General features: G+C 59.6%; 45 protein-coding genes. 22 read left to right on the top strand and 23 right to left on the bottom strand.

From position 1 onward, the window contains the following. Positions 1 to 230, top strand: a 230-nt coding sequence (locus NW852_RS10675) for a transposase (RefSeq protein ID WP_414426725.1), incomplete at its 5' end; no start/stop codon positions are given. Between the two features lie 74 nt (positions 231 to 304). Here NW852_RS10675 and NW852_RS10670 read toward each other — a convergent pair. The 4 genes from NW852_RS10670 to NW852_RS10655 all read right to left on the bottom strand — a co-directional run bounded on the left by NW852_RS10670 (position 305) and on the right by NW852_RS10655 (position 4,421). Continuing rightward, positions 305 to 628, bottom strand: coding sequence for a YggT family protein (locus tag NW852_RS10670; protein WP_414347543.1), 324 nt, complete (start codon positions 626 to 628; stop codon positions 305 to 307). 169 nt (positions 629 to 797) lie between these two features. Continuing rightward, the gene (locus NW852_RS10665) at positions 798 to 1,172 is read right to left on the bottom strand and encodes a hypothetical protein (RefSeq protein ID WP_414333591.1); all 375 of its coding nucleotides are present in this window, start codon (positions 1,170 to 1,172) and stop codon (positions 798 to 800) included. Between the two features lie 42 nt (positions 1,173 to 1,214). Beyond that, positions 1,215 to 2,981: an ABC1 kinase family protein gene (locus tag NW852_RS10660; protein ID WP_414372090.1), complete on the bottom strand. Its 1,767-nt coding sequence runs from the start codon at positions 2,979 to 2,981 to the stop codon at positions 1,215 to 1,217. A 153-nt stretch (positions 2,982 to 3,134) separates the two neighbouring features. Beyond that, positions 3,135 to 4,421: a glucose-1-phosphate adenylyltransferase gene (locus NW852_RS10655; protein ID WP_414372088.1), complete on the bottom strand. Its 1,287-nt coding sequence runs from the start codon at positions 4,419 to 4,421 to the stop codon at positions 3,135 to 3,137. Between the two features lie 117 nt (positions 4,422 to 4,538). Here NW852_RS10655 and NW852_RS10650 point away from each other — a divergent pair, with 117 nt between their 5' ends. From NW852_RS10650 to sat, 3 genes are all read left to right on the top strand, one after another. After that, entirely contained in the window at positions 4,539 to 5,321 is a 783-nt protein-coding gene (locus tag NW852_RS10650) for a ParA family protein (RefSeq protein ID WP_414372086.1), read from the top strand. A 128-nt stretch (positions 5,322 to 5,449) separates the two neighbouring features. Next, complete coding sequence (locus NW852_RS10645; RefSeq protein ID WP_414333585.1) at positions 5,450 to 5,821, top strand: hypothetical protein; 372 nt, start codon at positions 5,450 to 5,452, stop codon at positions 5,819 to 5,821. 113 nt (positions 5,822 to 5,934) lie between these two features. Beyond that, a complete protein-coding gene (gene sat, locus NW852_RS10640; RefSeq protein WP_414365795.1) occupies positions 5,935 to 7,113 on the top strand; it encodes a sulfate adenylyltransferase in 1,179 nt (392 codons plus the stop codon). A 165-nt stretch (positions 7,114 to 7,278) separates the two neighbouring features. Here the strand turns inward: sat and NW852_RS10635 are convergent, their stop codons facing one another. From NW852_RS10635 to pstS, 7 genes are all read right to left on the bottom strand, one after another. Beyond that, entirely contained in the window at positions 7,279 to 7,455 is a 177-nt protein-coding gene (locus NW852_RS10635; RefSeq protein WP_414333583.1) for a hypothetical protein, read from the bottom strand. A gap of 308 nt (positions 7,456 to 7,763) precedes the next feature. Then, positions 7,764 to 8,189: a hypothetical protein gene (locus tag NW852_RS10630; RefSeq protein ID WP_414333582.1), complete on the bottom strand. Its 426-nt coding sequence runs from the start codon at positions 8,187 to 8,189 to the stop codon at positions 7,764 to 7,766. Between the two features lie 43 nt (positions 8,190 to 8,232). Next, positions 8,233 to 9,060, bottom strand: coding sequence for a TlyA family RNA methyltransferase (locus tag NW852_RS10625; RefSeq protein ID WP_414333580.1), 828 nt, complete (start codon positions 9,058 to 9,060; stop codon positions 8,233 to 8,235). Positions 9,061 to 9,169: 109 nt separating this feature from the next. Further along, positions 9,170 to 9,997, bottom strand: a complete 828-nt coding sequence (pstB, locus tag NW852_RS10620) for a phosphate ABC transporter ATP-binding protein PstB (RefSeq protein WP_414372082.1) — start codon at positions 9,995 to 9,997, stop codon at positions 9,170 to 9,172. A gap of 64 nt (positions 9,998 to 10,061) precedes the next feature. Continuing rightward, positions 10,062 to 10,961 carry a phosphate ABC transporter permease PstA gene (gene pstA / locus NW852_RS10615; protein WP_414365797.1) on the bottom strand — a complete coding sequence of 300 codons (900 nt, stop codon included), beginning with the start codon at positions 10,959 to 10,961 and terminating at the stop codon, positions 10,062 to 10,064. Positions 10,962 to 10,967: 6 nt separating this feature from the next. Then, positions 10,968 to 11,939, bottom strand: coding sequence for a phosphate ABC transporter permease subunit PstC (gene pstC, locus NW852_RS10610; RefSeq protein WP_414365798.1), 972 nt, complete (start codon positions 11,937 to 11,939; stop codon positions 10,968 to 10,970). A gap of 24 nt (positions 11,940 to 11,963) precedes the next feature. Further along, complete coding sequence (gene pstS, locus NW852_RS10605; RefSeq protein WP_414365799.1) at positions 11,964 to 13,040, bottom strand: phosphate ABC transporter substrate-binding protein PstS; 1,077 nt, start codon at positions 13,038 to 13,040, stop codon at positions 11,964 to 11,966. A gap of 404 nt (positions 13,041 to 13,444) precedes the next feature. On the opposite strand from pstS, the gene rplI reads away from it, so the two are divergent. From rplI to NW852_RS10570, 7 genes are all read left to right on the top strand, one after another. Next, positions 13,445 to 13,909 (top strand): 50S ribosomal protein L9, encoded by a 465-nt coding sequence (rplI, locus tag NW852_RS10600; protein ID WP_414365800.1) that lies wholly within the window; start codon positions 13,445 to 13,447, stop codon positions 13,907 to 13,909. A gap of 137 nt (positions 13,910 to 14,046) precedes the next feature. Continuing rightward, complete coding sequence (gene dnaB / locus NW852_RS10595) at positions 14,047 to 15,804, top strand: replicative DNA helicase (RefSeq protein ID WP_414372101.1); 1,758 nt, start codon at positions 14,047 to 14,049, stop codon at positions 15,802 to 15,804. Between the two features lie 117 nt (positions 15,805 to 15,921). Continuing rightward, positions 15,922 to 16,818, top strand: coding sequence for a universal stress protein (locus NW852_RS10590; RefSeq protein WP_414365801.1), 897 nt, complete (start codon positions 15,922 to 15,924; stop codon positions 16,816 to 16,818). Positions 16,819 to 16,838: 20 nt separating this feature from the next. Then, complete coding sequence (gene larB, locus NW852_RS10585; protein ID WP_414426724.1) at positions 16,839 to 17,648, top strand: nickel pincer cofactor biosynthesis protein LarB; 810 nt, start codon at positions 16,839 to 16,841, stop codon at positions 17,646 to 17,648. Between the two features lie 267 nt (positions 17,649 to 17,915). Further along, on the top strand, positions 17,916 to 18,743 hold the full coding sequence (locus NW852_RS10580; protein WP_414398830.1) for a TerC family protein: 828 nt from the start codon (positions 17,916 to 17,918) through the stop codon (positions 18,741 to 18,743). Positions 18,744 to 18,983: 240 nt separating this feature from the next. Beyond that, a complete protein-coding gene (locus tag NW852_RS10575) occupies positions 18,984 to 19,838 on the top strand; it encodes an ABC transporter ATP-binding protein (RefSeq protein WP_414333565.1) in 855 nt (284 codons plus the stop codon). After that, positions 19,838 to 21,064, top strand: a complete 1,227-nt coding sequence (locus NW852_RS10570) for an MlaD family protein (RefSeq protein WP_414372075.1) — start codon at positions 19,838 to 19,840, stop codon at positions 21,062 to 21,064. Before NW852_RS10575 ends, NW852_RS10570 begins: the two co-directional genes overlap by 1 nt. Here NW852_RS10570 and NW852_RS10565 read toward each other — a convergent pair. Beyond that, positions 21,061 to 21,210 carry a hypothetical protein gene (locus NW852_RS10565; protein WP_414337328.1) on the bottom strand — a complete coding sequence of 50 codons (150 nt, stop codon included), beginning with the start codon at positions 21,208 to 21,210 and terminating at the stop codon, positions 21,061 to 21,063. The genes NW852_RS10570 and NW852_RS10565 overlap by 4 nt on opposite strands. On the opposite strand from NW852_RS10565, the gene glmS reads away from it, so the two are divergent. Continuing rightward, complete coding sequence (glmS, locus tag NW852_RS10560) at positions 21,200 to 23,047, top strand: glutamine--fructose-6-phosphate transaminase (isomerizing) (protein WP_414372073.1); 1,848 nt, start codon at positions 21,200 to 21,202, stop codon at positions 23,045 to 23,047. The genes NW852_RS10565 and glmS overlap by 11 nt on opposite strands. Here glmS and NW852_RS10555 read toward each other — a convergent pair. Beyond that, a complete protein-coding gene (locus NW852_RS10555) occupies positions 23,008 to 23,538 on the bottom strand; it encodes a heavy metal-responsive transcriptional regulator (RefSeq protein ID WP_414372070.1) in 531 nt (176 codons plus the stop codon). The genes glmS and NW852_RS10555 overlap by 40 nt on opposite strands. Before the next feature lie 82 nt (positions 23,539 to 23,620). Further along, positions 23,621 to 24,028 (bottom strand): ATP synthase F1 subunit epsilon, encoded by a 408-nt coding sequence (gene atpC, locus NW852_RS10550; RefSeq protein WP_414364250.1) that lies wholly within the window; start codon positions 24,026 to 24,028, stop codon positions 23,621 to 23,623. A gap of 251 nt (positions 24,029 to 24,279) precedes the next feature. Here atpC and NW852_RS10545 point away from each other — a divergent pair, with 251 nt between their 5' ends. After that, a complete protein-coding gene (locus tag NW852_RS10545; RefSeq protein WP_414376642.1) occupies positions 24,280 to 24,906 on the top strand; it encodes a Crp/Fnr family transcriptional regulator in 627 nt (208 codons plus the stop codon). Between the two features lie 5 nt (positions 24,907 to 24,911). Here NW852_RS10545 and NW852_RS10540 read toward each other — a convergent pair whose 3' ends face one another. After that, the gene (locus NW852_RS10540; RefSeq protein ID WP_414372067.1) at positions 24,912 to 25,574 is read right to left on the bottom strand and encodes a Uma2 family endonuclease; all 663 of its coding nucleotides are present in this window, start codon (positions 25,572 to 25,574) and stop codon (positions 24,912 to 24,914) included. Between the two features lie 134 nt (positions 25,575 to 25,708). Then, the gene (locus NW852_RS10535; RefSeq protein ID WP_414372099.1) at positions 25,709 to 26,533 is read right to left on the bottom strand and encodes a creatininase family protein; all 825 of its coding nucleotides are present in this window, start codon (positions 26,531 to 26,533) and stop codon (positions 25,709 to 25,711) included. Between the two features lie 166 nt (positions 26,534 to 26,699). Here NW852_RS10535 and NW852_RS10530 point away from each other — a divergent pair, with 166 nt between their 5' ends. Beyond that, positions 26,700 to 27,110 (top strand): hypothetical protein, encoded by a 411-nt coding sequence (locus NW852_RS10530; RefSeq protein WP_414372065.1) that lies wholly within the window; start codon positions 26,700 to 26,702, stop codon positions 27,108 to 27,110. On the opposite strand, the gene NW852_RS10525 is transcribed toward NW852_RS10530, so the two are convergent. Beyond that, entirely contained in the window at positions 27,107 to 28,300 is a 1,194-nt protein-coding gene (locus tag NW852_RS10525; RefSeq protein WP_414372097.1) for an aspartate aminotransferase family protein, read from the bottom strand. The genes NW852_RS10530 and NW852_RS10525 overlap by 4 nt on opposite strands. Positions 28,301 to 28,455: 155 nt before the next feature. On the opposite strand from NW852_RS10525, the gene cysC reads away from it, so the two are divergent. The 3 genes from cysC (at position 28,456) to lspA (ending at position 30,023) form a co-directional block, all read left to right on the top strand. Further along, the gene (gene cysC / locus NW852_RS10520; RefSeq protein WP_414364256.1) at positions 28,456 to 28,983 is read left to right on the top strand and encodes an adenylyl-sulfate kinase; all 528 of its coding nucleotides are present in this window, start codon (positions 28,456 to 28,458) and stop codon (positions 28,981 to 28,983) included. Positions 28,984 to 29,079: 96 nt separating this feature from the next. Beyond that, the gene (locus tag NW852_RS10515) at positions 29,080 to 29,304 is read left to right on the top strand and encodes a hypothetical protein (protein WP_414364258.1); all 225 of its coding nucleotides are present in this window, start codon (positions 29,080 to 29,082) and stop codon (positions 29,302 to 29,304) included. Between the two features lie 203 nt (positions 29,305 to 29,507). After that, positions 29,508 to 30,023 (top strand): signal peptidase II, encoded by a 516-nt coding sequence (gene lspA / locus NW852_RS10510; RefSeq protein WP_414372064.1) that lies wholly within the window; start codon positions 29,508 to 29,510, stop codon positions 30,021 to 30,023. Between the two features lie 156 nt (positions 30,024 to 30,179). On the opposite strand, the gene NW852_RS10505 is transcribed toward lspA, so the two are convergent. Beyond that, positions 30,180 to 31,175, bottom strand: a complete 996-nt coding sequence (locus NW852_RS10505) for a carotenoid biosynthesis protein (protein WP_414372062.1) — start codon at positions 31,173 to 31,175, stop codon at positions 30,180 to 30,182. Positions 31,176 to 31,365: 190 nt separating this feature from the next. Here NW852_RS10505 and NW852_RS10500 point away from each other — a divergent pair, with 190 nt between their 5' ends. Continuing rightward, a complete protein-coding gene (locus NW852_RS10500) occupies positions 31,366 to 32,256 on the top strand; it encodes a M23 family metallopeptidase (protein WP_414426723.1) in 891 nt (296 codons plus the stop codon). 123 nt (positions 32,257 to 32,379) lie between these two features. Here the strand turns inward: NW852_RS10500 and NW852_RS10495 are convergent, their stop codons facing one another. The 3 genes from NW852_RS10495 to NW852_RS10485 form a co-directional block, all read right to left on the bottom strand. Continuing rightward, the gene (locus tag NW852_RS10495; protein WP_414426722.1) at positions 32,380 to 32,997 is read right to left on the bottom strand and encodes a hypothetical protein; all 618 of its coding nucleotides are present in this window, start codon (positions 32,995 to 32,997) and stop codon (positions 32,380 to 32,382) included. Between the two features lie 119 nt (positions 32,998 to 33,116). Continuing rightward, positions 33,117 to 34,205, bottom strand: a complete 1,089-nt coding sequence (locus NW852_RS10490) for a polysaccharide deacetylase family protein (RefSeq protein ID WP_414372056.1) — start codon at positions 34,203 to 34,205, stop codon at positions 33,117 to 33,119. Positions 34,206 to 34,284: 79 nt separating this feature from the next. Next, complete coding sequence (locus NW852_RS10485) at positions 34,285 to 35,277, bottom strand: NAD(P)/FAD-dependent oxidoreductase (RefSeq protein WP_414364267.1); 993 nt, start codon at positions 35,275 to 35,277, stop codon at positions 34,285 to 34,287. 192 nt (positions 35,278 to 35,469) lie between these two features. Here NW852_RS10485 and NW852_RS10480 point away from each other — a divergent pair, with 192 nt between their 5' ends. The 3 genes from NW852_RS10480 to gyrB all read left to right on the top strand — a co-directional run bounded on the left by NW852_RS10480 (position 35,470) and on the right by gyrB (position 39,138). Then, the gene (locus NW852_RS10480) at positions 35,470 to 36,444 is read left to right on the top strand and encodes an SPFH domain-containing protein (RefSeq protein WP_414364269.1); all 975 of its coding nucleotides are present in this window, start codon (positions 35,470 to 35,472) and stop codon (positions 36,442 to 36,444) included. A gap of 11 nt (positions 36,445 to 36,455) precedes the next feature. Then, on the top strand, positions 36,456 to 37,028 hold the full coding sequence (gene rimM / locus NW852_RS10475) for a ribosome maturation factor RimM (protein ID WP_414364271.1): 573 nt from the start codon (positions 36,456 to 36,458) through the stop codon (positions 37,026 to 37,028). A gap of 181 nt (positions 37,029 to 37,209) precedes the next feature. Beyond that, positions 37,210 to 39,138: a DNA topoisomerase (ATP-hydrolyzing) subunit B gene (gyrB, locus tag NW852_RS10470; RefSeq protein ID WP_414364273.1), complete on the top strand. Its 1,929-nt coding sequence runs from the start codon at positions 37,210 to 37,212 to the stop codon at positions 39,136 to 39,138. 6 nt (positions 39,139 to 39,144) lie between these two features. On the opposite strand, the gene NW852_RS10465 is transcribed toward gyrB, so the two are convergent. Together NW852_RS10465 and NW852_RS10460 are read right to left on the bottom strand one after the other, a co-directional pair. Further along, positions 39,145 to 40,335, bottom strand: a complete 1,191-nt coding sequence (locus NW852_RS10465; protein WP_414364289.1) for an ATP phosphoribosyltransferase regulatory subunit — start codon at positions 40,333 to 40,335, stop codon at positions 39,145 to 39,147. Positions 40,336 to 40,415: 80 nt separating this feature from the next. Next, positions 40,416 to 41,501: an isochorismatase gene (locus NW852_RS10460; RefSeq protein WP_414364274.1), complete on the bottom strand. Its 1,086-nt coding sequence runs from the start codon at positions 41,499 to 41,501 to the stop codon at positions 40,416 to 40,418. 146 nt (positions 41,502 to 41,647) lie between these two features. Between NW852_RS10460 and NW852_RS10455 the strand changes: the two genes are divergently transcribed. Further along, entirely contained in the window at positions 41,648 to 43,015 is a 1,368-nt protein-coding gene (locus tag NW852_RS10455; protein ID WP_414364275.1) for a nicotinate phosphoribosyltransferase, read from the top strand. Positions 43,016 to 43,107: the final 92 nt, after the last annotated feature.

Below are 43,107 nucleotides of genomic sequence, written 5' to 3'. Positions count from 1 at the left end.
TATCTAACCTCGTTTCTTTTCTCAAGTCAGCATCAAGTCGCATACTAAGGCAACAGTTTGCGGAACAGCTCAATAAAGTGTCCTGGGGAAAGGCTAAGCTTTGGCATGATTCTAAGTGCCTTGTCTCATGGGGCGGTGCACCTCTAGAAATTGTGAAGCGATATATCCAGAATCAGTCAGGAGGCGCTATCCCTCCCCACCCGGGTGGGGAATCCCGCGCCTTACGTTGAGCACTGAGACGGGAACTTGGGCATTGAGCAGCCAGTAGTGGGCAGCGCCGGGGATCTGCAGGGTGATCCCGCAACTAGGCAAACTGACCCACCACCTGCATGGCAAAACTCAGCAAAATAAAGGCCAACCAGGGGGAAAAGTCCAAGCCACCGATGGGGGGAATGATGCCGCGGAAGAGGTTGAGATAGGGATCCGTGAGCTGGCTGAGCACCGACAGGATGGGGTTCGACCAGTTCAGTTGCGGGAACCAGCTCAGCAAAATCCGCACAATCAGCAGGGCATTGTAAATGACGATGAACTGGTAAAGGGAGCGAAACAGCAAAGACGCGGCACTGCCGTAGACCAGCCCTAGAGAGAGGCCGTCTGTCCAAGGGAGCAACAAAGGGCTGAGCATCATGGTTAGAAACAGCGAGGGAACGACTCTTCAACTCATCTCAACTTAAGCGCTGTCGGCAGAGGCAGACCTGATCCAGGAGGGCAACTCAGCCGAGAGACGAGAACACTGGCACCCCTCAGGGGAGAAAGCCAGTGCCGCCTCTAGTTTGGCATGGACAGGGATCCCCTGCTTAAGGCTTTTCCTCGACAGCGCTAGAAGATATTTCCTTGACAAGCAGTTGTGCGCGGGTGGCCTGGATCGCCTCGTTCAACTCGGCAATCTTGGCTTCGAGGGTGCGGCGGGCCTGGGCAATCCGCTCTGTTTCCTGTTCCCACTCCCTCCAGTCGCTGGAGCTGGGCACAGCCGGCTCACCCGAAACTCGGAGGCGCGGCCGCTCAGGAGGGACAGAGGTGCCGTTGAGACGGTCGGGATCGCGGCGCTGGCCTTCGGCGGATCCCTTGCTCAGTCGGGGGGCCAGCACAAAGGCGATCACCCCGCCGATGATCCCGCCCAACACAGCGCCGGCTACCACACCGGCAATGAAGTCCCCTTTCTGATCTGCCACGCTTTTGTCCAGCTCGCCAAACTTAAGCTATCTTCTTCTGTTCTACCTTTCCTGTCCTACTCCCGCCAGCAAATTCGGCCAGGGCTGGGGAAGTCGCCAGTGGCTGAGCCGCTCCAGGTGGGCTTGCATCTGTTCCCTCAACTCGCCCAAAGCGTGTTGCAGATCGCCGGGCAGGGATCCCAGTGCCGCCTGCCAGAGGTGAGCTGGAGACAAGTCGGGGCTGACCACATGCCACAGCCGCTGTAGCTCCTCAAAGTGAAGGCGGTCATCTTCCGTGAGCGAAAGCACCAACTGGCGGCGCAGCTCGCGGGCCTCTTCCGACATCAAGTAGCGCAAACCCATGCGGGCGGTGGGTACCCAATCCAGCCCCCCATCGCTGCGGGCAATTTGGATCAAATTCTCCAGGCGGTTCCAGCGGAACTTGCCCTCCTTAATCAGCACTTGCAGCAGCCGCTGGCGAATGCGGGGTGACTCGTCCGTCAGCAGGCGCTTGGCCACGTAGGGATAGGCCACGCCAACAATGCGAAACTGGGGATAGAGGCTAAGAGCCACCCCTTCTTGAGTAACCAAAGAGCGGATTACCAACGCAAAGTGGGAGGGCACCTGAAAGGGGTAGCGGTACATCAAATCGGAAAACTGGTCGGTGGCGGTTTTGAAGTTGAAGTTGCCCACCTCCTGGTTCAACACATCCGCCAGCACCGTCTCCAAGGCAGGGATCAGCTCTTGGCGGTTGACATCCGGCTGTAAAAAGCCCAGATGAATAAAGTCGTCGATCAAGGCGTTGTAGTCGCGATCCACCAGGTGAACCAGCGCGTCCACCAGGTACTCCTTCATTTCTTCGGTGAGCTGGTCCATCATGCCGAAGTCGATATAGGCCAGGCGGCCATCGGGGAGGGCAAACAGGTTGCCCGGATGGGGGTCGGCGTGGAAAAAGCCGTATTCCAGCAACTGCTTCAGGCCAGCCACCACGCCAATGCGCACCAGTTGTTTGACCTCTAAGTTGGCGGCTCGAATCCGCTCCACATCGGTGAGCTTGATGCCGTCGATCCACTCCAGGGTCAACACCCGGCGGGTGCTGTAGGCCCAAAAGATGCGCGGCACATACACATCAGGATCGCCGCGAAAGTATTCGGCAAAGCGCTCGCAGTTTCGCCCTTCCTGCAGGTAGTCGATCTCCTCAAAAAGCTTGTAACCAAATTCATCCACCACCGCCGTCAAGGTGTTGCCCAGGTTCAGGGGCAGCCAAGGACCCAGCCAGGTGGAGGCCCAGCGGATAAGGTACAGATCTAGGCTCAGCCGCTCCCGCAGGTGGGGCCGCTGCACCTTGACCGCCACCCATTCGCCGCTGTGCAGTTGCGCTTTGTAAACTTGGCCCAAGCTGGCGGCGGCCACCGGCTCGGAAGAGATCTGGGCGTAAATTTCGCTAATCGGACGGCCCAACTCTGACTCAATGCGGGCAAACGCCTCCTGGGAAGGAAAGCTGGGCAGTTGATCCTGCAGCTTGGTCAGCTCTTCCAAGTAGTCTTTGCGCACCAAGTCCGGTCGTGTCGAGAGGGCCTGCCCCACCTTGATGAAGGTGGGCCCTAGGTCGGTGAGCAGCTTGCGCAACTGCTCTGCCCGCTGGGGCACCTTGCGATCGCCCTGCCCCCAAAGCTGATCCCAGCGCAGACAGAGGACGAACCAGAGAAAGGGCCAGAGAATGGCCAGCGCCCGACCGATCACTTGCGGCAGGCGCCAGCGGTAGTAACGAGCAATAAATTGCGGATCGTAAACTTCTAGGTCGGCAACCGAGGAAATCCTGTTCAGCACGCTCAAGGGATCTCACAATCTGTTTTTAAAGCTCTCAATAGTTATCGTAATCTATCGTAATGGCAAAAGCCTCTTGATTCCTCTTCATCTTGCCTAACAGCGCCTCCTCAGCGCTCGCCGGCCAGGTTCTTGGCCAGAGCCGACCTCCCCCGATCAAATGACGGTGTTGTCCGGGATCACCGAGTCTTTGATGATGGTGACGATGCCATTGCTGATCCAGATCCCTTCCTCTTCCCGCTGCGCTTCGCTGACGTGATCCTTGTTGAGGATGCGGACGTTGCGCCCGATGCGGGCGTTCTTGTCTACGATGGCGTTGACAATGTGGGAGTTGGCGCCGATGCCCACCGGTGGGATCCCGGCCTCCAGCTTGGCCTGCCGCTCTTCTGCCGACTCGTAGTAATCGGCCCCCATGACGAGGGTGTTTTCTATGATGGTGTTGGCTTCCAGGCGGCTGCGAATGCCGATGATGGAATTGCGAATTTGGGCATTTTTGATGATACAGCCGTCGGCAATCATGGAGTTGACAATGTGGGAATCGAGGATCTTGTTGGGGGGCAAAAAGCGCGGACGGGTGTAGATGGGCATTTCGCTGTCAAAGAAGCTAAAAGGCGGGTTGGGCTGCTGCACCAGCGCCAGGTTGGCGCGGTAGAAGGCCTCGATGGTGCCGATGTCTTCCCAATACCCCTTGAAGAGGTAGGCCTGCAGGTGGTACTTGCCAACGGCTGCCGGCAGCACCTCTTTGCCGAAGTCGGTGTGCTCCTTCACCTGCAGCATCTCGATGAGGGCTTCCCGCCGGAATACGTAGATTCCCATCGAGGCAATGTAGGGCTTGGCCTTGGCCTCTTCCGGGCTAAGGCCGAGGGCCTGGGTATCGACCCGGCAGGCTTGCAGCAGCTCCCCCTGCGGCTTTTCTTTGAAATCGACAATGCGACCGTTCTCGCCGATCTTGAGCAAGCCAAAACCTGAGGCCACTTTTTCTTCGCAAGGGAGCACCGCCAGCGTCACATCGGCTCCGGTCTGCCGGTGATGGTGGATGAAGGGGCGGTAGTCCATGCGGTAGAGGTGATCCCCAGATAGGATGAGGAAGTCCCGTGGCTTCCAGGAGTCCATCAGCCAGAGATATTGGCGCACAGCATCGGCAGTGCCCTGAAACCAATCGGGGTTATCGGGCGTTTGTTGGGCCGCTAAAATATCCACAAAGCCGCCTGTGAAGGGGGACATGCGGTAGGTGTTGATGATGTGGCGGTTGAGGGAGGCGGAGTTGAACTGGGTGAGGACGTAGATTTTGTCGATATCGGAATTGATGCAGTTGCTAACCGGGATGTCGATGAGGCGATACTTGCCTGCCAGAGGCACAGCAGGTTTAGCACGGCGCTTGGTCAGGGGATAAAGTCGGGTGCCACGCCCACCGCCCAGGATAATCGCCAGTACATCGCGCATGGTTGTCCTCCACCAGGCTACACCCAATAGCATAGACTGCTGCGGGGGCACCTGACCCAATCTGGCTGAGGGGAATCGGGAAACCGGAAGCAGCTGAAACAAATTCTGGGGAAGCGGATGGCACGCGTCCTGGCTTTTACCAACAATAAAGGGGGCACCGGCAAGTCCACCCTCTGCGTCCACGCGGCCCAGTTAACGGCTCAACGGGGCTACCGAGTTCTGCTCATCGATCTCACCTCCCAGGCCACCGCCAGCAGCTTTTACCTGGAAGAGGTGGGATCCCTGCCCCCCGAGGAAACAGTCTGGGCCAGCTTGCACCCGCAGCATCGATGCTCTTTGGAAGAGGTGATCTACTGCACCGACAAGGGGGTGGATGTGGCGCCCCCCCACAGCACCATGGCGGAAGTGGCGGCCCAATTGGCGGCTGCCGGCGATGCAGGGCAACACCTGTTGCAGCACCAGTTGGATCCCTTGCTGCCGGATTACGATCTTATCTTTCTCGATACGCCGGGGGAACTGAATGCCCTCACGGCCAACGCCCTGCGGGCAGCCCAGCGGGTGTTGATCCCGACCCGGCTCAACCGCGCCGATTTCTCCTGTACAGAGGTGACCCTACGCTACATTGAGACCCTGAAAGGTCAGTTGAGCCAGGCCCGTGCTGTCTTGACCATGCTGGACGACCGCTACTTGCCGGGGGGCATCTGGTCGGGATCCCATACCGGGCAATTGTATGTGCAAGCGCAACAGATTTTTGCGGATGTGCTTTCACCCGTTACCATTCCAGATAGCAGCGATTTGCGCACCGCTTTTGACTACGGCTTGACGGTCATGGACTATCGGCCTGGCTCGGTGGTGTGTCAGCGATTGGTGCAGTTTGTCGAACATGAGGTGCTCTTGTGACTGGATCGAACCGTAGCCTCTTTCCTTCTTCAGGAGAAACTTCCCGCACTCGGCGCAAGGCCAGTGCTAAAACCAGTTCAGAGCCCACCTCTGCAGAATCTACTCCCACGGGCGAGGAGCCGACAACGATGTCTTCTCAGTCTCCTACAGAACCAGCCCCAGAATCGCCAGAAATTGCAACTCTCAAAAGCCAACTGGCTGAAGCTCAACAACGCTTGCAGGACTACCAAAACAAAGTCTCTGCCTTGCAAGCTCAGCTTGAGCAAGTCACTGCCCATCGGGACGAATTGCAGAAGGCGCTGGCCCAGTTGCAGGCGGTGGCAGACGAGCGGGCCAAGACCATTCAGGAACTGCAAAGCCGCCGAGGACAAGCTCCACTCCCGGCTAGGCCCCAACCCTCCGCTTCCCCGCTGCAGGCGCAGAAGAAGATCATGAATCGGCCCATCTTCGACAATGTGTCGCCCACCGACGAAGATATGCCGCCCTACATGCTGGACTAGGCAGTGGGTACTATCCTGGATTGCACCCGAGGAAAGAAGGGTGTAGGGTTAGGGATCCCTGTCTGCTCGGTTGCCGTTCTGGTCTTCACGCTATGACTTCATCCCAGGCGAAGATGACTGTTTCTTGCGATGCCATTCCGCCCCATGGGGGCACTTTGGTTAACCGCATTGCCCCGCCCGAGCAGGCACAAGAGCTGCGCTCCAAAGCTGAACACTGCCCCATCCTCTACCTCGACGAGCGGGCTCAGTCGGATCTGGAGATGATCGCCATTGGGGGCTTTAGCCCGCTCACCGGCTTCATGGGGCGGGCAGATTACCAGTCGGTTCTGGAGACGATGCATCTGGCCAATGGCCTGGCTTGGTCGCTGCCGGTGACGCTGCCGGTTGCTGCCGAGATAGCCGCCGATCTCAAGGAAGGGCAGACCATTGCCCTGGCCAACGGCGAGGGCAGGCTCTTGGGCCTGTTGGAATTGACCGAGAAGTTCACCTACGACAAAACCCGCGAAGCGCAGCAGGTCTACCGCACCACCGATGAGCAGCATCCGGGGGTGAAGGTGCTCTACGAACAGGGATCCGTCTATTTGGCTGGCCCTGTAACTCTCTTCCAGCGGGATCCCCATCCCCTTTTCCCGGCCTACCAGATCGACCCGGCTCAGTCGCGGCAACTGTTTCGGGAAAGAGGCTGGAAAACGATCGTCGGCTTTCAAACCCGCAACCCCATCCACCGCGCCCACGAGTACATCCAGAAGTGCGCGCTGGAAATCGTGGACGGGCTGTTTCTCCACCCGCTGGTGGGGGCCACCAAAAGCGACGACATTCCCGCCGAGGTGCGCATGCGCTGCTATGAGGTGCTGATTGAAAAGTACTACCCCAAGGAGCGGGTCATTTTGGCCATCAACCCTGCGGCCATGCGCTATGCCGGCCCGCGGGAAGCCATCTTCCACGCTCTCATTCGCAAAAACTACGGCTGCACCCATTTCATTGTGGGCCGGGATCATGCCGGGGTGGGGAATTACTACGGCCCCTACGATGCCCAGTACATTTTCGATGAGTTCCGTCCTGAGGAACTGGGCATCATCCCCCTCAAGTTTGAACACGCCTTCTATTGCACCGTCACCGGCACCATGGCCACGGCCAAGACCAGCCCTAGCCAACCCCACCAGCGCATCCACCTGTCGGGCACCAAGGTGCGGGAAATGCTGCGCCGCGGCGAGATCCCCCCGCCAGAGTTCTCTCGCCCCGAGGTGGCCCAATTGCTGGCCGAAGCCATGCGTGAGCGCAGTTCGTCGTAGCTTTTGTGATTTCTCTGAGTGGAGGCAAAAGGGTCTGCGACCAACCAGACCCTATGTATTGATAAATTGATAAAGAGACAAAAACCCCACGCCCAAAGGCATGGGGAGGATGCTGCTCTCCTAGGAAACCCTCGTCAGCAAGCTCTCAATGGGCAGCAGCAGACCTCATCCTGCCTCAAAGCGGAGTTGCTCGGGATCCACATAATAGCAGCGGGCATTGTCAACACAGATCAGCGCCCAGCCATTTTGGTCAACATCGACCAACGTATATTCGGATTGAGGGATGAAGTGGCCCTGGTGGTTGCGGGTCTCGCCTTTAACCCAGACAGTCTGACGGTTCATCTTAAAGTTCCTCCACTTTACAGCCAAAAAATCAAAAGCAGGACTCAATTTCAATGCAAGTCAGTGCAAGGAGTGTCACATCAAACAGAACTAGGATGCACCAAACCCCTCGCATCTCCTCAAAGCCCAACCAATCCATAGGCTTGGGTGTGATGCAAGCTAGCTCACAGCGGTGAATAAATACCGTCTTGCGATTTGGTAAAAGAAGTCTAGCACCAACTCTATGAGAATATTGTTAAAAGTTGCAGATTAAATTGACAAGCTCTAGATTTTCCTAAATTCTTGTTGCAAAATTGGGTCAAGCCTGCCTAATTTTCTTCAAATAGCCACTGGTGCATCTTGCTCAGGTGAGGCCAAGCGGGACGGCGCTTCCCTCCCTCTGCCAAGTTGGATTTGACCCCCTCGATTTGCTCGGGATCCCGCGCCAAGATTTGCTTGATGGTCTCCACCTGCTGGCGTACCCCCGTTTTTTTCAGCTCCAGCATCGCCAAAGTCAAGTTCACCCGCGGCTGGGCGTCCACCGGATCCAGCTTCACGGCAGTTTGGGCGGCTTTCAGGGCTTTTTCCGCTTGCCCCTCCAAAAGATAGAGCCAAGACAGGCAAGTCCAGGCTGCTGCCGCCTTCGGGGATCCCTTACAGATAGCCTCAAAGGAAGGGATCAGCGTCTTGGCTGCTTCCCCCGCCTCGTAGCGCCGGATCCCTTCCTGAAACAATTCTTCAATGGCTGCGCTCATCGTTCTCAATTGAGCATAATGACGTATTGACAAATGTGCCGCTTTATGGGTGCAAGGCTATTCTTGCCTGTTCGCCCATCTGTTGTAGCGCACCGGTGTCGGGGAGAGGGATCCCTTCTCCTTCCGCCAGCCAGAGCCAGTACTCGATGTTGCCGGCAGGGCCGGTGATGGGCGACCAGGTATAGCCCTGCACCTGCCAGCCGCGGGCCACTGCCGCCTGCATTACCGTCTGCAGCACGCGGGCATGGATGGCCGGATCCCGCACAACTCCTTTTTTGCCCACCTGGCCTCGGCCCGCCTCAAACTGGGGCTTGACCAGCAGCAGAGCCTCCCGCGGCGACCGCAACAGCTTCCACAAAGGATCTAACACCTTGGTTAGGGAAATAAAAGAGAGATCCACCACCGCCAGATCCGCCCAGCTTGGGGTGGGCACCTCAGTTCCGTAGAGATCGGCCGGCTGCAGGTGGCGCAAGTTGGTTCGTTCTTTGAGGATCACCCGCGGGTCGGTTCGCAAAGACCAGGCCAACTGCCCATAGCCCACATCCACCCCATAGACCCGCTGGGCCCCTTGTTTGAGTAGGCAATCGGTAAAGCCCCCCGTGGAGATGCCCGCATCCAAACAAATACGGCCCTGCACCTGAACAGAGAAGGTCTGCAGCGCCCCCTGCAGCTTTTCTCCCCCTCGCGAGACAAAAGCAGGCTTACACTGGATGTGGATTACGGGATCCCCGCTCACCCAGGCTCCAGCCTTCTCCGCCCGCACCCCATTGAGGAGAACTTCGCCTGCGAGGATGGCGCGCTGGGCCTGCTGGCGGGAAGAGAAATATCCCCGCTCCACCAACCAGCTATCCAGGCGCACCCGCTCGGCCATCTCACTACTGCTGTTAACAGCTCCTACCCGATTTTCAATTTCTCAGGATAGGAGAGCGGGATCCCTCTCGACCAGATCTGGCTTGGCGCCAGCAGAAATGGGCGGGGGATTAGCCAAAGCGTCCGCTCACGTATTCTTCTGTCTCGCGATTGGCGGGAGAGTTGAAGATCTTCTCGGTGCGGTCAAACTCCACCATGCGTCCGTAGCGAACCCCTTCGTCGTCCACCTCGGTGTTAAAGAAAGCCGTGAAGTCGGACACACGTGCCGCCTGCTGCATGTTGTGGGTGACGATGATAATTGTGTAGCGACGCCCCAATTCCTTAAGCAGCTCCTCAATGCGCAGCGTTGAAATGGGATCCAGGGAGGCACAGGGCTCGTCCATCAGGATCACTTCCGGCTGAATGGCCAAGGTGCGGGCAATGCAGAGGCGCTGCTGTTGTCCGCCGGAGAGGGAAAGGCCGCTCATCTTCAACTTGTCTTTTACCTCATCCCAGAGAACGGCCTGGCGCAACGCACGCTCCACCAGCTCGTCCAGATCCCCCTGGTAGCCATTGATCCGTGGCCCAAAGGCAATGTTGTCGTAGATGGATTTGGGGAAGGGGTTGGGCTTCTGAAACACCAGGCCAACCCGCCGGCGCACCTCGGAGGGATCCACATCAGGGTCGTAGATATTTTTCCCGTGAAAAATGACCGAGCCTTCTACCCTTGCTCCCGGGATGAGATCGTTCATGCGGTTGAAGCAGCGCAAGATGGTGCTCTTGCCGCAGCCTGAGGGGCCAATGAAGGCTGTGATGTGATTTTTCGGGATCTTCAGGGAAACCTGCTTAACCGCTAGGTGGGAGCCGTAGTAGACGCTCAAATCCCGCGTCTCTAGTTCAACCTCCAAACGGGTGGATTTCTCAGGAGAGCCGGACTTGTCAGAGAGTGGAGAGCGCATAGGAGTACCGAAGGAGATAACGTCACTGCAAAGCCTAGATTGAGAAAGAAACAGGTGAGAGGGATTAGATGGTGATGGTTTCCTGCCGACGACTGACGATGAGCCGGAAACTGACCGTGGTGATCAACACCAAAACCACCAGAGCCAAAGCCCCTCCCCAGGCAATCTTCTGCTGGTTTTCAAAAGGAACGAGGGCAAAGTTGTAGATCAACACAGCCAGTGAAGCTACTGGCTTTAACAGACCGCTGGGCCAGAGGAAGCTAAACAAAGCAGTGAAGATCAGGGGCGCCGTCTCACCCGCAGCGCGGGCAATAGCCAACGTCACCCCCGTCAGGATCACCGGCAGAGCTGCCGGCAACACCACGCGAAACACCGTCTGCACCCGCGAAGCCCCCAGTGCGTAGGCAGCAGCCCGCGTATCTGCCGGCACCAGGCGCAGCGCCTCTTCACAAGACAAAATAATGATAGGCAGAGTCAACACCGATAGAGCCATCCCGCCGGCGAGGGCCGAGAAGGTCTTGGTGGAGAGCACCAGCACCCCGTAGGCAAACACCCCGGCAATGATAGAGGGAACCCCCGTCAACACCTTGATGATGAAGCGCAGAAAGGAAGCTGTGGGGCTGTTTTGGCCAAACTCCGAGAGATAGATGGCAGCAAACAGTCCGATGGGGAAGGTGATGGCGATAGCAATCGACACCACAATAACCGTCCCCAGCACCGCATTGCCAAATCCGCCCACCTGATCGCCGGGAGGAGGGGGAAGTTGGGTCAGCGCTTGCCAGTTCAAGCGCTCGATGCCTCTGGTGAAAACGTAGTAGAGGATGAGAACCAGCACGAAAATGGCAAAGAGGCTGGAGAAAACTGTCAGCGCTGTCATTCCTACATCCAAGAAGACGCGCCGCCAGGACTTTGCTCTGCGCTTGAACAAATTGCCTTGCTCTACCGCCTGAACTTGTGTCGTCATGTTCCTCTACTCCCGCGAAGCTGTCAACGCGAACTTGACACGGCGTATCATCAGCTCCGCCGCAATGTTAACTACCAGAGTGATGGCCAACAAAATCAAGGCCACATACATGAGCGCTGCCACCTGCTCAGGGCCTGCTTCTGCGAACTCGTTGGCCAACAGGGCCGGGATGTTGCTGGCAGGAGCCAGGAGCGAGACGCTAATACCGCGGGCATTGCCGATCAGCATCGCCACTGCCATCGTCTCCCCCAAGGCACGTCCCAAACCCAAAACCACCGCCCCTAGCATGCCGCCAATGGCCGCCGGCAGCACAACCCCAAAGATGGCTTCCCAGCGAGTGGCCCCCATCGCATAGGCAGCCGCCCGCAACTCCGGCGGAACGGCCACCAGCACTTCCCTGGCAATGGCAGTGATGATGGGGATGATCATGATCCCCAAGACAACCCCTGCCGTCAGCATCCCCGGCCCCACCGGTGGCGTACTGAAAATGGGCAACCACCTGAAGTTCTGGAACAAGAACATCTGAATCGGGCGAAAGAAGGGAATGAAGATAAACAACCCCCAAATGCCGTAGACCACGCTGGGAATGGCTGCCAGCAGCTCCACCACGATGATCAAGACTGTGCGCAAAGACTTGGGCAGAAAGTCCTCACTCAAAAAGATGGAGATGCCGAAGCTAAAAGGAACGCCCACGATCAGGGCAATCAGAGAAGTCACCAGGGTGCCGTAGATCTGGGGCCAAGCGCCGTAGTTGTTCTCAACAGGATCCCAGGTGGTGCCCCAGAAAAAGCCCAGCCCGAACTTCTGAATGGCAGGTAGCGACTGGATCCCAATCTCCAGGGCAATCCACAACAGCAGCAAAGCCGAGAAAAAGACGGCAATCCGCGTTGCCCAGATGAACAACCAGTCGCGCCGGCGCTGGAAGACGGGCCGGGGCCGAAATAGAGAACTGCTCTCTGAAGAAAAAGTAGTGGTCATCTGCCGAGTAGGAGGTACCAACTTTTACGGCGTGATGTTTTCTAGGGCAGCCAGAGCTTTCTGCCGCGTTTCTTCCGGCAAGGGCACATAGCCCAGCGGCTCCGCGAAGGATTGCCCTTCCGTGAGGCCGTAGCGGAGAAACTCCTTGACAGCTTTGGAGGTTTCAGCTTTGGGGTAGACTTTGTAGGCCAAGATCCACGTGTAGCCCACAATGGGGTAGGAGTCTTCCCCGGCGGGATCCGGGTCAACCCCCAACAGCCGCTCGTCAAGCTTGATTCTGGCCAGCGCTGCCTGCTCCGTCTCAACTTTGGGGGTGACGAACTTGCCCGACCGGTTTTCCAGGCGAGCGATGTTCAGGTTGTTGAGCTTGGCGAAGCCGAACTCCACATAGCCAATCGCGCCAGGGATCTGCTTAATCTGCTCGGAAACACCTTCGTTACCGCGAGCTCCTACCCCGGTTGGCCAGTTCACGGAAGAGCCACGACCCACTTTTTGCCGCCATTCCGGGCTAATGGCGTTGAGGTGGGTGGTAAAGATGTCGGTGGTGCCGCTGCCGTCGGAGCGGTGCACAACGGTAATCGGCAAATCCGGGAAAGTCACCCCTGGATTAAGGCCAGCCAGCAGCGGATCGTTCCAGTTCTTAATTTTGCCCAAGAAGATATTTACCAGCGCTAGGCGAGAGAGGCGAATTTCGGGGCCCACGCCGGGGATGTTGTAGGCTGCCACCACTGCCCCCCCCACCATCGGCACGGCCACCATGCCCTTGGGAGGGTTGGCTTCACTCTCGATCTGGCTGATCTCTTCGGGACGCGGCACACTGTCGCTGGCGCCGAAATCGACAGTGCGAGCCACAAATTGCCGCCGCCCGGCACCGCTCCCCACCGACTGATAGTTGACTTGGATGTTGGGGTTTTTCTTGCCAAATTCTTGAGCCCAAGTTTGGTAGATGGGAGCCGGGAAAGTAGCTCCAGCGCCGTTGATGGTTACGGTCTGCTGAGCAAATACCCGCTGCCAATTTGCCTGGCTGGCCACAAACCCAGCAACCGTGGCAGAGACGAACTTCAGGAAAGAACGACGTCCCAAGGAGCGCAGCATCAACATACAGAAATCTCCCAGATGAAGATGGTGTCTCGATCCAACTCTGAGTGCTCTAACCTCAGAACCTGCTCAAGCCGGGCTGATCTCAAAAAAACAAGGGATCCCGTTAAAGACCCTTGCCACTCTGGTTCTTGTCGTTAATGTAATATAACGTTCATCCTTTTTGGTTAACGTGAGGTTAAAATCAGGTTATTTCTGTCTGTAGCTAGTCTCCCTTGTCGCTCTTTCCAGGGATCCCTTGCAGGGGAGAATACCCTCGATCGAGGAAACGCGGCGTGAAGACCCCCGGATTCAAGGGCCTACGGCTGGGCTCTGGGGCCAGCTGAGTTTTCCGAGCTCTTTGGGCTGACATCAGCTTGGCAAATGCTTAGAATGAAAGGCTGTCGAGAAAATCAGTGCTTTCCTCCATGGCTAAACGTAACGTGCAGGTTATGCTGCGCCAGGCGATCCCGGGCTTGGGCAGCCCCGGAGAGGTGGTGAGTGTCAAGCCTGGCTACGCCCGCAACTACCTTTTCCCGCGGCAGATGGCGGTGCGGCTTACGCCTGGGCTTCTCAAGGAGCAGCAGATGCGTCGGGAGCAGGAAGCTGCCCGCAAATTGGCGGAGAAGCAGCAGGCGGAAAACTACAAGAAGGCTTTGGAGACCATCGGTCGCTTTGTCATCCGCAAGAAAGTGGGCGAAAAGGATTTGCTCTTCGGGCAAGTGACCACCACCGACATTGCCGAGGTGGTGCTGGCCACCAGCGGCCTGGATATCGATCGCCGTAACATCCTGCTCAACGAGGAGATCAAGAAAACTGGGGTTTACCTGGTGCAAGTGAAGCTGCACCCAGAAGTAACAGCCACGCTGCGCATTCAGGTCACGCCTGAGTGAGAGAGAAATCCTAGGAAGCAATGGGAGATAGCAAGTAAAGCTGGGCCTGGCTGCTTAAGGTGCTCGGCCAAGCAGCTGGCTAGTGTGGAGCTGGGTTGGTTTTTCTATCCTGGCTGGTGGTGATCAGCGATTACGACTTGACAGGTGGGGATCGGCTTCCGCCTCAAAACATAGAGGCTGAGGAGGAGATCCTGGGGGCTATTCTTCTCGATCCCGAGGCATTGGCGCGGGTGGTGGAGTTCCTGCGTCCCGAGATGTTTTACCTCTCGGCCCACCAGGAAATCTACCGGGCTGCCCTGCATCTGCACAGCCAAGGCCAACCCACCGATCTGATGACGGTTTCTGCCTGGCTGGCGGATCACCACCTTCTGGAGCGGGTGGGGGGGACAGGGGCAATTCGTCGTCTGCTGGAGCAAACGGTTAGCAGCGTCAACATTGACCAGTACGCCCGCCTGGTGGTGGACAAATACATGCGCCGCCAGTTGATCCAGGTGAGCAACACCCTGGCTCGTCTGGCCTACGACACCAGCCAGCCCCTGTCTCAGGTGATGGATCAGGCGGAGCAGCAGGTGTTTGCCCTCACCCAAGAGCGAGTGCAGCGCAGCCTCATCCCTGCTTCTGAGGTTTTGGTGAACATCTTCTCGGATCTGGAGGAGAAGTTCCAGAGCGGGGCTCAGATCCCTGGGATCCCGACCAAATTCATCGACCTGGACAACCTGACCCAGGGCCTGCAACGCTCGGATCTGGTGATCTTGGCCGGTCGCCCCTCGATGGGGAAAACCAGCTTGGCCCTTAATATTGCCCAAAATGTAGCCGCCTACGTCAGGCAGCCGGTGGCCATTTTCAGTCTAGAGATGTCGCGGGAGCAACTGGTGCAGCGGCTTTTGGCCAGCGAGGCCCGCATCGACAGCAGCCGCCTGCGCGCGGGGCGCATCAGCGAGCACGAGTGGCAGCGTCTGGGGCAGGCGATTGGCTTTTTGTCGCAACTGCCCCTGTTTATCGACGACACTCCCGATTGCACCGTTACGGAGATTCGCTCTAAGGCGCGGCGCTTGCAGGCGGAGCAAGGAGGAACGTTGGGGCTGGTGTTGATCGACTACTTGCAACTGATGCAGGCATCCGCCGCCGACAACCGAGTACAGGAGCTGTCGCGCATCACCCGCGGCCTCAAGGCACTGGCCAAAGAGCTGATGGTGCCGGTGCTGGTGCTCTCTCAGCTCAGCCGGGCAGTGGAGTCGCGCTCCGATAAGCGTCCGCAACTGGCAGATCTGCGGGAATCCGGCTGCCTGGCGGGGGATACTCAGGTGATGGACGTGGATCGGGGCAAGCTCTGGCGGCTGGAACAACTGGCGGCCCTGCCAGCCTCAGCAGAACTGCCCCGCTTGCTCAGCCTCAACGGGCGCGGGCGCCTGGTGCCCCAACAGCCGGTGAAGGTGTTTTGCAGTGGCCGACAGCCCACCTGCCTTCTGAAAACCCGCCTCAATTTCTCCATTCGCGCCACCGGTACCCATCCCTTTTTGACCCCAGAGGGATGGAAAACCCTCGACGAGCTGCAACTGGAAGAGGAAGTAGCCGTGGTGGTGCAGGAGGGGTTGATTTGGGATCCGGTGGTGTCGATTAGCGAGCCGGGGGAGCCGCAGCCGGTCTACGACATCGAAATGCCCCGCCACCACAACTTTGTGGCCAACGGCCTGCTGGTGCACAACAGCATCGAGCAGGACGCCGATGTGGTGATGATGATCTACCGCCCGGAGTACTACGATCCCAACACCAGCGATCGCGGCATTGCCGAGGTGATCATCGCCAAGCACCGCAACGGCCCCACCGGCACCGTGCGCCTTTTGTTTGAAAGCCAGTACACCCAGTTTCGCAACTTGGCGGATCCCTATCGCTAAAGGCAAACCCGCTGGTGCCTGGTTCCCCCGGCAATTCCAAGAGCAAGGCAGGGGGGTGTTAGCTTAGGATAGCTGACAGCTTCAGCCGAGTTTGGCCACTGCCCTCTTTATCCTCTCATGTTTAAAAACGTTTTAATTGCAACCGATTGCCAAGATGGCCTGCAAAGGTTTGGCAAGTGCTTAGATGCCCTACACAGCAACGGCATTCAACGCCTTGTTTTCTTGCACAGCCTGATTTGGAAAGATGACGATATCGGCCTTCCCGAAGACCCCACCCCCAAAATAGAAACCAAGAAGGCCCAGTTTCGCCAGCTTTTGGGCACCATTCCGGAGGGGCTGGAGGCTAAGGTTTTGGTGCAGGTGGGCCAGCCGGTGGATCTGATTTTAAAAGGGATCCAAACTTACAGCTCCGACCTGCTGATCACCGGCATGGGGATCCACAACCTGCTCACCGAAAAACTGTTTGGCAGCACCACCGTGGAGCTGCTGCCTAGGTTGAACATCCCCCTGCTGGTGATGCGCCCGCAACTGCTGGCCGTCTTTACCCTCGAGGAGCTGCGCCTGCGCAGCCGCCACCTCCTTCGCAGCCTCCTGGTACCCTTTGACTTTGAAGAGCCGCGCCGGCAACTGCTTGAGCGTCTTGGTCAACTGCTGCCGGGAACTTCCCAGTGCCAGTCAGTTACCCTGCTCTATGTAGTGGATCCCAGCGCCCGCCGCAACCAGGGCATGGCGGTGGAGGTGCTCAAACGCAAGGCTGAGGCCGACTTGGCTCAGGTAATCGGGCCGTTGAACGAGCAGGTGCAGCCGCTGCAGGTGCGGGCTCTGGTACGGGTGGGATCGCCGCTGCAGGAGATCCTGGCCACCGCTGCAGCCGAGGACGTAACTGCCATCGCCACCGCCTCTCCGCGGGTGGGCAGCTTTTGGGAGTGGTCGGTTCGCAGCCTCACCGGCGAGATCCTGCGGCAAAGTTGGCATCCGGTGTTGTTTTTCCCACGCGGGTCTTTGGCCCAGTAGAGCTGCTCAATCCCCTAGCTATGGCCGACCCAACCCAAAGCTTGCGAGAACTGTTGCAGGCGGTGGCTCAAGGGAGGCTCTCTCCCGATCAAGCCCTGCAAGCCTGTCGCTTTCTGCCCTTCGAGACCGTGGGAGACTTCGCCCGCGTGGATCACCACCGCCCCTTGCGCACGGGCTTTCCCGAAGCAGTGTGGGGGCCGGGCAAAACCCCTGAGCAAATTGCCCAGATCCTGGAACGGCTGCACCGGCAGGGATCCCTGGCTTTGGCCACCCGCGTTGAGGCCCAGGTGTACGCCCAGATCCGCTGCCGCTTGCCCCAGGCACAGTATTCCGAGGTGGCCCGTCTGTGTTGGATCCCTCCCCAAAAGGCGCTCAGCCATCCCGGTCAGATTAGCGTGATCTCCGCTGGCACCGCCGATGTGCCGGTGGCCGAAGAGGCCGCTCTCACCGCCGAGCTTTTCGGGTTTGCGGTCAAGCGCCTTTGGGATGTGGGGGTAGCCGGGATCCATCGCCTGTTGCACCACCGCGCCGCCCTGGAAGCTGATGTGCTGATCGTGGTGGCGGGCATGGAAGGGGCCTTGGCCAGCGTAGTGGCCGGCCTGGCGGACTGTCCGGTGATTGCTGTGCCCACTAGCATTGGCTACGGGGCCAGTTTTCAGGGCTTGGCCGCGCTGCTGACCATGCTTAACTCTTGTGCGGCGGGGGTGGGAGTGGTGAACATCGACAACGGCTTTGGGGCGGCCATTTTGGCAGGCCAGATTCTACGCTGTGGACAACGGCTGGCGGCGCGATTGCCTTCGCCTGCCCCCCCTGAGGGAGGAGAAGATTAAGAAATGTAAAACGATCCTGAGCCGGACAAGCTATACTCGGGCCATGCTGGGGTTTTGGATTTCTCCGCTGGGAGGTTGTTGCCAAGAATTGAGGGATGGATCCCTTCTCCAGGTATCTTTTGTCAGGTGTCTTTGGGGCGCTTCCTCAACGACAACGACCCTAAAAATCTCCTGGAAGGAGTTGTCGATAGATCTGGGATAGCGGTCTGGAGTTGGCTGCACCGAACGAACGATTTTTTTTGACCGGCGTACGTGAAGCTTGCTGCTATGTCAATTGAGGCAATAGATACCACTGTGGCTTTTGTTCAAGGGATAATTCAGTCCTTCACTTGGACAGATCTCTTTTTGGTGGTGGCTCTGGTGTTTTTGGAAGCGGCCCTCTCCGCCGATAACGCCGTTGCCCTGGCGGCTTTGGTCAAGCATTTGCCCACTCCTCAGCAACAAAATCGCGCTTTGCGCTGGGGCATTATCGGTGCCTACAGTTTTCGCATCGCCATTGTGTTTGCAGCGGTTTGGCTGGTGGAGTATCCGCCCGCTCAGTTTCTCGGGGCCTGTTACCTGCTCTGGCTGGCCTGGCAGCATTTTTGCGGGGAAGAAGAAGGATCCGAGCAAGACATCACCCGCCAGGCTAATTTTTGGCAAACCCTGGTGATGGTAGAGCTAACGGATCTAGTCTTTTCTTTCGACAGCATCGCCGCTTCGGTGGGCGTCTCCCGCAAGGCTTGGGTGATCATCCTCGGCGGCATTCTCGGCATCACCTTGATGCGCTACATGGCCTCTTTGTTTTTGCGCTGGCTGGATGAGTTTTCCCGCCTAGAAGATGCTGCCTTTGCCATCATCGCCCTGGTGGGAAGCCTCATGCTGCTGGAGGTGTTTTTCCCCCAAGTTGAGCTCCCGGAATGGGGGATGGTGGTGGCTGTGCTGCCTTTGTTTGTCTGGGGCTTTTCGCAGCGTACAAGCTCCTGCGCGGCAGCCGATGAACAGCCGCAGCCGACCCTGGCCGATCTCAGAGAGTTGCACCCGACCGAAGGGATCCCTGCCAGCCTAGCCCCCCTGCCTGAGGCCGAGCCTGCTCCCGAGCTACAGCCGGACTAAGGGGCCTCACGGACAGCTTGTTCCGGATCCCTGGACCTGGGAGGTCTGGTGGCTAAGAGACGAAGGCTGGCAGGTGCTCCGTAGCCTTGGCTGCTGGAGGCAACAGCAGCAAGTTGTTCGCGTAGTGCGACGGCTCTTAAACTAGCAATGGAACGCAAGCCACGGGAGGGAGGCACCCTGATCTTGCAGTTCTGCTGGAAGTGTTGGGCGAAGTGCTTCAGAAAGGACATTGGCACCAGCATGAACGGCCAACAGCAGCCGCCGGCGGAGAGTCCCCAACCCCAGTCTGGAGCGGGGAAGGGAGATCCCGTGCCCTTGGTGGAGCTACGGCAGGTTTCCAAGCGCTTTGGAACCACGCTGGTGCTTGACCAAGTCGATCTAAAGGTACATCGGGGCGACGCTCTGGGGCTAGTGGGGCCTTCCGGCACTGGCAAATCAACTCTGTTGCGCATCATCGCTGGCCTGACAGAGCCCGACGCTGGCGAAGTGCTCTGGTGCGGCATCCCCCTGCCGGAAATTCAGGCCGGCCACTGCACTCCCCCCTTGCGGGTAGGCATGGTATTCCAGCAGGCGGCCCTCTTCGACTCCCTGACGGTGGAGGAAAACGTCGGGTTTTTGCTCTACGAGCACTCGCGGCTGCCGCGGGCACGCATTCGGGAGCTGGTGGCAGCCAAGCTGGAAGCAGTGGGGCTGGCGGGTAAGGAGAACAGCCTGCCGGAGGAGCTCTCGGGGGGGATGCGCAAACGGGCCAGCTTCGCCCGCGCTATTATGGAGGATCCTTCTCTGCCCCAGGACGAGCCGCAACTGCTGCTCTACGACGAGCCCACGGCGGGCCTGGATCCCATTGCTTCCACAGTGATTGAAGACCTCATCCGGGATCTGCAGCAGGTGAAAAAAGCTTGCGAGAGCTACATTGTGGTGACCCACCAGCACAGCACCATCTACCGCGCCACCGACCGCATCGTGCTCTTGGCCCAAGGGCGGGTGCAGTGGGAGGGATCCGTGCAGCAGATCGAAACGTGCGATAACCCCTTTGTGCGGCAATTTTTCAGCGGTAGCGTAGAAGGGCCGATTCAAGTGGCAGGGCAGGTGTAATGCGTTCGCGAGCAATCCGAGAAGGGGCGGTGGGCCTGTTGATCCTGGCAGGGGTGCTGGGCTTTGCCGGGCTGTTCTTGTGGATCTACAACCTGCGCTTCGGCAGCCGCGGCTTCCAGTTTACCGTCACCTATCCCAACGTATCCGGCCTGGCGGAAGGCTCCAGCGTGCGGCTGCGGGGGGTAGCCGTGGGCCGGGTGGAGCGGATTTTGCCCCAGGCGGCCCAAGTGGAGGTGCAGGTGGTCATCGACCAGCCCTTGGCCATCCCCCGCGACGCCCTGTTTGTTACCACCCAGACGGGGTTGGTGGGGGAGACGGTGATGGATATCCTGCCCCGACGCGATGCCCCGGCAGCGGGATCCCCGCTGGCAGCCGATTGCGACCGCAGCCAAATCATCTGCGCTGGCGATGTGGTGGAGGGCACACCGGGGGTAGATTTCGGCCAGTTGTTGATCCAGGTGGATCGCCTGGTAACGCGCATCAACAACGACGAGTTCTTCGCTACCCTCAACACCACCCTAGAAGGGATCACCCGCGTCGCCAACAGCGTGGCCGATCTCTCCGAAACCGTGGAAAAGCAGGTGGCAGCCCTGCGCACGGAAGATCTGGACTTGTCGCAATTTACCTCGGCTGCCACGGCTATCCAAGACGCGGCTGGGGCTGTGAGAGGAATGGCCCGCAGTTTTCAAGCGGCTGCCGATCAATTCACCCTTCTGGTGGAACAGAACCGCACCTCTCTCCGTGCCGCCCTGGAAAATATCCAGCAGGTGAGCGCCGATCTGCAAGCCATGTCGAGCGCGGTTCGCCCGCTGCTGACGGATCCGCAACTGCAGGCGGATGTGCGCCAGATCCTGGCCGAGGTGCGAGCGGCGGCGGAGAACGTGTCCCAAGCTACCGAAGATCTGCGGCAGCTTGCCGCCAACCTCAACGATCCGGGCACCCTGGCGACCTTGCGCCAAACCCTGGACTCGGCCCGCATCACCTTCCAGAATGCGCAAAAGATCACCGCCGATATCGACGAGCTGACGGGGGATCCCCAGTTTCGCCGCGGCCTGCGAGAGCTGGTGCTGGGGCTGAGCAACTTGGTCTCCAGCGCCCCTAAGGCCTCCGGCCCGCTTACGCGAACAGAAGACGGGATCCAGCCTGCTGCAGCCCAAGAGTATCGCTTCCGTTTTGCGCCCGTTTCTTTTGCCCTGGCTCTTGAGGAGCAGCAGCCCGTTCCCTAGGAGGAAGCCAGGATCCCTGCCGAGGTCTGCTCCCGCAGCGGCGGCAAAAGCCATTGAAGGGATCCGGAAGCTGGGGTAGGCTTTGCGGATAGGGTGCTTTGCACCGCTGGCGTGGCTGAGGTTGAGGTGTGAGGAATGTGCGGCATTGTCGGCTATGTGGGCTTTCAGTGGGCGGCTCCTATCCTCTTGGAGGGCCTGCGCACTTTGGAATATCGGGGCTATGATTCCGCCGGCATTGCCACGGTGGATCCAGAAGAGGGCTTGAGGATCGTGCGGGCCACCGGCAAGCTGCACAACCTGCTGGTGAAGCTTACCGCCAACATGCCCACGGCCAAGGTGGGGATTGGCCACACCCGCTGGGCCACCCACGGCGGTGTTAGCGAAGAAAATGCCCACCCCCACTGCGACGCGCGCGGGCGCATCGTGGTCATCCAAAACGGCATTGTGGAGAACTACCTGGAGCTGAAGGAAGAGCTGCTGCGGCGAGGGGTTGGCTTTCGCTCCCAAACCGATACCGAAGTCATCGCCCAACTGCTGGGCCTCTACACCGAGGAGCTGGGCTGCTTCGAGACGGCCTTTGGCAAAGTCATGGGGCAACTGCGGGGGGGAAATGCCGTGGTGGCTTTGGATCGGGAGGCGCCGGATCGGTTGATTGCCGCCCGCCTGGGCAACGCCGGCGCTGTGGTCGTCGGCGAAGGGGAGGGGGAGAACTTCGTTGCCTCGGATCTGCCCGCCATTGTCCGCCACACCCGCAGGGTGGTGTTTCTGGAAGATGGGGAGATGGCCATCCTCACCGACTCCAGCGTGCGCTACCTGCGCATCAGCGGCGAGGAGCTGCGCAAAACCCCCCTCACGGTGGCCTGGGATCCCGTCTCGGCGGCCAAGGGGGGCTACAAGCACTTCATGCAAAAGGAGATCTATGAGCAGCCGCGCACTACCACCGATACGCTGCGGGGGCGGTTGGATCTGGAAGGGGGGCGGGTGACTCTAGAGGAGCTGGTGCTAACAGAGGCGCAACTGGCCCAGACGGAGCAGATTCATGCCGTGGCCTGCGGCACCGCCTGGCACGCCTGCCTGGTGCTCAAGTACTTTATCGAGAGCCTGGCCCGCATCCCGGTGCAGGTGGATCATGCCTCCGAGTTTCGCTACCGCCAGCCGGTGCTGCGCCCCCACAGCCTGCTTGTGGCCCTCACCCAGTCGGGCGAGACCGTCGATACGCTGGCGGCCATGAGCGAGGCCCGCGCCCAAGGGATCCCCACCCTGGCCATCGTCAACGCCATCGGATCCCAAGCCACGCGCCTGGCGGATGCCGGAGTTCTCTACATTCACGCCGGGCCGGAGATCGCCGTCGCTTCCACCAAGGTATTTACCGGCATGCTGGTGGCAGGATACCTGCTGGCCCTGCAACTGGCCCAGGCCAAAGGGATCCTCAGCCCGACCCAGATCCGATCCCACCTGCAAGCTTTGATCGAGCTGCCGGGCAAGATCAGCCTGCTTCTGAAAGACGTTGCCCTCTACGACCACCTGGCGGAACAGTACCATCACGTCACCGACATGCTCTACCTAGGCCGCTGGGTCAACGCCCCCATAGCCCTGGAGGGAGCCTTGAAAATGAAAGAGGTCAGCTACATCCACGCGGAGGGCTACCCGGCAGGGGAGATGAAGCACGGCCCCATCGCCCTCATCGACGAGCGCATGCCGGTGGTGTGTATTGCCACCCGCGATCCCGTCTACGAGAAGATGCTCTCCAACATCGAACAGGTACAGGCGCGGGGAGGGCGGGTGATTGCCCTGATCAACCCAGAAGATACCCAGGTGCGGGAGAAGGCCGACCACGTCATCGAGGTGCCCAGCACCACACCCCTGTTGTCGGCAGTTTTAAATGTCATCCCCCTGCAGTTGTTTGCCTACGCCATGGCGCTGCGCCGCGGGGCTGATGTGGATCAACCCCGCAACCTGGCCAAGTCGGTAACTGTGGAGTAGCGGCTGCCGACCTTGTCACCGCCGGCCTCTGGCTTTTGTAAAATCGGGCAGATCACGTCATCCTCGGCTGGAGATCCCGCTGGGATCCGCCAATCGGAGAGGAGGCTTTCAATTTGGCCTTTTAGAGCTTGCAACTCCGCCATCCGCTCTTCGATCTGACGCAGCTTCTCCTGCAGGTGTTGGCGGATCTCCGGGCAGGGCTGTTCCCCCTGGTCGTACACCTGCAGGATCTGGCCAATTTCTTCCAGGCTTAGCCCCAGGCTTTGGCAGCGGCGAATGAAAGCCAGCCGTCCCAGCACTGCCGGATGGAAGAGGCGATAGCTGGACTCCGACCGCTGCACCGTTGGCTTCAGCAGGCCCAGCGACTCGTAGTAGCGCACCGTGCGCACCGGTAAGCCCGCCGCTGCTGCCACCTGGCCAATCTTCAAGCTGGCCGACGCGCTAAAGGACTCCGTCTCGCTGACGCGAACGGCAACTGTAGGACTGAACATACCACCACCGGAGTAAACCAAGCCGCCATCAGGATCCCCTGCCGAGACCGAGTCGGCTCCTGCTCAGAGAAGCAGGGATCCCTTAGCTCTTGCTGCCCATCTCCGCCGCTTGCAGCAGAGCTCTGGCTCGCTGTTGATCCAACTTGGCCTGCAAACGCTCCTGCTTGTCGCTGCTGGTATTCAAAACTTTGCTCGCTTCGTCCAAGAGGGCCTGAGCTGCGGCCTTGTCCACTTTTTCTCCCCGCTCGGCGCGGTTAACCAGAACGGTTACCTCGTTATTTTCCACTTCCGCAAATCCACCCATCACGGCAATGGCCGACCACTTGCCGGCAGCTTTGACCCGCATCACACCGTTGCCGATGGCCGTCAAGAGAGGGGCATGGTTGGTGAGGATGCCCAACTGACCTGAGGTGGCAGGGAGGATCACTTCCTCAGCAGGGGCATCCCAAACGATGCGGTCGGGGGTGATCACGCGAACCATCAGCGTCACGGCAGGTCTCCTGAAGGGTTGAGCTTGGCACTTCTATGCTACCGGATCGCCGTCGCTCCTAGTTCTGCCCTCTGTGTGGCAAGACTTAACCCAAGCATAACCTCTCCTTTACTTCCGTCGAAGAGGCAAGCGATAAGGTGTTGTCGGGAACACTTATCCTCGACCCCAACTCCATGCTGTTATTGGCAGGGGGAAGCCCAACGACCAGTGTGCCCAGTTTGCCCTAGCGGAGCCAGCCTATGCCTGAAGCCATGTCCAGCTATTCTGCAGCCAGTCTACCTGTAGGGGAGCGGCAATTGCTAGAAGACCTCTACCGAGGCCGCAGCCTCTCGCCCTACGCTCCCGGACAGGTCATTCCCCTGTTTCCCGAGGAGTGGGTGATTGTCTGCCGAGGCGTGGTGCAATTGACTACTCTTTATCCCAATGGTGGCGAGGCGCTGTTGGGATTTGCCGGCCCCTCCATGCCGCTGGGATCCCCGCTGACGATGTTGGATCCCTACCAAGCTAAGGCATTGACGGCGGTTGACGTGCTGCGGCTGTCGGCAGCCGAGGTGGAAGCCTCAGAAACCCTGAGCCAGGGGCTGCTCAAGCAGTTGGTGCGGCGGCTGCGCCAAACCGAAGCGCTGCTGGCCCTAGCCGGGCGGCGGCGGGTGGAGGATCGGCTGCGCCAGTTGCTCTCCCTATTGGCGGTGGAGTTGGGATCCCCAATTGCGACAGGGGTGCGCCTGCAGGTGCGCCTTACCCACCAAGACTTGGCCAATGCCATCGGCACTACCCGCGTCACCATCACCCGTCTTTTGAACCGTTTCCGCCAGCAGGGCTGGATCGCGGTGGACAAAAACCGCCATCTCATCATCAAGCGGGCCCAAACGCCCTGATAGCTTTAAGCCTGGCGTTGGAGCTGTTGCAGGAGCCAGTTGGCGGCAGCAGTGTTGGTCTGGCTGGCCAGGCGTTCCAGAGCTTGCTCAAGCAGGGCTATCGGCAGGCCCGCCAGCACCTGCGACTGGGCAATGGCCCGATAGCGTCCATCCTCGGCCAGGGCAAAGGCAAAAACGCGCCGCCCCTTGACATCGATGACCCAGTACTCAGGAATGCCCAGGCTGGCATAAAGCTGCTTCTGCTCGTCCAGGTCGAGAGCAAGGGTAGTGTCGGCAATCTCGCCCACCAGGTCAGGGGGTCTTTGGAAACGCAAATCAATCCGCCGCGGCTCGCCAGCTTGGTACCTGGGGATGTTCTCCCCTTTGTAGAGCACTAGGTCAGGGGCGCAGGCATGGGTTTCTGGGTACTCAATCAGACAGCGACCGTAGGACTGCAGGGGCACATCCGGGTGGAGAAAGGCCCAAGCGAAAAAAATGGCCGTCATCAAATCGCTGACGGAGGCGTGCTCTGGCCCTTCCTTGCCCATGTTGACCCACAACCAGCCCTGGTAAAAAGAAATCTTCTGCCAGTCCAGGGTGGGATGGTTGCCAATGGTCAGGTAGTCCTGCCAAGTGGCGTCGTGCCGCTCGAGGATGGGAGGGGTGGCTGGCTTTGAGGCAAGAACCATTGCTCTCCCCTCACAGGCTAGGGGAACTTTCCCTCAAGCCTATCACCCGTCCTGGCAAAGTCGCTGCTTCCGCTCCTGAGAAGCAGGCTGGGCTGGCCAGAAGCCTCACAAGGTAAAGACATCTGCCGGGATCCCTACCTTGGCAGCGGGTCTTTGCGCCAAGCCTGGGGCTGTTGGAACTTGTACAGATCCCGGATCAGCCGCACCCAGCCATCGGCCATGGACTCCACCAAAAGTTTGCCTTTTTCCGGCGTGGCGGCCGTGGCATCCCCCAGGACACCACTCCGGCTGAGGTCGCGAGTTGTCCAGGCAAAAGAGATCCGCCCTTCCAGGCTAATCAGGCTGTCTTCCGGCAGATCCTGAGGGTACTCGCAGACCAAGCGGTCAGTTCGCACTGTCTCGGGCAAAAGGTACATCAGCATGCTGGTCTCGCCATCGCCAGCGTGAATGCCCAATTCCCGCTCTTTTTCCGTCATCAGCTCCTGGCCTTGGTGGGGAACGCGCCAGACGGAGATGGGGAAAAGGAGGAAATCTTCGTACTTCTGGTGCAGGTCGCGGGCCACAATCTGCAGCACTTCGGGCTGGCCACCGTGGGAGTTGAGGAACACCAGCTTGCGAAATCCAGCCCGGTAAATGCTTTCAGCCACTTCGGTTAGCAGGGCCATCAGGGTTTGGGCTGAGAGGGTGATGGTGCCCGGGAAATGCCAGTGCTCGTTGGCCTTGCCATAACACTGGGTGGGCAGAACGTAAGCGGGGATCCCCGGCTCCAGTTTTTCCATAGCCCGCCCGATGATTGCGGTGCCGATGCAGGCATCCACCACCAAGGGCAGGTGGGGCCCATGCTGCTCGATCGAGGCTACGGGCTGGATGATCACCACCTTCTCTTTGTTGGGCATGGACTGGATCTCTGTCCAGGTCAGGTAGGGAAAAAAGCGGTGGGGTGGGATAAAGGTGTGCATCATGGCGGGATCCGGTTGCAAGGAATTTCGAGGAGCCTTGCCTGCAAGACTAGCACCTTGGGCAATCTCTGCTTCCGACGGGATCCCCTCGCAGAACCTGAGAAGGCGTCTCTTAAGATCAGGTGTAGTTTGTCTCGTTCGTTCCTCAGGGAAAGCCTGCCGTCCCATGACGCTATGGCCCTGTCTGCCTGCTCAATGTGGCTCCAGTGAGGAGCCCCCCCTTAGAGGACGTCCTCTGCCTGCTGGGACAGAAGTAGAGAGTGCCCCCACCTCACCCCGCCGCCTTCTAGCTCTGCCGGGGCCGCAAGCCACGCTCTATGGGGAGCTGATTCAGGTTTCTCTTCACCCTCTTGAGGCGGGATCCCCAGCCCTCCTCTGGGTACGGCCCCTATTGCTCCAGCAGGGATCCCAAGTGTGGAACCTGCGATCCACCTCGGACTTGCTCTGGCCGGCTGACGGCTTTGTTGCGGCCTACGCGGAGGAGGTACTGCCCCTGCTCGAGCAGGCCAGGGATCCCTTGCCCCATGAGGCCCGCCAGCGGCTGCAGGCGTTCTTGCAGCAGGTCTGGCAGAGCTAGGCTTTCAGGGACTCCGTTCCGCTATCGCCAACGGCTAAGCTCTGCAGAGCCGATTCCAGCCGCGCCAGCGCCTCGTCAATCTCCTTTGGCGTGACGATCAAGGGGGGCACAAAGCGCACCACCTGGGATCCTGCTGGCACCAGCAGTAGTCCCTGCTCCAGGGCCGCCCTGACCACCTCAGCCGCCGGGATGCGCATGACTAGACCCTGGATCAGGCCCCAGCCGCGCACCTCCTGCACAAGCTGGGGGAACTGCTCCGCCAAGCGGGATAGACCCTGGCGCAGATAGTCCCCCGTCTGCTGGGCATTCCACACCAAGCTCTCCGCCATTAGGGTGTGGCAAACCGCCAAGCCCACCGCACAGGCCAAGGGATTGCCGCCAAAGGTGCTGGCGTGATCCCCCGGCTGAAACACGGCACAAAACTCTTTGGCCAAGAGGGCGCCAATCGGGATCCCACCCGCCAAGCCCTTGGCCAGGGTAAACACATCCGGCTCGATTCCCAGGTTGCAGTAGCCCCAGAGCCTGCCGGTGCGGCCCATCCCCACCTGCACCTCATCCAACATCAGCAGAATGCCCCGCTCACTGCAGACCCGGCGCAGCCACTGAAAGTAGGCAGGATCCCCGGGCACAACCCCTCCCTCCCCCTGCAGCGGCTCCAGCAGCACGGCACACACCCGCTCGCCCCAGCGCTCCAGCACCGCTGCCGTACCCTCGATATCGTTGTAGGGAACGTAATCAAAGCCAGGCACCAAGGGAGCAAAGTCTTTCTGGTACTTGGGCTGGCCGGTGGCCGTGAGGGCAGCCAGGGTGCGTCCATGAAAGCTAGCCTGGGCGGTGAGGATCACCGGATCTTGGATCCCGCGCACCGTATGGGCGTATTTGCGGGCTAGCTTGATGGCGCCTTCATTGGCCTCTGCCCCTGAGTTGCAGAAAAACACCTTGTCAGCACAGGAGTGCTGGGTCAGCCATTGGGCCAGTTGCGCCTGGGGTCGGTTGTAGTAGAGGTTGGAAACATGGTGCAACTGTTGCGCCTGCTGGGTGAGGGCCTGAATCCAAGCGGGGTGGGCATGTCCCAGGGTGCAGGTAGCAATGCCTGCCACAAAATCCAGGTACTCGCGCCCCTCCTCATCCCAAACCCGGCAGCCTTCCCCCCGCACCAAGGTCAAAGGGTAGCGAGCATAGGTGGACATCACATGCCGATTGAACAGCTCGGCGGTTGTCGCAGATCCCAAGGTGGCATCGACAAGAGAAGCGCTTAACGGCGGCATGGCAGAGGGAGAATGGACAGTGTTTCGAGTGTATCACTCTGGCCGGGGATGATATTCTGGCAAGGAGATCCACACCCATGGGGCGACGGGGGGTAACAGTCTGGTTTACGGGGCTAAGTGGGGCGGGCAAAACCACCCTGAGTTGCGGCGTGGCCCAGCAGTTGCAAGCTCTGGCGTTGCCGGTGGAAGTGCTCGACGGTGACCTGGTGCGGCAACACCTCACCAAGGGGCTGGGGTTTGGCAAAGAAGATCGGGATGAGAACGTTCGCCGCATTGGCTTTGTGGCCGAGATGCTGACCCGCCACGGGGTAATCGTACTGGTCTCAGCCATTTCCCCTTATCGGGCCACCCGGCAAGAGGTGCGGCAGCGCATCGGCAACTTTATCGAGGTCTTTGTGGATGCCCCCCTGGAGGTGTGCGAGCAGCGCGATGTCAAGGGCCTCTACCGCAAAGCGCGGGCAGGGCTCATCCAGCACTTTACCGGCATCGACGATCCCTACGAGCCACCAGAATGCCCGGAGGTGGTGTGCAAAACCGCTGAGCGAAGCATCTCCGAGTGTATTGAGCTGGTGATGCAAGGCCTGAGAAGCCACGGCTATCTCTAACAATTCTTCACCTCATAGAGCGCTGGGCCTGGCGGGCTGAGGATCCCTTGTGGGAAGATATGAACAAGCATTTCGTTTCTGAGAATCAAGGTAGCTATGGCAGTGACTCGTGCCGGACGAACCTCTGTGATGCGGGGCAGCAGCGAAGGGAACCCTGCCAAGTTTCTGGAAATGGCCAGCTCTCTGATCAACACTCGCACCCGCCAAGGTAGCGGCAAAAAGGTTGAAGATCGCTCCTCCTACGGCAAGGCGGGCAACCCACAGGAGTTCCTGCAGATGGCTAGCGAGTTGCGCCGATCCCTGGAGCAACAGGGTCGGTAGCCGCCCTTGTCCTCTTCTCTGGACTGTGGGGTCCCCGTCCGGCTCAGCCAGCCGGGCGTTTTTCTTGATTAAGCTCTCCAGCCAGATGAACCCCCAAGCCTTGCCCCTGCGGTTTGTCACCCACAGGTAGGAGAGAGAATGTCAGGATGGGAAAAGTGCTCCTCTGAGCGCTATTGCCAGTGGACGTGGTGAAGCAAAAGAGCATGAAAAACACGGGCTTTTGGCTGGCCGGGATCCTGGGCGTGATCCTGGATCAGGCGACCAAGCGCTGGGCGGTGGAGCGGCTGCTGCCGGGGCCGGAAATCGAGCTGTGGCCGGGGGTGTTTCACCTTACCTATGTGGAGAATACCGGCGCCGCCTGGAGCCTGTTTGCCGATTCGGCAGAGTTTCTCAAGTGGGTCTCGTTGGGGGTAGCGGTGGCGCTGGCGCTGCTGGCGATTCGCGGCGGCAGCCTGGGCCGTTGGGAACAGGCAGGCTACGGTCTGGTCTGGGCAGGAGCGGTAGGGAACGGCATCGACCGCTTTCTCAACGGCTACGTGGTGGATTTTTTTAATCTGGTTTGGATTCGCTTTCCGGTGTTTAACGTGGCGGATGTGGCCATCAACCTTGGGGTGGCCTGCTTGCTGATCGGCTTGCTACAGGACAAATCAAAGGGAACGGAACCGGCTTCCACTTTGCCTCATCCAGAAAAAAAATCTGGCCACGGCGGCAGCAGTTAAATAATAAACACCACCGCCGCCGCGACTTGGGCTCGTGGCTCCCAATAGCCGACAACTCTGCCGTCCCACCTGCGTCCAGTCAGATATAGGCCAGCAAGAGGGGTGAGCACCGAAAGGGCCAGGGCACTGTTGCTCCCTCCTAACTACGCCAGGCAGCTATTTCACCCTCGCCCAGCCAGGATCCTCCAGCGCCTGCCAGGTTGGAGCTGCCTCCCCTTCAACCGCTTCGGGATGGGAGGGTGCAGGTGGAGCGCTCCACCACAACCCTAAGGCTGGCCCCAAGCCCAGCAACAGGCCTAGCCCCGCTGGCGCGAAAATGCCGGATCCCAGGCTCATCAGCAGGGCAAAGGCAAAATTAGCTACATAAAGCACCAGTGGCCCCAACAACTGGCGGCGGTTCAACACAGGCTGATCTTTCCCCCAGAGGAGGTTGGCTACGGTCATAAAGGCCGCTCCGGTCAGCATCCAACCGCCAAAGTTCTGCAGCGGCATGCCAAAGAAGGGCCCCGGCTGAAACCAAGTCCAAAAGGGAATCAAGCCGCGGGTCATAGCCGGATCCAGAACAAAGTCCCAGGCAGTGAGCAGCAGTGCCCCCAACAGGATGGCCTCGCAGTGGATCAGCCAGTGGCGACCTGCTTGCAGGGCCACCCGCGCCAACAGGTAGGACGACAGCCCCACGTAAAACCAAGACAAAGGGATCGTGAAGGGAACCAGCCCGGCAATCTTGTAGCCCAGCCCACTGAGGTAGCCGTAGTCGCCAAAGGGGATCCCCGTGCTGGTACCCAGCAGCTCGCTGGCCAAGGAAATGCCCACCGCCGGGATCAAAAACATTAACAGGCGCCGCACCCCCAACAGTCGGGATCCCATCAAAGCCGCCGCCAGCGCTCCAGACACCATGTAGGTAACACCACCATTGGCCATGCTCAGGGAAAAGGCTTGTAGGCCGATGGGGGGCAAACTGGCCACCCATTCGGGATGGGGTACAACCCAAAGCAAGCCCGCCAATCCAAAAAATAAAGACAGAATGTGCAAACCCAGGGCCAAGGTTTCCAGCAGCCCCCCAATCGAAGCCAGCAGGGGCGGAAATGTTTGCCAAACTCCAAACTGGAGAGGCAAGCTGACGAGAACAGCAGAGGATGACAGCCAATGCATGAGAAACTCCCAGAGGGTGGTCAATCACAGCCGCTCTGCTTTCCCGCCATCTGGGCAGTGGCTGCAGAGAGAAGCAGAGGGCGGAAGGGGGCCGGACGCCAACGACAAACCGTCTGGTCTGCTGGGGAGGGCCCCTTGGATAGAAGCATCACAACGGCTAAGGGTGACACTGCTGATATTTTGCTGCCTATTGTATCAATTCGTAAACATCTCGCCCGGTTTTCCCCAGGGCTCACCCTCCTCCCCACCGCCGGGATCCCTGGTGGGGGTGTACGCCCAGTTGAGCCGGGCTGTCGAGCGCCGGGACTGGTCTCAGGCCCTGCGCCTGGTGGATCTCCTGCTGCAGCGGTCGCCAGATCCCGCCCAGCGTCAGGAGCTGGAGAACTATCGGCTGGCGCTGGAGAGCCATCGCTCTGCCGATGGGGATCCGCCGCCGCCCCAGTGGCCGTTGTTGCACAAGCCCTTTGTCGGGGAATTTCCCGTCACCAACCTTTTCGACCACGATATGCCCCTGGGAGAGAAAGATGGCAACGGACGCTTTGTCAGTGGGCAAGGCCAAGTTTGGCTCCCTGGCCCGTTACACCCCTGCGGCAAAAGTGATGGCCACGCCGGCTACGACTGGGCCATGCCGGTGGGTACGCCGATCTTGGCCACCGCTTCGGGACGGGTTACCTTGGCGCGTCAAGAGCCGCAGTTTTTGTGTCCCAGCTTGGGCCGCCCGGTCAGGGGGTTGCGGGTGCGCATTCGGCACGAGCCAGCCGGCTTGGAAACCCTCTACGCCCACCTCAGCCAAATCCGGGTGCAGGAGGGACAGAGAGTGGCGGCAGGGGACGTAATCGGCCTCTCGGGCGACAGCGGCTGTGCCAGTGGGCCCCATCTCCATTTTGAGGTGCGCCGCCTTGATCAAACCAACTCTGGCCAACCTGCCCCTGTCGATCCCTACGGGTGGTTTGGGTCTGACCTGGATCCCTGGAGCCTGCATCCCCTGGGAGCAGAGAGCCTGTGGCTTTGGCAGGTGGGCCAAGCTCCCAGCCTAGGCGTCTGCTGGCAGGCTCAACAATTCTCCAGTCATCCTCAATAGGCTGGAGACGTTTCCCTCACCCCCAATCTCTCTCCCCGTGGGAGAGGGGAGTGGCAGGGGACTGCTTCGCGGCAATTCGAAACGAATCCCGGCGGCCTATGCCTTGTCGCCAGACTTGGGATGCTACAGATCGCGGCGGACAAAGCCATCTCCCTCCCACTGGTAAAGGGTGGCGCGCGAGTCGCGGTTGGATCCCGGCACGCTGGAGATGACCAGGATCCCTTGGGAGCTGACCCGCAAGCTGGCATTGTTTAAATCTGTCACGCTCAGCAGCGGCACAAACCCCTCCGCTCGGTGTTCCAAGACCAAGACAGACCGCAGCAGGCTGATGCCCCCTCGCTCGGTGAGCAGCACCAGCTTGGGCTGGGCGCTGGAGGTGATGTCGGTGCGCAGCTGCGCCTCCACCAACCGTCCGGGGATCGGCTCAGCCGTGTGGAGCAGGCGAAAATCGTATCCTCCCTGATGTCCAAAGCTGAGAACCCGCACCACTGGCTCCACTGTCGGCTGCCGCTGGATTTCAAACACGGCCACCACATCCTGACGCTCAGAAGCGGTGCGGCTGGCTGCAAACAGGCGCAGGTTTTCGCCGCGATTGCCGCGGATGAACTCCCACCAGATGGATTGACGAAATAGGGCAACAACTCCTTCGCGCGCGCTGCCCCCCTCAGAAACAGCCGGCAACAGCGGAAGCAGCGGCTGGGGGTAGGCAGAGTGAACAGCAAGCGGTAGCGCCAGAGCCAAGGCTGCTCCCCAACTTATCCGAGCCCAGCAATCCAAGGGCTTTCGCATACTTCCCCACTCCTCGACCCTAAGATTCTAAGAGATTGCCCGGTTTTTCTAAGAGACAGTTGGCGGTTTCCTCAAGCAGGATCTCTAGAACTGGGCCAGGGCAAAAAGCGATAGCCTGCCTCTTCAACCGCAGCAACGATATCTGGCAAAGCTTCTGCAGTATGGGGCCAGCGGTCGTGCAGCAGCAAAACCAGGGGTTGTTCAGAGGCTTTCATCACCGACAACTGGGAGCGAACCCGCTCCAAAAGCTGGTCTGCTGTTTGGCCAGCATAGGCATCCTCGGGACTGAGGTTCCAGTAGAGAACCCGATACCCTGCCTGTTCCAAAGCGTGACGTAAAGCAGAGTCTAGGCGAAAACCGCCCGGTGGGCGAACCACTAGTTGGGGATCCAAGCCCAACCTCTTGAGCAGTTGGGTTGTCTGATCCACCTCGGCATAGAATATCTCGTCGCTGCTGTAGAGGCGTTGATAGTCGTGAGTAAACGTGTGGTTAGCTATCGTGTGGTGGTGGGTTTGAATGGCTTTGGCCAGCTCTGGAAAGCGAGAAACGTGATTGCCGATGAGAAAGAATGTAGCCGGCACTTGTAGCTGATCCAAAGCTTGCAAAAGGCGAGGTGTGGACTGAGGCCAAGGTCCATCGTCAATGGTGAGAAAGGCAGAGCGAGGTGGTACTTCCAACAAAGGCCCCAGCGCCTCTTCCAAAGTCAGTTGCAAAGGCCAGCTATTTTCCAGCGGATCGAGCAAAGTGGGATCCGCTGTCCAGCCATGCTGCAAAAAGACCTCTACCTGGGCAGGTGCAGGGGTGATCAGCAGGCGCCCAGTCTGTTCGTCTCGGTTGCCCCAGCTCAGCCGATAGGGCAGCCCCGCAGCAACTTCAACCGTTGTCGAGCGGGTGATGACTGCATAGGGAATATCAATTAAATAATGCCCGTTCACCCGCTCTTGGTGAACCCAGGCAGCAGAAGGAGCCGATAGATAAACCAGCAGGTCTTGGGGATTGCTGCCGCGCACAACGCGAACGCTCTCGATCGGGAGAATAGGATCGTATTCTGAGGTTAGAGTCAGGTTTAGATCAAAAAAAGACTGGGCCTCTACCGCGTAGTAATGCAGCCCTACCAATAGGAAAACCCAAAAAAAGATCGCCACTTTCAGAGAATGCATGGGAGTTGCTCGGGGCTTCGCAACAATCATAGGGCAGAAGGCCATCCCAACTCCCTCAAGAGGGCGGAATGAGCCCAAACTAAGAGCGCAGGCGCTCTTCCCATTTACGAAGAGGAGAGGCCCGGCGGATGTCCCGCCAAATGGCCGTTGCAGCCAGCGCCCCATCGGCGACGGCAATCGACACCTGGTTGAGGCCCTGCTTCAAATCCCCTACCGCGAAGAGCCGCGGATGGGTGGTGCGGCACCACTCGTCGGTCACGAGGTTTTCGCCCTGCCAGCGTAAGTTCGGGATCCCTTTCAAATAGTCGTTGTGGTATTTGGCTCCCATGGCCACCAGGCCGGTGGTTGCCTCGATGTAGGTGCCATCCTCGAGCTCCACGCCCCGCATCTGGTGGTTCTCGCCCAGAAAGCGGCGAATGGGAGACTCGTAAAGGGGATAGCCGTGCTCCGCCAGTTTTTGGCGCATTTCAGGGCCGACCGAGCAGAGGCCGTGAGTCAACACCGAGATATAAGGCGTAAACCAGTTGAGGACAAAAGCCGTATTAATCCGATCTTCTGAATTGACAATCAAAACTGCCTTCTGATCCCGCATTTCGTAACCATCGCAAATCATGCAGACATGAAGCGAGTAGCCTGCATATTCGTAGACATTTTGCATATCAGGCAATTGGGGCAAATAATCGATAATGCCCGTTGCTGCAATCAAATATTTGCTGCGAAAAACAGGGTAGATACTGTTGACTTTTCTTACTTTGACCTTGACAGCAAAAAGGTCTCCCTCATCTGTGACATCTTCCACAAAGCCCCATAGATAGTCCACCCCCAAGCTGAGGGCGTGCTCCCTCCCCTGTCGCAACAGCTCTCGTCCTGGCGTGTTTGGCGGCAGGCCCAGATAGTTGCGCAAATCCTGCATCCAAAAAGAGCGGCCTCTGCTCTTTTCCACCACCAGGCAGCTCAAGCCGTAGCGGGCCAGGTAAATGGCTGCCGACAGCCCCCCTGCGCCACCACCGGCAACAATAACGTCGTAGATTTTGTTCAGGCCAACTTCTAGGTTCCTGCTGTCCAGTTTCATAGACGGGATCCCCCCACAAGCTTTCTACTGGATAAGATTGCAGCCCCAACAAGAAATCCGCAGCTCTAACTACCCTGTTCACGCCTCCCCTCTCTATTGTCTATTGAGGCTGAGACGTGTCGAAGGGGGAAGGGAGCAGTCCCAGCAGCCGTCTAGAATGGGGGCTGAACCCTCTGTTAGGAGAAGAGCCCTATGCCTGGCATCTTAGCCGCCCTTGCCCTCATCTTTATCGGCTACCTGTTCAACTCGGTCAAGATCATCAGCCAGGGCTATGAGGCGCTGGTAGAGCGTTTGGGGAGGTTTCACCGCAAGCTGACACCCGGGTTGCACATCATTTTTCCTCCCATCGACAGGATTGTGTTTAAGGAAACCATTCGCGAGAAGGTGCTGGACGTGCCACCGCAGCAGTGCATCACCAGCGACAACGTTTCTTTGATGGCGGATGCGGTGGTTTACTGGCGCATCACGGATATGATCAAGGCCCGCTACGCCGTAGAGGATGTACAGCGGGCTTTGGTGAACTTGGTGCTGACGGCCTTGCGCGCCGAAATTGGCCGCATGGACTTGGATCAAACCTTTTCCTCCCGCGCCGAGATCAACGCCCGCCTTTTGACAGAACTGGACGAGGCCACCGATCCCTGGGGGATCAAGATCACCCGCGTAGAAGTCAGGGATATCCAGCCCTCTAAGACGGTGCAAGACTCGATGGAAAAGCAAATGGCTGCCGAACGGGAGAAGCGAGCGGCCATTCTCAAATCGGAGGGGGAGCAGCAGGCCAGCATCAACCAAGCAGCGGGGGCTGCCAAGGCGCAGTTGTTGCGAGCAGAAGCTGAGAAGCGCGAGCGGCTGCTGCTGGCCGAGGGTACGGCTGAGGCTATCAAAACCATTGCCGCTACTTTGCAGGAAAACCCAGAGGCAGCCAACGCGCTGCAATACTTGATGGCACAAAACTACATCGATATGGGTCTCAAGCTGGGCAGCAGCCCCAGCTCGAAGGTGATCTTTATGGATCCCAATTCCATCCCCGCTACCCTGCAAGGGCTGCTCTCGATGGTGGATGTGGCCAAGGAAGGGCAGGGATCCGGATCCCGCGCTTCTGGGGCTTCCCAAAAGTTGGGCACCTCCACGGCTTTCCCGACCGAGGTGAACTTTCCTCAGCTCGACTAGTAGCGACAGCTATGGTAGCTTCTGCCCAACATGGAGGGGATCCCGCTTGGCTAGTGGTGGGGCAGGTGGTGGCCGCTCATGGACTGCGGGGCTGGCTACGGGTTAAGTGCTGGTCGGATTTTCCAGAGCGCCTCACTGAGCCAGGGCCGCGCTGGCTGCAGCGGGATAGCGATCCGGAGCCTCTGTTGCATCCTTTGATTGAGGGCCAGTTTTTTCCCGCCAAGGGCTTGTACTTGGTGCGGCTGGAAGGGATCCCCGATCGAACGGCAGCAGAGGCTTGGGTGGGGGCCAAGGTGTTGGTACCGGCTTCCCAGCGCCTGCCCCTCGAGCCGGAGGAGTACCACTACTCCGATCTCATTGGCCTAGCCGTCTACCATCAGGGTCGGCTGCTGGGACATGTCTCGGCAATCTGGGCCGCTGGCCAAGATGTGCTGGAGATCTCTACCCCCGACCAGCGGCAGGTGTTGATCCCCTTTGTGAAAGCTCTGGTGCCGGTTGTGGATCTGGAAAACGGTGAGCTGCAGGTGCAGCCGCCGCCGGGATTGGTGGAGAGCTTTCTCGGCCAGGATTGGGCAAGAAACTGATCTCCATCCCTGCATCCCCTGCCAAAGTTTGCCCTCAGAAGCGGCTGCGTGGCCGTTCTAGGCTTTTGTGCTATTATAGGGGCAGGTTTTTGGGATTTGGATCATCTCTGGCTTCTGGCGTCAATTTCTCTGGATTCAGGTTGGCGGGGGCCGGTATCTCTCTTCAGGATTGGAGTTACGAATGACGGAGAACTACGGTGCAGAGCAGATCCAAGTTTTGGAAGGCTTGGAGGCTGTGCGCAGGCGGCCTGGCATGTACATTGGCTCCACCGGGCCGAAGGGATTGCACCACCTGGTGTATGAGGTGGTGGACAACTCCGTCGATGAGGCCCTGGCCGGCTATTGCGACGAGATTGAGGTCACCCTCCACCCCGATGGCTCGGTGTCGGTTCTGGACAATGGCCGCGGCATCCCGGTAGACATCCACCCCAAAACCGGGCAGTCGGCGTTGGTGACGGTCATGACGGTGTTGCACGCCGGCGGCAAGTTTGGAGGGGGCGGCTACAAGGTCTCCGGGGGGCTGCACGGCGTTGGGGTGTCGGTGGTGAATGCCCTCTCGGAGTGGTTGGAGGCCAGAGTCTGGCGGGAGGGCAAAGTTTACTTCCAGCGCTTTGAGCGAGGGGCGGTGGTGGGATCCCTCAAATCCGAGCCGCAGCCGGTGGGTTCCCAGCGGCGGGGCACCGAGGTGCGCTTCAAGCCAGATGAGCTTATCTTTCCGGAGCGGGAGTTTGACTATGCCGTGCTGGCTGCTCGTCTACGCGAGCTGGCCTACCTCAATGCCGGCTTGAAAATCATCTTTAGTGATCTGCGGCGGGATCCGCCTCAGCGGGAAACCTATCAATTTGCGGGCGGCATCAAGGAATATGTGGCCTTCATCAACCACGAAAAAACCCCCATCCACCCCGACATTGTCTATGTGCGCGGAGAGCGGGATGGCGTCGAGGTCGAAGCGGCTCTGCAGTGGTGCGCAGATGTCTATACCGATACGTTGATTGGCTTTGCCAACAACATCCGTACCACCGAAGGGGGCACCCACTTGGAGGGGCTGAAGACTGCCCTTACCCTTACCATCAACAGCCAAGCCCGCAAGCTCAACAAACTCAAAGAGTCCGACAGCAACCTGGCGGGAGAAAACGTGCGGGAGGGCCTGACGGCGATCGTCTCGGTCAAGGTGCCTAACCCCGAGTTTGAGGGGCAAACCAAAACCAAGCTGGGCAACACCGAGGTGCGGGGCATCGTCCAAACCATTGTCTCCGAGGCCCTCACGGAATATCTGGAGTTCAACCCCAACGTGGCCAGGGGGATCGTCGATAAGGCTATCCAGTCCTTCAACGCGGCCGAAGCTGCCCGCCGGGCCCGGGAGCTGGTACGCCGCAAGTCGGCTCTGGAATCTTCCACACTGCCGGGGAAACTGGCTGACTGCAGTTGCCGGGATCCGGCGGAGTCAGAGGTGTACTTGGTGGAGGGCGACTCGGCAGGGGGCAGCGCCAAGCAGGGACGGGATCGCCAGTTTCAGGCGGTGCTGCCTTTGCGGGGCAAGATCCTCAACATCGAGAAGGCAGATCCCGCCAAGATCTACAAAAACGCCGAGATTCAGGCCCTGATTACAGCGCTGGGCCTGGGGGTCAAGGGCGAGGAGTTCGATCCCAGCCAACTGCGCTACCACCGCATCATCCTCATGACTGACGCCGATGTGGATGGCAGTCACATCCGCACCCTGCTGCTCACCTTCTTTTACCGCTATCAGAAGGCGCTCTTGGAGCAGGGCTACGTCTACATTGCCTGCCCGCCCCTCTATAAGATTGAGTGGGGCCGCAACAATGTGCGCTACTGCTACAACGAGGCCGAGAAAGAGCAAGTCCTGCGCAGCCTGCCGGCCAACACCAAGTACACCATCCAGCGCTTCAAGGGCTTGGGGGAAATGATGCCAGAGCAGCTCTGGGAAACCACCATGAACCCGGCAACGCGCGTCCTCAAGCAGATTACCATCGAAGACGCCGCAGAGGCGGATCGCATTTTCACCATCCTCATGGGGGATGCCGTTGGCCCGCGGCGGGAGTTCATCGAGGCCCACAGTGGCCAGTTGGAACTGGCGGCTCTGGACATTTGATTGGGATTAGTCCACGGGGGAGATGTGGTAGCTGCCATCAGCCTGCACCCAGGCAATCTCCGGGATCCGACACTGGCGGGCATAGGCCTCGATCTCTTCAGGAGGGCGATCCAGCAATTCCAGCTCCACGGCCTCTGACTCCCGCCAGCGGGCGGCCAAGGCCAGCGCTGCCGGGATCCCTGCCGGCACCAGCGGCACCACCAACCGCTGGCAGCCCATTGCCTCGGCTGGGGGGTCGGGGGGCAAGAGCCGCAGCAGCGTATCGGGCAGGAGGGTAAAGCCGATCCCTGGCTGCTCAACTTGCTGAGGGCTGTAGAGAGCATAGAGCTGGTCGTAGCGCCCGCCCAGGGCAATGACCTCTCCTCCCACCACTGCCTGGAAGACAATGCCGGTGTAGTAGGCCAGAGTTTGCAGCAAGCTTAGATCCAGCACCACCCGCACCTGCCGGGCTTCCAGGATTTGGCACAACTGCCGCAGATCCCGCAGCCGCTCCGGGGGCACAGGAAGCTGGGCAAGCTGAGGTAGGACCTGCTCAGGCTGGCCGCGCAATCCCAGAATCTGCAAGCCAATCTGGCGGGCCGCCTCCGGCAGGGGGGCTGATTCTAGGTAAACGTAGTCAAGCTGGGCAATGGCGCGGCGCACCGCCGCCTGGGCCTTGGGAGTAACCGAGTTAAGCAGGCTCTCGGTCAGGCCCACATCTCCCAACAGCAATGTCCAGTTGCTGAGGCCAACAGCGCGCACGCAATCGGCCAAAAGCAGCAAGATCTCAGCGTCGGCTAGCCATCCGCCCGCGCCGATGAGCTCCACCCCCGACTGGAAAAACTCCTGGCTGCTGTAGGAGCCCTCCTCCCGCCGGCTATTGCGGAACACGTTGCCGTGGTAGTAGAGCCGCAGCGGCAGAGGCCCGCCGGCCAGCCGGGTGGCTGCTGCCCGCACGATGGAAGCGGTGAATTCCGGGCGCAACCCCAGCATTGTCCCTTCCCCGTCCCGCAGTTGCAGCACGGCTTCACCGCGGATGGATCCCCCAGCCAGCAGGGTCTCTAACCGCTCTAGGGTGGGCGTGATGATACGTTGGTAGCCGTAGCGGCGAAAAACCTGGGTTAGCTGCGCCTCTAGCCTTTCCCGCCGCTGAACTTCCCGCGGCAAAAAGTCGCGGGCGCCAGTGGGAGGGCGCAGGGAACTGGTTTCCCAAAGCAAATCTGCACCGCCAGGGCAGTCGTACACAGGCCAACTCCGACAGGCTGTCCTGCCGCATCCTACCACTGGAGTAGAGCAGATCAAGTCTCCTCCGCAAGAGGCCAGGGAAAGTCAGGCCACTCCCAAAGGGGATCCGTGGAGTGCACCCGGTGCATCCCCGCTGCCGCAAAGCGGGCAAAGGCTGCCTCCGCCTGCTCGCTAAAATCGACAATGCCGGGGATCACTACCGGCGAGGTGCAATCTTCCAGAAGGTAGACCCTCCTGGCTAGGCTGGGATCTCTAGCCTGGATCTCCTGCAGCAGGTCGCTTACCGTCCAGGCAACGCAGTGGCTTTTGGCTTGGCCAGCCACAATCAGGGCATCAAATTCCAGGAGGTGGTCGATAAGGGATTCATTTTTCTCGTCGATGGGATCCCCCTCCGGCCCCGTCAAGACCTCCGGGCTGAGGGCAGAGTAATTTTCCGTCAAGGGGTTGGCTCCCTTGAGCTGTAAGCTGGGCTGGCTGCCGCGGGCAATGGTGTGGAAGAAGATCGCCTCCTCCACTGCCGGCACCAGGGCATGGCCAATCCCACCCAGCATGGAATGGTAGGGCCAGACAATGAGGGGATATTTCCCCCCTTTCTCCAATTGCTCGGCATAGTGGAGGGCATAGACCTGCAGCCGCGTCAGATCCCCCTGGGTGAGGTTGGCGGCCATGGCAGGGTTGATCCGCCAGCGTCCTGAGAGAATCTCGGCTGCCGAGATGGCGGTAGCTGGCTCGGGATGGGATCCCTGGGCATCCACCCAAAAGACGGGGTGGAAGATCTGCATCGCCGTGTGGGTATCCAGGGTGGCCACAATCTGGGTGATGTGGGCAAGGTGGCGGTAGATGAATTGGCACAGGCGGCAGTTGTCCTCCACCGCCCCCAAGCCGCTGGGGCCGCCCACAAACAGCTCAAAGCCAGGAATGCAGAAGGTGTTTTGCACATCAATCAGCAACAGGCCCACCCGCACCCGATCGGCTTCCGCCGGGGGAATGTGGTGCTCTTGGGCCCAGCGCTCTGCCTCTAGGGCCCGCTGCTGGTAGGGCACTCGCCAAATCTCTCCCACCCGCTCAGGAGCAAAGTGGGAGGGCACAGGCAGGGTTGGCGGCGCTGGAGTTGTCAACTGCGGAGCAGAGGTGTCCATGGCGCTTCCCGTAGCCAAGCTTTTGCTGCTTTGCAGGGTAGGGATCCCTGGCAGGCTGGACTTGCTACCATGGTAGCTCCAACTGGGGCAACCGCTTCTCTGCCTTTCCCCAAGGGCGTTGCCTCTCTGGCTTACTTGAGGGTTCCATGGTAGACCCAAGCTTTTCCTCCCTGCAGCCCCAAGACTACGGCTTACTGACCGATCTCTACCAGTTCACAATGGCTGCCTGCTATGTGGGGGAGGGGCTGGAGAATCAGCCGGCGGCCTTTGAGCTGTTTGTGCGGCGCTTGCCTAGCGACTATGGCTACCTCATTGCCATGGGGCTGGCCCAAGCGGTGGAATACCTGCAGCAGTTGCACTTTCCGCCACAAGCCTTGCAGGCCCTGCAGGAGACGGGCATTTTTGCCGAGGCACCGCCACGCTTTTGGGAGCTGCTGGCTAGCTACCGCTTCGAGGGGGATGTGTGGGCAGTACCGGAGGGGACGGCCGTTTTTGCCAACGAGCCGCTGCTGCGGGTGGAGGCTCCTCTGTGGCAGGCGCAACTGGTGGAAACCTACTTGCTGACCACCTTTAACTACCAAACCCTGATTGCCACCAAGGCAGCCCGCATGCGCGATGCGGCAGGGGATGAGGCCGTTTTGTTGGAGTTCGGCACGCGGCGAGCCTTTAGTCCCCAGGCGGGCCTCTGGGCAGCGCGGGCGGCGCTGGCGGGGGGGTTCAATGCCACCTCCAATGTCTTGGCAGCTCTCAAGTTGGGGCGCAAGCCGGCGGGCACCATGGCCCATTCCCTCGTGATGGCCATTGCCACCCTCTCTGGCGATGAGACCCGGGCCTTTCAAGCTTTCCGGCGCTACTTTCCCCAAGCGGTTTTGCTCATTGACACCTACGATCCCATCCAGGGAGCGCGCACCGCGGCTCAGCTCTTTGCTGCCACCCAGCCGGAGCAACTGGGATCCCGGGGGGAAATCGGCGGCGTACGCATCGACTCGGGGGATCTGGAGGCCCTCTCCCACCAAGTCAAGGCCATCCTGCCGCAGGGGGCGCCGGTGTTTGTCAGCGGCGATCTGGATGAGTACGAGATTGAGCGGCTGCACCGCTCCCAAGCGCCCATCAGCGGCTACGGTGTTGGCACCCGCCTGGTTACCGGCGAGGGCGTGAATGGAGTGTACAAATTGGTGGAGATCAATGGGATCCCCGTGGCCAAGGCCTCCTTTGCCAAAGCCACCCTGCCAGGGCGCAAGCAGATCTTTCGCGGCCCCACAGGGGACTTGCTGGGTCAGGCTGACGAGACCCCGCCCCCCGGCTATGAGCCGCTGCTGCGCCAGATCATGCACAGGGGCGTGCTCCTGGAACCCTTGCCCGACCTGGAAACCATTGCCCGTACCAGTCGTGCCTCGGTGCTGCGCTTACCGAAGGGGGTACGGCAACTGCGTCAGCCGGATCCCTGGCCGATGGCCCTGACTGCAGCTTTGCAACGGGTAAAAGACCACACCCTCGGTCAGGAATCTGCCTGAGGAAAGGGAGTTCTGCTGCACTATAATGTCTTAGCTTTAATGTCTTAGCTTTCAAGTCTCTGCTTCGAGATCTGAGTTTTGCTATTGGACTT

It is taken from the genome of Synechococcus sp. H60.1 (assembly GCF_047462335.1).
GTDB lineage: Bacteria > Cyanobacteriota > Cyanobacteriia > Thermostichales > Thermostichaceae > Thermostichus.
Note: the sequence above shows the minus strand (reverse complement) of the source record. Positions and strands in the feature narration are given on the sequence as shown.

Coding starts and splice junctions, on each gene's coding strand:
- NW852_RS10670 (WP_414347543.1), bottom strand. CDS start 628: ATGATGCTCAGCCCTTTGTTGCTCCCTTGGACAGACGGCCTCTCTCTA.
- NW852_RS10655 (WP_414372088.1), bottom strand. CDS start 4,421: ATGCGCGATGTACTGGCGATTATCCTGGGCGGTGGGCGTGGCACCCGA.
- NW852_RS10650 (WP_414372086.1), top strand. CDS start 4,539: ATGGCACGCGTCCTGGCTTTTACCAACAATAAAGGGGGCACCGGCAAG.
- NW852_RS10645 (WP_414333585.1), top strand. CDS start 5,450: ATGTCTTCTCAGTCTCCTACAGAACCAGCCCCAGAATCGCCAGAAATT.
- sat (WP_414365795.1), top strand. CDS start 5,935: ATGACTGTTTCTTGCGATGCCATTCCGCCCCATGGGGGCACTTTGGTT.
- NW852_RS10635 (WP_414333583.1), bottom strand. CDS start 7,455: ATGAACCGTCAGACTGTCTGGGTTAAAGGCGAGACCCGCAACCACCAG.
- NW852_RS10630 (WP_414333582.1), bottom strand. CDS start 8,189: ATGAGCGCAGCCATTGAAGAATTGTTTCAGGAAGGGATCCGGCGCTAC.
- NW852_RS10625 (WP_414333580.1), bottom strand. CDS start 9,060: ATGGCCGAGCGGGTGCGCCTGGATAGCTGGTTGGTGGAGCGGGGATAT.
- pstB (WP_414372082.1), bottom strand. CDS start 9,997: ATGCGCTCTCCACTCTCTGACAAGTCCGGCTCTCCTGAGAAATCCACC.
- pstA (WP_414365797.1), bottom strand. CDS start 10,961: ATGACGACACAAGTTCAGGCGGTAGAGCAAGGCAATTTGTTCAAGCGC.
- pstC (WP_414365798.1), bottom strand. CDS start 11,939: ATGACCACTACTTTTTCTTCAGAGAGCAGTTCTCTATTTCGGCCCCGG.
- pstS (WP_414365799.1), bottom strand. CDS start 13,040: ATGTTGATGCTGCGCTCCTTGGGACGTCGTTCTTTCCTGAAGTTCGTC.
- rplI (WP_414365800.1), top strand. CDS start 13,445: ATGGCTAAACGTAACGTGCAGGTTATGCTGCGCCAGGCGATCCCGGGC.
- NW852_RS10590 (WP_414365801.1), top strand. CDS start 15,922: ATGTTTAAAAACGTTTTAATTGCAACCGATTGCCAAGATGGCCTGCAA.
- larB (WP_414426724.1), top strand. CDS start 16,839: ATGGCCGACCCAACCCAAAGCTTGCGAGAACTGTTGCAGGCGGTGGCT.
- NW852_RS10580 (WP_414398830.1), top strand. CDS start 17,916: ATGTCAATTGAGGCAATAGATACCACTGTGGCTTTTGTTCAAGGGATA.
- NW852_RS10575 (WP_414333565.1), top strand. CDS start 18,984: ATGAACGGCCAACAGCAGCCGCCGGCGGAGAGTCCCCAACCCCAGTCT.
- NW852_RS10570 (WP_414372075.1), top strand. CDS start 19,838: ATGCGTTCGCGAGCAATCCGAGAAGGGGCGGTGGGCCTGTTGATCCTG.
- glmS (WP_414372073.1), top strand. CDS start 21,200: ATGTGCGGCATTGTCGGCTATGTGGGCTTTCAGTGGGCGGCTCCTATC.
- NW852_RS10565 (WP_414337328.1), bottom strand. CDS start 21,210: ATGCCGCACATTCCTCACACCTCAACCTCAGCCACGCCAGCGGTGCAA.
- NW852_RS10555 (WP_414372070.1), bottom strand. CDS start 23,538: ATGTTCAGTCCTACAGTTGCCGTTCGCGTCAGCGAGACGGAGTCCTTT.
- NW852_RS10545 (WP_414376642.1), top strand. CDS start 24,280: ATGTCCAGCTATTCTGCAGCCAGTCTACCTGTAGGGGAGCGGCAATTG.
- NW852_RS10540 (WP_414372067.1), bottom strand. CDS start 25,574: ATGGTTCTTGCCTCAAAGCCAGCCACCCCTCCCATCCTCGAGCGGCAC.
- NW852_RS10535 (WP_414372099.1), bottom strand. CDS start 26,533: ATGCACACCTTTATCCCACCCCACCGCTTTTTTCCCTACCTGACCTGG.
- NW852_RS10530 (WP_414372065.1), top strand. CDS start 26,700: ATGACGCTATGGCCCTGTCTGCCTGCTCAATGTGGCTCCAGTGAGGAG.
- NW852_RS10525 (WP_414372097.1), bottom strand. CDS start 28,300: ATGTCCACCTATGCTCGCTACCCTTTGACCTTGGTGCGGGGGGAAGGC.
- cysC (WP_414364256.1), top strand. CDS start 28,456: ATGGGGCGACGGGGGGTAACAGTCTGGTTTACGGGGCTAAGTGGGGCG.
- NW852_RS10515 (WP_414364258.1), top strand. CDS start 29,080: ATGGCAGTGACTCGTGCCGGACGAACCTCTGTGATGCGGGGCAGCAGC.
- lspA (WP_414372064.1), top strand. CDS start 29,508: ATGAAAAACACGGGCTTTTGGCTGGCCGGGATCCTGGGCGTGATCCTG.
- NW852_RS10505 (WP_414372062.1), bottom strand. CDS start 31,175: ATGCATTGGCTGTCATCCTCTGCTGTTCTCGTCAGCTTGCCTCTCCAG.
- NW852_RS10490 (WP_414372056.1), bottom strand. CDS start 34,205: ATGCATTCTCTGAAAGTGGCGATCTTTTTTTGGGTTTTCCTATTGGTA.
- NW852_RS10485 (WP_414364267.1), bottom strand. CDS start 35,277: ATGAAACTGGACAGCAGGAACCTAGAAGTTGGCCTGAACAAAATCTAC.
- NW852_RS10480 (WP_414364269.1), top strand. CDS start 35,470: ATGCCTGGCATCTTAGCCGCCCTTGCCCTCATCTTTATCGGCTACCTG.
- rimM (WP_414364271.1), top strand. CDS start 36,456: ATGGTAGCTTCTGCCCAACATGGAGGGGATCCCGCTTGGCTAGTGGTG.
- gyrB (WP_414364273.1), top strand. CDS start 37,210: ATGACGGAGAACTACGGTGCAGAGCAGATCCAAGTTTTGGAAGGCTTG.
- NW852_RS10460 (WP_414364274.1), bottom strand. CDS start 41,501: ATGGACACCTCTGCTCCGCAGTTGACAACTCCAGCGCCGCCAACCCTG.
- NW852_RS10455 (WP_414364275.1), top strand. CDS start 41,648: ATGGTAGACCCAAGCTTTTCCTCCCTGCAGCCCCAAGACTACGGCTTA.